Origin of the sequence: Endozoicomonas ascidiicola, assembly GCF_001646945.1 — a bacterium.
Lineage (GTDB): Bacteria > Pseudomonadota > Gammaproteobacteria > Pseudomonadales > Endozoicomonadaceae > Endozoicomonas > Endozoicomonas ascidiicola.
The window spans coordinates 8,002-55,466 of record NZ_LUTV01000004.1 but is presented as its reverse complement, the minus strand read 5'-3'; the positions used below and the strand labels follow the sequence as shown (position 1 = coordinate 55,466).

At 47.0% G+C, this 47,465-nt stretch carries 43 protein-coding genes and 3 tRNA genes; 29 read left to right on the top strand and 17 right to left on the bottom strand.

Annotated elements, in window-relative coordinates; all coding sequences use genetic code 11:
• The first annotated feature begins 233 nt into the window (after nt 1–233).
• On the top strand, nt 234–380 hold the full coding sequence (locus AKL11_RS25135; RefSeq protein ID WP_157673515.1) for a hypothetical protein: 147 nt from the start codon (nt 234–236) through the stop codon (nt 378–380).
• Nucleotides 381–499: 119 nt separating this feature from the next.
• On the opposite strand, the gene AKL11_RS11095 is transcribed toward AKL11_RS25135, so the two are convergent.
• A complete protein-coding gene (locus AKL11_RS11095) occupies nt 500–1,159 on the bottom strand; it encodes a 7-cyano-7-deazaguanine/7-aminomethyl-7-deazaguanine transporter (RefSeq protein ID WP_067517415.1) in 660 nt (219 codons plus the stop codon).
• A 278-nt stretch (nt 1,160–1,437) separates the two neighbouring features.
• On the opposite strand from AKL11_RS11095, the gene AKL11_RS11090 reads away from it, so the two are divergent.
• On the top strand, nt 1,438–3,759 hold the full coding sequence (locus AKL11_RS11090; RefSeq protein WP_157673514.1) for a penicillin acylase family protein: 2,322 nt from the start codon (nt 1,438–1,440) through the stop codon (nt 3,757–3,759).
• Here the strand turns inward: AKL11_RS11090 and AKL11_RS11085 are convergent.
• The 3 genes from AKL11_RS11085 to AKL11_RS11075 all read right to left on the bottom strand — a co-directional run bounded on the left by AKL11_RS11085 (nt 3,756) and on the right by AKL11_RS11075 (nt 8,558).
• A complete protein-coding gene (locus AKL11_RS11085; RefSeq protein ID WP_067517411.1) occupies nt 3,756–5,009 on the bottom strand; it encodes an MFS transporter in 1,254 nt (417 codons plus the stop codon). The two genes, AKL11_RS11090 and AKL11_RS11085, sit on opposite strands and share 4 nt — an antisense overlap.
• A 146-nt stretch (nt 5,010–5,155) precedes the next feature.
• The gene (gene ispG / locus AKL11_RS11080; RefSeq protein ID WP_067517409.1) at nt 5,156–6,391 is read right to left on the bottom strand and encodes a flavodoxin-dependent (E)-4-hydroxy-3-methylbut-2-enyl-diphosphate synthase; all 1,236 of its coding nucleotides are present in this window, start codon (nt 6,389–6,391) and stop codon (nt 5,156–5,158) included.
• Between the two features lie 139 nt (nt 6,392–6,530).
• A complete protein-coding gene (locus tag AKL11_RS11075) occupies nt 6,531–8,558 on the bottom strand; it encodes a transglycosylase SLT domain-containing protein (protein ID WP_172807274.1) in 2,028 nt (675 codons plus the stop codon).
• Between the two features lie 265 nt (nt 8,559–8,823).
• On the opposite strand from AKL11_RS11075, the gene AKL11_RS11070 reads away from it, so the two are divergent.
• The 10 genes from AKL11_RS11070 to AKL11_RS11025 all read left to right on the top strand — a co-directional run bounded on the left by AKL11_RS11070 (nt 8,824) and on the right by AKL11_RS11025 (nt 18,700).
• On the top strand, nt 8,824–9,006 hold the full coding sequence (locus AKL11_RS11070) for a type II toxin-antitoxin system RelB/DinJ family antitoxin (protein ID WP_067517405.1): 183 nt from the start codon (nt 8,824–8,826) through the stop codon (nt 9,004–9,006).
• A gap of 4 nt (nt 9,007–9,010) precedes the next feature.
• On the top strand, nt 9,011–9,325 hold the full coding sequence (locus AKL11_RS11065; protein WP_067517403.1) for a Rieske (2Fe-2S) protein: 315 nt from the start codon (nt 9,011–9,013) through the stop codon (nt 9,323–9,325).
• A gap of 88 nt (nt 9,326–9,413) precedes the next feature.
• Entirely contained in the window at nt 9,414–10,361 is a 948-nt protein-coding gene (locus AKL11_RS11060) for a CBS domain-containing protein (protein WP_172807273.1), read from the top strand.
• A gap of 94 nt (nt 10,362–10,455) precedes the next feature.
• Nucleotides 10,456–11,007, top strand: coding sequence for a BPSL1445 family SYLF domain-containing lipoprotein (locus AKL11_RS11055; protein ID WP_067517399.1), 552 nt, complete (start codon nt 10,456–10,458; stop codon nt 11,005–11,007).
• Between the two features lie 359 nt (nt 11,008–11,366).
• Nucleotides 11,367–13,235, top strand: coding sequence for a hypothetical protein (locus AKL11_RS11050; protein ID WP_172807272.1), 1,869 nt, complete (start codon nt 11,367–11,369; stop codon nt 13,233–13,235).
• 120 nt (nt 13,236–13,355) lie between these two features.
• Entirely contained in the window at nt 13,356–14,147 is a 792-nt protein-coding gene (locus tag AKL11_RS11045) for a hypothetical protein (RefSeq protein WP_067517395.1), read from the top strand.
• Entirely contained in the window at nt 14,144–15,589 is a 1,446-nt protein-coding gene (locus AKL11_RS11040; protein WP_067517393.1) for a YcjX family protein, read from the top strand. Before AKL11_RS11045 ends, AKL11_RS11040 begins: the two co-directional genes overlap by 4 nt.
• A complete protein-coding gene (locus tag AKL11_RS11035; RefSeq protein WP_067517391.1) occupies nt 15,589–16,575 on the top strand; it encodes a TIGR01620 family protein in 987 nt (328 codons plus the stop codon). The genes AKL11_RS11040 and AKL11_RS11035 overlap by 1 nt, the downstream gene beginning before the upstream one ends.
• A gap of 208 nt (nt 16,576–16,783) precedes the next feature.
• Nucleotides 16,784–17,902: an alanine racemase gene (gene alr / locus AKL11_RS11030; RefSeq protein WP_067517389.1), complete on the top strand. Its 1,119-nt coding sequence runs from the start codon at nt 16,784–16,786 to the stop codon at nt 17,900–17,902.
• 108 nt (nt 17,903–18,010) lie between these two features.
• Nucleotides 18,011–18,700 (top strand): hypothetical protein, encoded by a 690-nt coding sequence (locus AKL11_RS11025; RefSeq protein WP_067517387.1) that lies wholly within the window; start codon nt 18,011–18,013, stop codon nt 18,698–18,700.
• 29 nt (nt 18,701–18,729) lie between these two features.
• Here the strand turns inward: AKL11_RS11025 and AKL11_RS11020 are convergent, their stop codons facing one another.
• The 3 genes from AKL11_RS11020 to potA all read right to left on the bottom strand — a co-directional run bounded on the left by AKL11_RS11020 (nt 18,730) and on the right by potA (nt 21,866).
• Nucleotides 18,730–19,533, bottom strand: a complete 804-nt coding sequence (locus AKL11_RS11020) for an ABC transporter permease subunit (protein ID WP_095210379.1) — start codon at nt 19,531–19,533, stop codon at nt 18,730–18,732.
• A gap of 71 nt (nt 19,534–19,604) precedes the next feature.
• Nucleotides 19,605–20,483 (bottom strand): ABC transporter permease subunit, encoded by an 879-nt coding sequence (locus AKL11_RS11015; RefSeq protein WP_067518411.1) that lies wholly within the window; start codon nt 20,481–20,483, stop codon nt 19,605–19,607.
• Nucleotides 20,484–20,702: 219 nt separating this feature from the next.
• Entirely contained in the window at nt 20,703–21,866 is a 1,164-nt protein-coding gene (gene potA / locus AKL11_RS11010) for a polyamine ABC transporter ATP-binding protein (RefSeq protein WP_216636513.1), read from the bottom strand.
• Between the two features lie 602 nt (nt 21,867–22,468).
• On the opposite strand from potA, the gene lrp reads away from it, so the two are divergent.
• Nucleotides 22,469–22,957 (top strand): leucine-responsive transcriptional regulator Lrp, encoded by a 489-nt coding sequence (lrp, locus tag AKL11_RS11005; protein ID WP_067517382.1) that lies wholly within the window; start codon nt 22,469–22,471, stop codon nt 22,955–22,957.
• 19 nt (nt 22,958–22,976) lie between these two features.
• On the opposite strand, the gene AKL11_RS11000 is transcribed toward lrp, so the two are convergent.
• The gene (locus AKL11_RS11000) at nt 22,977–23,360 is read right to left on the bottom strand and encodes a PilZ domain-containing protein (protein ID WP_067517380.1); all 384 of its coding nucleotides are present in this window, start codon (nt 23,358–23,360) and stop codon (nt 22,977–22,979) included.
• Nucleotides 23,361–23,752: 392 nt separating this feature from the next.
• Here AKL11_RS11000 and AKL11_RS10990 point away from each other — a divergent pair, with 392 nt between their 5' ends.
• The 8 genes from AKL11_RS10990 (at nt 23,753) to AKL11_RS10955 (ending at nt 34,002) form a co-directional block, all read left to right on the top strand.
• Nucleotides 23,753–24,799 carry a Leu/Phe/Val dehydrogenase gene (locus AKL11_RS10990; RefSeq protein WP_067517377.1) on the top strand — a complete coding sequence of 349 codons (1,047 nt, stop codon included), beginning with the start codon at nt 23,753–23,755 and terminating at the stop codon, nt 24,797–24,799.
• 20 nt (nt 24,800–24,819) lie between these two features.
• Nucleotides 24,820–25,929: a pyruvate dehydrogenase (acetyl-transferring) E1 component subunit alpha gene (gene pdhA, locus AKL11_RS10985; protein WP_253705194.1), complete on the top strand. Its 1,110-nt coding sequence runs from the start codon at nt 24,820–24,822 to the stop codon at nt 25,927–25,929.
• The gene (locus tag AKL11_RS10980) at nt 25,922–26,902 is read left to right on the top strand and encodes an alpha-ketoacid dehydrogenase subunit beta (protein ID WP_067517374.1); all 981 of its coding nucleotides are present in this window, start codon (nt 25,922–25,924) and stop codon (nt 26,900–26,902) included. Before pdhA ends, AKL11_RS10980 begins: the two co-directional genes overlap by 8 nt.
• Nucleotides 26,903–26,924: 22 nt before the next feature.
• Nucleotides 26,925–28,019 (top strand): dihydrolipoamide acetyltransferase family protein, encoded by a 1,095-nt coding sequence (locus AKL11_RS10975; protein WP_067517371.1) that lies wholly within the window; start codon nt 26,925–26,927, stop codon nt 28,017–28,019.
• 319 nt (nt 28,020–28,338) lie between these two features.
• Entirely contained in the window at nt 28,339–30,261 is a 1,923-nt protein-coding gene (locus AKL11_RS10970) for a PrkA family serine protein kinase (RefSeq protein ID WP_067518406.1), read from the top strand.
• A 75-nt stretch (nt 30,262–30,336) separates the two neighbouring features.
• The gene (locus AKL11_RS10965; RefSeq protein ID WP_067517369.1) at nt 30,337–31,617 is read left to right on the top strand and encodes a YeaH/YhbH family protein; all 1,281 of its coding nucleotides are present in this window, start codon (nt 30,337–30,339) and stop codon (nt 31,615–31,617) included.
• Nucleotides 31,614–33,122 carry a SpoVR family protein gene (locus AKL11_RS10960; protein WP_067517367.1) on the top strand — a complete coding sequence of 503 codons (1,509 nt, stop codon included), beginning with the start codon at nt 31,614–31,616 and terminating at the stop codon, nt 33,120–33,122. The genes AKL11_RS10965 and AKL11_RS10960 overlap by 4 nt, the downstream gene beginning before the upstream one ends.
• A gap of 436 nt (nt 33,123–33,558) precedes the next feature.
• Nucleotides 33,559–34,002: an H-NS family histone-like protein gene (locus tag AKL11_RS10955; RefSeq protein ID WP_067517365.1), complete on the top strand. Its 444-nt coding sequence runs from the start codon at nt 33,559–33,561 to the stop codon at nt 34,000–34,002.
• A 63-nt stretch (nt 34,003–34,065) separates the two neighbouring features.
• Here AKL11_RS10955 and phoR read toward each other — a convergent pair whose 3' ends face one another.
• From phoR to ubiA, 3 genes are all read right to left on the bottom strand, one after another.
• On the bottom strand, nt 34,066–35,394 hold the full coding sequence (phoR, locus tag AKL11_RS10950; protein WP_245673362.1) for a phosphate regulon sensor histidine kinase PhoR: 1,329 nt from the start codon (nt 35,392–35,394) through the stop codon (nt 34,066–34,068).
• Between the two features lie 33 nt (nt 35,395–35,427).
• Nucleotides 35,428–36,120, bottom strand: coding sequence for a phosphate regulon transcriptional regulator PhoB (gene phoB / locus AKL11_RS10945; RefSeq protein ID WP_067517363.1), 693 nt, complete (start codon nt 36,118–36,120; stop codon nt 35,428–35,430).
• A gap of 268 nt (nt 36,121–36,388) precedes the next feature.
• Nucleotides 36,389–37,297 carry a 4-hydroxybenzoate octaprenyltransferase gene (gene ubiA, locus AKL11_RS10940; RefSeq protein WP_067517361.1) on the bottom strand — a complete coding sequence of 303 codons (909 nt, stop codon included), beginning with the start codon at nt 37,295–37,297 and terminating at the stop codon, nt 36,389–36,391.
• A 170-nt stretch (nt 37,298–37,467) separates the two neighbouring features.
• Between ubiA and AKL11_RS10935 the strand changes: the two genes are divergently transcribed.
• Entirely contained in the window at nt 37,468–38,247 is a 780-nt protein-coding gene (locus tag AKL11_RS10935; protein WP_067517359.1) for a DUF3050 domain-containing protein, read from the top strand.
• Here AKL11_RS10935 and AKL11_RS10930 read toward each other — a convergent pair.
• The 5 genes from AKL11_RS10930 to AKL11_RS10910 all read right to left on the bottom strand — a co-directional run bounded on the left by AKL11_RS10930 (nt 38,240) and on the right by AKL11_RS10910 (nt 43,654).
• On the bottom strand, nt 38,240–38,764 hold the full coding sequence (locus AKL11_RS10930; protein ID WP_067518400.1) for a chorismate--pyruvate lyase family protein: 525 nt from the start codon (nt 38,762–38,764) through the stop codon (nt 38,240–38,242). The genes AKL11_RS10935 and AKL11_RS10930 overlap by 8 nt on opposite strands.
• Nucleotides 38,765–38,830: 66 nt before the next feature.
• On the bottom strand, nt 38,831–39,916 hold the full coding sequence (locus AKL11_RS10925) for a BMP family ABC transporter substrate-binding protein (RefSeq protein ID WP_095210325.1): 1,086 nt from the start codon (nt 39,914–39,916) through the stop codon (nt 38,831–38,833).
• 38 nt (nt 39,917–39,954) lie between these two features.
• The gene (locus AKL11_RS10920) at nt 39,955–40,881 is read right to left on the bottom strand and encodes an ABC transporter permease (protein ID WP_067517358.1); all 927 of its coding nucleotides are present in this window, start codon (nt 40,879–40,881) and stop codon (nt 39,955–39,957) included.
• Entirely contained in the window at nt 40,881–41,987 is a 1,107-nt protein-coding gene (locus AKL11_RS10915) for an ABC transporter permease (RefSeq protein ID WP_067517356.1), read from the bottom strand. The genes AKL11_RS10920 and AKL11_RS10915 overlap by 1 nt, the downstream gene beginning before the upstream one ends.
• Nucleotides 41,984–43,654 carry an ABC transporter ATP-binding protein gene (locus AKL11_RS10910; RefSeq protein ID WP_095210324.1) on the bottom strand — a complete coding sequence of 557 codons (1,671 nt, stop codon included), beginning with the start codon at nt 43,652–43,654 and terminating at the stop codon, nt 41,984–41,986. Before AKL11_RS10910 ends, AKL11_RS10915 begins: the two co-directional genes overlap by 4 nt.
• A 140-nt stretch (nt 43,655–43,794) precedes the next feature.
• Here AKL11_RS10910 and AKL11_RS10905 point away from each other — a divergent pair, with 140 nt between their 5' ends.
• The 5 genes from AKL11_RS10905 (at nt 43,795) to AKL11_RS10885 (ending at nt 45,324) form a co-directional block, all read left to right on the top strand.
• On the top strand, nt 43,795–43,965 hold the full coding sequence (locus AKL11_RS10905) for a rubredoxin (protein WP_067518393.1): 171 nt from the start codon (nt 43,795–43,797) through the stop codon (nt 43,963–43,965).
• A 200-nt stretch (nt 43,966–44,165) separates the two neighbouring features.
• The gene (locus tag AKL11_RS10900) at nt 44,166–44,441 is read left to right on the top strand and encodes an HU family DNA-binding protein (protein WP_067517354.1); all 276 of its coding nucleotides are present in this window, start codon (nt 44,166–44,168) and stop codon (nt 44,439–44,441) included.
• Between the two features lie 159 nt (nt 44,442–44,600).
• Nucleotides 44,601–44,960 (top strand): helicase, encoded by a 360-nt coding sequence (locus AKL11_RS10895; RefSeq protein ID WP_067517352.1) that lies wholly within the window; start codon nt 44,601–44,603, stop codon nt 44,958–44,960.
• Between the two features lie 143 nt (nt 44,961–45,103).
• Nucleotides 45,104–45,190 (top strand) — tRNA-Leu (locus AKL11_RS10890).
• Nucleotides 45,191–45,237: 47 nt separating this feature from the next.
• Nucleotides 45,238–45,324: transfer RNA gene (locus tag AKL11_RS10885), tRNA-Leu, on the top strand.
• Between the two features lie 236 nt (nt 45,325–45,560).
• Here the strand turns inward: AKL11_RS10885 and AKL11_RS25130 are convergent.
• Nucleotides 45,561–45,707 carry a hypothetical protein gene (locus AKL11_RS25130; RefSeq protein WP_157673513.1) on the bottom strand — a complete coding sequence of 49 codons (147 nt, stop codon included), beginning with the start codon at nt 45,705–45,707 and terminating at the stop codon, nt 45,561–45,563.
• A gap of 70 nt (nt 45,708–45,777) precedes the next feature.
• On the opposite strand from AKL11_RS25130, the gene AKL11_RS10880 reads away from it, so the two are divergent.
• Nucleotides 45,778–46,233: a hypothetical protein gene (locus tag AKL11_RS10880; RefSeq protein WP_067517350.1), complete on the top strand. Its 456-nt coding sequence runs from the start codon at nt 45,778–45,780 to the stop codon at nt 46,231–46,233.
• Between the two features lie 110 nt (nt 46,234–46,343).
• A tRNA-Thr gene (locus AKL11_RS10875) sits at nt 46,344–46,419 on the top strand.
• The last annotated feature ends 1,046 nt before the right edge of the window (nt 46,420–47,465 follow it).

Below are 47,465 nucleotides of genomic sequence, written 5' to 3'. Positions count from 1 at the left end.
ATCTATAAAGTTATGTATGCACATTCCTTCACAGCGGGGATCCGGTACAGTATCGATATAGGTAACCAGTGTATTCTGTTGTAGAGTTTGCATAGCGAACATCTCTGAACCGATACACTATCTAAGCGACAGATACAGTATTATTCAAATTGGTTACTGAAAATAATAAGGAACTTTAGTACCTAGTTGATGCGTAAGCCCTGGAATTACTGAAGATAGATAAAGAAATATTGATGAAGCTGAAAGCATATCTGGATTCAGGGCAAACAATTGATGGTCATCTTCAGCATGAGTTCTTCAAAGCTATCAATATTGAACACATTACGGATAAAGATAAGGCCATACTATTTAATAGCCTTGAGAAAGTAAGGTTGAGATAGACATAAGATTTTGCGTTGAAGAGAGCGCCAGAATTAACGTAAAGTTGTCAAACAGCTAATGGTGATAAAAGTTAGCAGGGATTCAGTATTAAAAAGCCCCTTTTCAGGGGCTTTTTAAATTAAGCAGTTTGTTGGGCTGACATATTAATGGGCATTTTCAGTTTATTGACCAAAAAGTTCAGCAAAATACCGTACATTGGCAGGAAGAACAGCATACTGATTGCTAGCTTATAGCCATAGTCAACCAACGCAATTTCCATCCAATGCTCAGCCATAAACGGATCAGCCGAACCTGCAAAAGCCAAGCTGAAGAAGCTCAAAGTATCGATAAAGTTACCGGCAACGGTAGAGCAGGCGGGCGCCACCCACCAAACGGCATTTTGACGCAGGCGGTTAAAAACCGTGATGTCCATCACCTGCCCAATCAGGTAAGCGGCAAAACTGGCCACTGCTATGCGGGCAACAAACACATTAAACTCTGCAAGACTTCCCAGCCCCATAAAACTGCCTTCAACAAACAGAACGGAAACCACATAAGAGATCAGCAGTCCGGGGAACATAGAGAGGAAAATAATTCGCCGAGCTTGCTCAGAACCATAAATGCGAACCGTCAAATCTGTCGCCAGGAAGATAAACGGGAAGGTAAACGCGCCCCAAGTGGTGTGCATTCCAAGGAACTGAAATGGAATTTGTACGAGATAGTTACTGGCGGTAATCGTAATAACGTGGAATAACGACAGTAAAAATAAAATGTTCAGATTGCGAGTGCTGGTTAGCATTACAAATCCTTTTTGATAGAGGTGAGGGAACTCGGGCATCCTGGACGCCTTAAAACAGCGCAACATTCTACTGATTGTTGGTCATCAGGGCAAAATGAAAAATACTCACAGGGCATCGGTTAAAATTGAATGTTGCCTGAAGCATGCTTTCGATGGAGACTGAGTGGATGATATTTAGCCGTCAGTACAATAACGATAATGGAGTGGTTCAATGTTAGTTTGGTTCCGGAGGGGATTTTTTTTTTCTGATAGCCCTCGCTTTCATTAGTATTCTAACCGTGTTTGTTCTTTTGTATCAGAGTTTGCCTCTGCTTGATGGTGAAGTGAAAGTTCCAGGCTTAGCCGCTGCCGTATTTATTGATCGTGATGATCAGGGCACGCCACTGATTTCAGGCAGTAACCGAAGAGATGTGGCCTTTGCTATCGGTTATCTACACGCTCAGGATCGCTTCTTTCAGATGGATTTGAATCGAAGAAATTCGGCAGGTGAGTTGTCTGAACTGGTCGGCGGAATGGCTCTGGAACATGATAAACGACAGCGGAAGCATCGATTTCGCCAAGTTGCCCGTAAGTCGGTCGAGCAGGCAACGGCGGAGCAAAAGGCACTATTGAATGCTTATGCCCGTGGAGTTAATCAAGGCATCAATGACCTCGGACAAAAACCGTTTGAATACATGCTGCTTGGTGTAGAGCCTGAGTTATGGAAGCCAGAAGATACCTTCCTGACTGTATTCAGTATGTACATGGACCTAAACGACAATGAGGTGAAGCTGGATAACCTTAAAGGCTATCTCAGTCGTGTAACCTCACCAGTGGTTATTGATTTTCTCTCACCACTGAAAACTCGATGGGATTCACCTATGCAACCGGGCGTTCTGCCGGATGTTCCAACCCCCGGGCCAGAACTGGTTAATCTTCGAAATAATGACACCAGCTTGTACAGCAAGCTCAGTGGTACACTCACTGAAGATCAAATGATTGGTAGTAATAACTGGGCGGTGTCCGGAGCATTGACCGCCCACGGCGGTGCGATTGTGCAGGATGACATGCATTTAAGTCACCGGGTGCCTACTATCTGGTATCGAGCTTCACTCAACTACCCACACCCGAAGAATCCTCAGGAAAAAATAAACGTCACTGGTGTTACGCTGCCCGGAACCCCCTTAGTGGTGGTTGGTAGTAATAGCCATGTTGCCTGGGGCTTTACCAATACGGCCGGTGACTGGGTTGATCTTGTGGAGCTGGAAATCCTTAATAATCAATACATGACCAATGAGGGGAGTAAACCACTAGAGAATTGGACGGAGACAATAAACGTCAAAGGTCAGGATCCAGTCAAGGTTAACTATACCGGTACTCATTGGGGGCCAGTGATTGACTCTGCCTATGATAATACTCAATACGCTCTGCGCTGGACTGCGCATTCGCCTGAGGCGACCAATGTAAATCTGGTCAATCTGGAATTGGTAGAGAATGTTGAAGAAGGCATGGCTGTTGCCAATAGCAGCGGTATACCTCCTCAGAATTTCACCGCTGGTGATCGCCATGGCAACATTGGCTGGACAGTGGCAGGGCAGATACCTAATCGCTCAGGCATTGACTCTACATATCCACTGCCCTGGCAGAAGGCAGATGAAAATTGGCTTGGCTGGTTGGCTCCTGAGGAATATCCAAAGGTATACAATCCCGGAAGTCATCAGGTTTGGACGGCCAATGCCCGCATCGTCAGCGGTGAGGATTATAACAAAATGGGCAATGGTGGTTACGCTCTTGGCCCACGGCAAATGCAGATCCGCGATGCGCTGCTGGCGCTAGATAGTGCTGATGAGCAAGCCATGCTCGATATCGCTCTGGATTACAGGGCGGTTTACATGGATAACTGGCGTCGTTTAATTTTGGAAACTCTGACACCCGCTGTTAAAGAAGGGAATCTGGCTCGCCAGCGGTTTTATGATTATGTGGATAACTGGTCAGGCAAAGCATCGGTTGATGATGTGGGTTACCGGTTGGTGCGGGAATTCAATGATGCTTTGAAGCTGAAGATAGTGTCTGCGTTGGGCCGCTACTTTTTAGCATTATCATCAGAAGCAAAAAGCAATGTGGATGACGGCTATATGCAAAAGCTGAACCATGAAACAGAAATGGTTTGGCGCCTTCTTGATGAAAGGCCTATGAACTGGTTGAGCCCTGAATATGAAAATTGGGATGAGTTATTGGTAGAAACGGTGGACGAGGTCATCGCAGATTTAGGCGGTATTGAAAAGTTGGCAACGTCAACCTGGGGTGAGAGAAATACCGCTGATATCCGTCATCCACTAAGTAACGCTATTCCTGTATTCGGCAAGCTGTTAAATATGCCTGCAGTTCCATTAAACGGCGATGTCTGGATGCCAAGAGCGCAGCGTGCCAGTCAAGGAGCTTCTGAAAGAATGGTGGTGGCTCCCGGACGTGAGAGTGACGCTATTTTTCATATGCCGGGAGGCCAAAGTGGGCATCCATTATCGCCTTTCTTCCGGACTGGTTATATGGACTGGGTTGATGGCAAGCAGAGCCCATTCTTACCTGGAAAGGTGAGCCATACGTTAATGCTGAAGCCTTAAACTTCAGCAAGCTGGTCTTGATAACGGTCTCGCCAATTAAAGGACAGTGTTAGTAGAATAAAACTGGCGACTGCTGGCAAAATGCCCGGCGCTAACAACCAACCATGAGAACAGAGCCATTCAAGTGCGAGAGGAGTGGCTCCTCCAAACAGACAAAAAGCCAGATTGTGACTGAAAGCCACGCCACTGAAGCGAGCTTCGATTGGAAAAAGCTCCACCATAGAGGCTTCGTATACGCCATTCACCATAGCCAGCGAAATCACCAGCGGTATGAACGCCAAGGCCGTTGGAATACTGCCTTGCGAAAAGAAATATATGGATATGGGTGCCACCAGTGTCATGAGTACAGCACCAAGTCGTATCATTGGAATGCGACCAGTCCAGTCAGAGATCACCGCGAAGATAAAGCAACAGATAGCCAGCGCTGAAAACAGGAAGAAACTGATGGATGCCCATGAGAATGGTTGTGGGGCATATTCCTTGAGGTACCTTGGCATAAAGAAGAGTACAGATACGGTAACAGCGGGAACCGCAGCCAGGCTCACACCTTGAACCAGTTGCAGTCGATAATGTTTGATGAGCGCAATGATAGGGACGACCGTTTGATTTTTTTGTTGCAGTGACTCAAAGACGGGCGTTTCTGTCAGTTTGTATCTTAGCCATAGGCTGAGTAAGCCGATCATTGAGCCCGCAGCAAAAGGTAATCTCCATGCCCAGTCATTGACTGCAGCCTCACCAAATTGCTGATGGATCAACCAAACCACACCGCTGGCAAGGATGTTGCCGAACGTGACGCCAAAGATGATCAAACCCGTGACCAGCCCCCGGCGATTATTCTGAGAAAACTCTGATGCGTAAACAACAGAGCCCGGTATCTCGCCGCCAAGTGAGGCTCCTTGAAGCACCCGAAGACAGAATAAGAGGATCGGTGCCAAATCGCCCAGCGTATCAAACCCAGGTAGTAGAGCTATGCCCAAAGTACTCAAAGACATGAGTACCATGGAATTCATGTAATAAGGCTTTCGCCCATAACGATCGCCGAAGTGGCTGTAAATAAAACCGCCAACAAAACGAGCGATATAGCCGGCAAAAAAGACAATCAGCACCGGCATGATGTTGCCCATGCTGGAAGCCGAAGGGAAAAAATTGTTTGATATAGCGCTGGCTAGAAAAATGAGCAGGGTGAAATCGTAAAATTCCAAGGTTGCGCTGAGAGTCGTTACCAGTCTGAGACGAAGGGCTAAGTTCATAGATATGCCTGTTCTTATTGATGAGTTGTCATATCAAACAATGACCACAAAGACAGTTTTGAACTTAGTATCGAAGTGCTTTTTGTCAAATGGGGGGCGTGAAAACTGAACCATAGAGTTATGAAAATAGCTCTATGGTAGTGAGATCAATGGCTGGCAATCAGCTCTTTTCGTGAGGCATAGGTTTTCTGAACATAGTCTTCGATCAGCTGCTTATACTCATCAGCAATATGTTCGCCTTTGAGGGTAGTGAACTTTTCACCGTCAACAAAAACCGGCGCAGAAGGCGCTTCGCCAGTGCCAGGCAAGCTGATACCAATATTGGCATGTTTGCTTTCACCAGGGCCGTTGACGATACAACCCATAACCGCAACCTTCATGTTCTCAACGCCTACATATTGAGAGCGCCAGCTCACCATTTTGCTGCGCAGAAAGGTGTCTACTTCATCGGTGAGCACCCGGAAGAAGGTGCTGGTTGTTCGACCACAGCCAGGACAAGCCGTGACTTCTGGGGAGAAGCTGCGTACATCCAGTGCCTGAAGGATTTGCTGAGAAACGATGACTTCTTTATCACGGCTGGCATTTGGCTCAGGCGTTAAGGAGGTACGAATCGTGTTACCGATACCCTGCTGAAGCAGAATGCCCATGGCAACACTGGAAGCCACAATGCCTTTACTGCCCATGCCGGCTTCAGTCAGGCCAAGGTGCAGTGCGTATTCGCAACGATCTGCCAGCATCTGATAAACGCGGATCAACCCCTGAACCCTTGAAACTTTGCAGGAAATAACAATCTTGTCAGCGCCTAAACCACGAGCCACGGCGGCATCCGCACTCTGGAGCGCAGAAACGACCAGTGCTTCTTGAAGGATTTCTTCCGAAGGTTTTGGGTTGGCTGACTTGGCGTTATCATCCATCATCTTGGTGGAGAGCTCTTTATCAAGGCTGCCCCAGTTAACGCCGATTCGAACCGGTTTGTTGTATTTGATAGCCACATCAATCATGGCGTTAAAGCGATCGTCTTTTTTGTTGCCAAAACCAACATTGCCGGGGTTAATGCGATATTTGTGCAGCAGTCGGGCAGCTTCATCGTACTTGGTCAGGAGAAGATGGCCGTTGTAGTGGAAGTCCCCAACAATCGGTACGTTACAGTTGAGTTTGGCCAACCCTTCATAAATAGCGGGAATAGCCGCAGCGGCCTCTTCACTGTTGACCGTGATACGCACCATCTCAGAGCCGGCATCAGCCAGAAGCTTGATCTGATCAATAGTTTTTTGGACATCCGCTGTGTCAGTGTCAGTCATGGATTGAACAACAACGGGCGCGTCACCGCCGATGGTGATATGACCAACCTGAACAGCGTGGGTCTTACGACGTCTGTCCATAAACCTTGTTCTCCCGTTATTAAATGAATAGCCAAAACAGCATGGGTAAAGGGCTTCGCAGTGTATCAGAATGGTTTCTGTTGTCCTGCCATATTAACCGAACCATTTTATACCCATAGTTTATAAAGGTGCAGACTTATCACGGTTTCTGCTGATCACGCTGAGCAATAAAGGGCGATGCATTAAGGTTTAGACTCAAGGAAGAAACCTCTGTTGATGAGAACATTCGTACAGGCTGATTGCCCATCTGACTGTATATCACCCGAAAAGCCATGACATTCTGCACATACTTACGGGTTTCATCGTAAGGAATGGTTTCAATCCAGATATCCAGTGGCAAATGCCCTCTCTGTCTAAGCCAGCGGTTAACCGCGGTACTCCCTGCATTATACGCCGCAGTAGCGAGTATCCGACTGTTATCAAACCGCTTTGACAGCCAACCAAGGTGAGTAGTTCCCAAGGCAATGTTCATTTCAGGTTTATAGAGCTCAGAGTTTTTTCTGTAAGTAATGCCTGCTTGCTTTGCCGCCTGTTTCGCAGTGGCTGGCATGAGCTGCATCAGCCCCATGGCACCAGCATGGGAACGAGCCCGGGGATGAAAAGCGCTTTCCTGGCGGGCAATGGCCACCACCCATGGGTAATCCAGATCATTTTTACTGGCATGATGGTTGAACAGGTTGGATTCTGGCGCAGGGAAACGAAGATCCAAATCGTCCCAGAGTTTTGCTCTGGCTGCGGACATAATTGCCTGAAAATGCCATTGCCACTGTTGTGCCAGATAAGGAATCATGGCTTTCTGACTGTCTGTTAACCCCGGGGTGATTCGGTTTAACTCCGATTGTGCAGAGTAAAACCGTTTGTGGTAAGTCCACTCTCTGATGCGCTTGAGACCCGGATAGAATTGTTTTAGCTTTTGTATGTCCTGAGGGCGTATTTCATTGGATTGGTGATTAAGTTGGAAGGGGACTCCTTTTAAATCTGCCACCAAAAATGCATAAAAGCTGCGCTCTGAACTCAATGCATTTAAGGCGGGTGTCTTCAATTTATCAGTGCTACTGACGGTTGAGATAGCACTTTTACCTTTTCTGATATCTTCCAAAAATTGCAATTGAGCCACTTCTATCCAGTAGCGCCAGCGGCTTTCATTTTTTATGGCAGGGGGCAATTTTTCAATCAGCTTAATGACTTCCGTCCAATCCTGATTAGCCAGGGCATTGCGGATGCGCCATTCGGTCACTTCATGGTATTGAAAATCTGGATCAATTTTCGCACTGATGGCTTCGGCATCTGCACGGAAATTCTTCGTGGCCTTCAGGGCAATGCGCTGATCTACCCGGGCAGCTTCTTCCAGAGTAAATGGATGTTTTTCGCGAAGGGTGAGCCACGTTTTGATGGCGAGGTTGTAGTCCCTTGAGATCAGTTTTTTCATCCCGTGAAGCATGATGATGCGCTGATGTTCCAGTTCACCAATAAAGAAATGAGATGCGAGCACTCTTGGGTTTTTATCGATTTTCCAGAATAACCCTGTGGATGGTTTGAACACAGCGTCTGTGATTTTGTTATCCAGGTAGCGGGCAAGGGATAAATTATTCTGCTCTACAGCCATCCAGAACCGGGCGGTGATCAGGCTTTGTGTCAGCTCACCGGCGGATTTCCAGCTTTTAAACAGAGGGTCACAACTTTTATGTTGGGACTTTCCCGTTAGCCATAGAGATTTTGCTTCCCGCCATGCCTTTTCACGGAGGCCTAGTTCTTTCAGAGCAATGCCTTTGTAGCACTGATAACGACCACCATCGTCGTGGTGGTAAGCCTCAAGATAGGACTTCCACTGTTTTGTAGTTGCCAGGTGACGCAGCCATTGTCTATGCAGTTGATCGGTTTGTGGCAGGTTTGGGTGTTTATTGGAAAATCGATCCAGCTCTCTCTGACTCAGGTTTCTTAAATTGCCAGAAAGATTAAGGTACTCAAGGTAAGGCGCCAGAGGGTAACTGCTGAGCTCTGTCTTATGCTTCCAGTAGGGACGGGTGTCTCCTTTCTTCAAAGCCCTTTCGACGGCAGTAAACAGGGAGCGCTGTTTGTCCAGCTCGTTAGCAACACTTGTCGGTACGACAAAAATCGAGGTGATTAGCCAAAAGCTAACCAGTCCTCTGAATAGAAAATTCAGCATAATATCAGGCTTCGAACTCCGAAAATCCATTTCAAAATTGAGTTAGCTTCCTGCTTAACTACCTATCTTATATTTGGCAGGGCATTATCAGTCAATCGGCAGATTCACAGACCGATGAACCCTGAGTGGACATAAATGCGCTTGAGCCATTGAGGGACGGGCGCTTGGCCAAGTGAGAAAAAATTATGAATTCTTATACCTTTACATCATAAAAAGTTTTACCAATAGTGGTTGATATAAAAATCGTACGCGGGAGATGTGATTCATGGCGAAAGAAACTACCGTCAGAGCAAGAATAGATGAAGAGTTAAAAGAGCAGGCAGAAGATATTCTGCGCAAGCTTGGGCTGACCACATCTCAGGCAATCAATCTCTACTTTAGCCAGATTGTATTGCAGCGGGGTATGCCCTTTGAGGTTCGCCTGCCAGAAGATACCAAAAAAGGGTGAATAAATGATTCGTTTGTGTGCAGTGAGTGATCTGGACGATCCTGGCAGTAAAGGCTTCCATAATGAACGGGGGCATCTTTTCGCTGTACGACAAGGGCAGCAAGTCTTTGTCTATGAAAACAGTTGCCCCCATTTTGGAATCAATCTTGAATGGCAGCCGGATCAGTTTCTGGATTCCGAAAAAAGGCTGATTCAATGTGCAACCCACGGCGCACAGTTTCTGATTGAAACGGGGGAGTGCATCGCAGGTCCCTGTCCGGGCGATCAGCTCACCAGTGTTCAGTGCGAAGTGCGGGATGGGGTTGTTTATCTTCCTTGAAGCTCATAAACCCTATCCATGCTCTTGATCAATAATCTATCAGGCACAATATGTAAGACTGGTAGAAATGATTAAAAAGAGACGGACCATGAACCTGGACCAGAATCAATTGATTGCCGACGTCATGCGCAACAGTGTTGCCGGTCAGATCGAAGCTCTGAAAGCACTGGAAAGCCGGATTAACGGCAGCTTTAACGCCGCGCTTGAAGTACTTGCCGAGTGTCGTGGGCGCGCCATCATGTTTGGTATGAAGCAGTCCGGGCTGGTGGGCCAGAAAATGGCAGACACACTTTATGCGACAGGCGTGTCCACCCACATTCTAAACGCTGCAGAAACCTGGGAAGAAAATCTCAGCATGATCGGGCCTGGTGATGTGATCATCATGCTCTCTTACAGCGGCAAAACAGAAGAGTTGCTTCGCCTCTATCCTGCCATTCGTGCAATGGGGAATAAAGTGATCGCCATCACCGGTGATCCTGCTGGCTCTGTGGCAAAACAGGCTGATATCGTGCTGGATGCCAGTGTGGTGGAAAGTCGTGAAGATCGGGAGCAGGCGCCAACCACGTACACCACGGTTCTTTTGGCGATTGGTGACTTATTGGCGGAAACGTTGATTCGTCGTCGTATGTTTAGTTCACCTGAAGCGCAGCAGAGTGATCAGAAGATGGTCTGGGTGCGTGATGTGATGCAACGGAGTGAACTGGCGACGGTATCTCTAGATGCCAGCCTGCGTGAAGTTATGCAAACGATGACCTCTCACCGCACCAATTTGTGTCTGGTTATGGATGGCGAATTATTGTGCGGCATTATCACCGATGGCGATTTACGCAGAAACCTTGCCGGTGTTGAGAGTTTGCAAGGCATTAGCGCCCGAACCATTATGAACGGTGCACCAATTTGTGTGCAGGAAAAAGTCAGCGCTGATGAGGCTCGCCTGCTGATGAAAGAGCATGGCTTGCACACACTTCTGGTTAAAGATCATGATCAGAAGCTGGTTGGTTTGTTGACGATTGGGGATTTGATAAACGTGGTTTAACGCCCGTCATTATAATAACCAATGGTTGTCTTCAGGTTTCTTGCCTGCTGATAATGCTATCCTTTAATGGGAAAATTCAGCAGGTAAGTCGAACATGCAGATTCAAGCCCGAGCACTATTGGCATTATTTTTTGCCGTCACAATGATGTTACCGGTGTTGCATGCAGAGGCCGCATCCAAACAGGAGTTAGATGCCAATGTTAAGGCAACACTGAGCAAACTCTACAAAGAAAGGCCTGCCGCCAGAGAACTGGGCAAAAAGGCACGAGGCATTCTGGTATTTCCGAATGTGGTGAAAGGCGGCATTGGTATTGGTGGTGAGTACGGTGAAGGTGCCATGTTGATTGGTCATCGTATCGATGCCTACTACCGAACTATCTCTGCATCTATAGGCTTCCAACTGGGGGCTCAGGCTCGTTCCCAGGTCATCATGTTTATGACATCTTCTGCGTTGAACAAATTCCTGAACAGTCAGGGGTGGGAAGCGGGTGTTGATGGCAGTGTTGCCATTGCCGAGTTTGGTGCTGGTGGCTCCATCACCACGGAAACGGCAAAAGCACCGATTATTGGTTTTATTCTGGACAGCAAAGGTTTGATGTATAACCTGACGCTGGAAGGCTCAAAAATCAGTAGGATTGATAAATAAAGTCTACTTTCCACAAGATGGTTGGTAAAACTAACCATCTTGTTAGGCCTCTGGCTCTTAGAATTCACTATATTCCCAGATTCATACTAAAGCGTTAGGGGATAATGTTGTTTACTATAGGCGATTCTTTCTTTCATTATCCCCCAGTGGTTGCACTAAATACTGGCCCCTCGATGCTCCGCTTCCTTCCTGCGGTGCGCTACAGTCCATACCCTCCAAGAGAAGCAAAGAGCCCTGTTCGCTTGAATGCTCGGTTGATAAGTGAGTGTGTTTTTCAGCCTTGGACAAGAATTAGACAGCTTTCAGTGATCAGGATTGGTTTAACAGAGGCACCGGGTTTAGGTGATCAATCTGCGTCCTTGAGCATTATTCGCAGTCTTAAGCAGTTAGGGTTTGCCGGCTCCGTTGAATTGGTGTTAAAAGCTGAAGCAGGTGAGTGGGAAGAGTTCAGGAATAAGTTACAGCAACTGTTGCCGAGCTATGATGCTAATGGCAAACCAGTACAGTTTATTACGTACTCAGGTGTTGAATGTATATGTGTACCACATCACTTACTGCATCTGTACAGTGATGTTTTTAATCGACCCTTGCTGCAGCCTCTTGGTATGTGGCCTATGAATAGCGATAGATCCGTTCTTAAGAGTAGCTTTGCCCTTGTTATTCCGCCTTTTAGCTGGCATCAAACTCAAGCTAGGCTTGAACGTCCTGATAATGAGGTTCATGTAATTCGTAGGTCAGCTCTGGCAAACTATCAAACCAAGTATCAGTGTAATGAGGCAGCAGCCCGGAAGTCGATCTGCAATGATTCAAGAGTTGATAGTTTATTCAGGGTTATCGAAGAGAGTCGTCGATCCGATTGTCACCTTTTGCCAGTGTATGGTCTTCACCACCACAACATTGAACCTTTCCACGAAGTAGTAATTAGTCGTCTGATACAGGGTATTAAACAAAGTCACTTGAAGACTTCAGAAAAAACAATAATGCTTATTATGAGCTCTCTGGATAATCTGGATGATATTCAGGAAGTAGTATCAAATGTTAAAGGTGGGCGCTTTTGCAATTTGCACGATGAAAGCTGGCATCCGAATTCAGGAGTGATAGTGGATGTTGTCTACTCTGGCAGTGTTCCTCAATCATTCTTTGAGTGGGTTTGTTATAGTGCGGATCGGCCTCTTGTCCAGGAGGGTGCAAATACAGCCAGCTTCATGGGTTTTAATGGAAAACCTTATATTCCTTTAATGCCAGATGGAGACACGCATCTTCCCGTACACCATGATCCGCTGGCATACCAGGAAAGAGGGAGAATAGAGCAACTTGGATTGAGTTTAACGAAGGGCGGCTCATTAAACAGCACCTATCTACAAAGCTTCGGATTGTTTATGAAGCTTACCTCTGTTCTTTCTGCCAGCGCGAAATTAGAACTTGTAGAAAAAATATCGACAATGATTGGTCAGGGTTTTTTTTATGAGCAGGACTTTTTTGAGGCAGCGAATATCGCCATAAGTTACAGCTCTCAACCTCTAACTGCTTTGCAGAAAGATTGGCTGATACTGCTTAAAAATAATTATCAGAGTCTTAAAAAGGGTATTGTCCCAGCTGATCAAAAAAAGCAGCTAATATCCAAAGGCAAAATGCTGTTGCGTGATAACGTCAAACTGGAAAAACTCATTGCTTATCGAACGACAGGTATCGACTTGTCTTTGGTTCGTCGTTGTTTTCCTGAGCTGTCTCTACGACGGAGGTGTCACCCGCTAGTAGAGACTAATCATCTAATGGTTAAAGATTCCATTCCATATTCTCATGAAGATGTACAAAATTCACTTAATGATTTGTGCGTTCAATTGTCGTCATTGATACCCAAACTGTCTAAGCAGTTAAAGAGGGTTGATGCAGACCATATTGATTTATCAGAGATTTTTGCCAATGTTCAAGATTCTCCTTCAATGCAAGAGAAATTGGTTATGCATCTTGTTTTTGGCAATGAATCATACATTGCTGATATAGTACAGTTTCTAAAGCCAGTAGATGTGGATGGTGTTGAACTTGGTCAGTATCTGCGTGGGGAGTTTGGGAGTTATTATTTTTCAAAAGTTAAATATGCAATGCAGCTACCTGAAAATAATGCAGTACGATGTGCACTGGAGCAGTTAACAGAGCGTGACTGGACAATGATACTTAGGAGTAATCAACGTCACAATTACAGTCAGATATCAGATGTTTTGGTTTGATCGAATCTGCCCCGCAAAGTAGACTTCCAAAGTCGTTTCCTGCCTGCAGGAAGTCAGTTTTCGATTGCCTGGGGGGCAGTTGTGAGGAAGTCGTTTTTAGTATCTTGCAGGCAATTCGTATTGCCTGCCCTTTCAGTGCTGTTTGCGGCATTCTTTTCCAGTCATAGCGTCGCCGTTGAATGCTACAGCGAATCTCCGACCGTGATCGCCGGTGGCAATGTTTTCGATTATCAGGCTGCGCAACCTCTTTCTGGCAGCGAGCGTAAACATCTTCAAGCTTTTCTCAAAAAAATTGATCGAGACTGGCAAGGCTCAGCGTCTCGAATCGTCTGCGTGGGCAGTGAAACCAATGCAAGGCAGGCCATCAGAAACACCGAGCTGGCGTTGGAGATCGAAAGCGACCATCGTCGTGAAATGACGTTCAGAGCTGAAGTGTACGATCCGCAGAGAAGAGCTAGTTACAACGAAGGCTTCAGGCTATATCAATCAGATAACTTCCTCCGGATGGACAGTCGTGGACCCGATGGCAATATCGAAGTGATGAATATCACGGCCAATGAGCTGGTGTTTTTGCAGCGTTACTTTGTGCGCAAACCAAAACCACCAGAGCCTGAAAAGCCGGAAGATAAGCCAACTATTCTGCCAATCTTTCCAGACATGATTGAAAACTTATTGCCTTCTATTCAACCAGTAGATGAAGTAACCACTCTGCCAGTGGAAGAAGAAAAGCGAAAAAAACGTGAAAAGAGTGATCGGGAAGATGACTCGGAGCCCGAAGTTGAATACAGCCCGGGCGGTGTGCTCAATGAAGTGGTTCGCCATATTTCTCTGAAAGGGCGTACACTGGAAATAGATATTACGGTATACGCCAATGGTTATCTGGCATCGTCGGAGAAGTGGCAACTGAGATGAGTTCGATAAAAGGCAAGATCAAGACAACTCTGAAACAAAGTCAGGGTAAGGCTCGTGATCTTGCCAGATCGACGACAGAATCAGTAGAGGGTAATTTAGAGCGTCTGCTCAATAAGCGCATTACTCTGGGGGTCACCGGTTTTAGCGGCAGTGGAAAAACGACGCTGATCACCAGTCTTATCCATCAGCTGCAACACTTTCCTGAGGCACAACTGGCTGCCTTTCCTCCTGCTATTCAGGAACGCCTGTTAGGTGTTCAAATGTCTTCGTTGAATGGTTTGCCGTTATTTCCTTATCAACAGGGTATTGAAGCGCTAACCAAAGGTGGCTGGCCTGAAGCAACGCGACAGGAGTCGGGTTGTTTGCTGGAAATCAAATACCTTTCTCGCCCCGGCTTAATCAAACGACGAAAACCCGATATTGGGCGATTATTGCTGGAATTGAGAGATTATCCCGGTGAATGGCTGTTGGATTTACCCATGCTGGAGATGGATTACCAAACCTGGAGTCGTCAATGTTTCAGCTTGTTTGATGATGGTGTTCGTAAATCACTGGCGTCGGAGTTGATTGCCAAACTCCATGAGATCGATCCTCTACAGCCAATCGCTTCAGCAACACTACAGTGTATATGGCAAACCTATGTGACGTATCTGCAGCAATGCCAGCAGGCTGGTTTTTCCATGATTCAGCCGGGGCGCTGGTTGCACCTGACCCCGGAAGAAACAGAACAAACACTGCCGTTTATTCCACTTCCAGCACTTCATTCATTGAGTGCTGATCAGATAGCATCGGCACCGGATAATGCCTTGGTAAAAGTCTGCGAAAGGCATTACCAAAACTATCAAAAGAATTATATAAAGCCTTTTTACCGACAGACTTTCCAGAAGGTGGATCGTCAGCTGGTGCTGATTGACGCTGTACGCACTTTGAGTTCAGGGCAGCCAGTCTTTGATGATTTGAGGTACGCTCTGGCGCAGGCATTGCAGAGCTTTGACTATGGGCATAATGGTTTTTTGACCAGGCTCATCAGCCCAAAAATCGATCGGGTTGTGTTTGCTGCCACCAAAATTGACCAGGTTCTGTCGGATCAACATGAAGCGATTCGCAGCCTGACGGCCAATCTGGTTCAAGATGCAAAACGGCGAGCGACTTCTAACGCCATTGATATGCGCTGTGAGGCCGTTGCTGCTGTTCGATCATCCACCTGTGTCGAGTATCAAGGGCGGCAAGCGTTGCAGGGAGTTACGAATGATGGTCCGGGGATGTTACTGCATCCTGCAATTCCGGAAAAACTGCCCGAGCCTGATGATTGGGAAGCAATGAAAAGCTGGAAACTTCGTCGTTTATTACCGCCTCAGGGAATGCAGTTAACGGCGGGTGGCCGACTACCTCATATTCGTCTGGATAGCATTCTCAATGACTTGTTGGGAGATCGTTTTTAATGAGCGAAGAGAAAGACCCCTGGTTTATTCCGATATCAACGGAATCCCCTATTGAAACACCAGATTCGATCAGTGCTACGCTACCTGAGCCAATAGAAGTATTCCCAGAACTGGCTACCCGCTCACTTCGTCTTTTGAAAAGAGCGGTTATGGGTGTGCTTGCTCTGGTTGTTGTGTTGGTCACTTGGCAGAGTATTGAGCTGGTTCAGTTTCTCTATTCGTTTCACTGGTTTCCAGCGGTGCTTGCTTTAGCGTTGTTATTCACCCTGAGTGTTGTTACCGGCAAGGCGGTGATCGAGTTTTTCCTGTACCAGCGGGATTTCAAAAATATAGCAAAGCTGCAGGATGTATCGGAACAGGTGCGAACCCAACGTTCACAACGGTTAAAAACGGCATGGTCAGCAGAGCTTCAAAAGCTTTACCAGAATAAGCCTCAGCAAGTTGTTCTGGAGCAAGCGCTGGCGACAATGCCTGATTACAATGATGATCGTGAGATGCTGGCACACCTGGATAATCATTTTTTTCAGAAATTGGATCAACAAGCGCTTAATCTGATTTCAAATCATAGTCAGCAGGTGGCTTTGATGGTGGCACTCAGCCCCTTTGCTGCGCTGGATATGCTGTTGGCTTTATGGCGCAGTATCAGAATGCTGGATGAGATATGCCAGATTTACGGAATCCGCCCATCTCTGCCTGCGAGGCTTCATCTGATCAGAATGGTGCTCCGGCAAATGGCACTGGCCGGTGCAACGGATTTGTTGTCGGATCAGCTGGCTGATTTTACCTCTAACCGATTGCTGGGGCTGGTCAGTGGTCAGGTGGCCAGTGGCCTTGGTGTTGGCATCTATACTGCCAGAATTGGTCTTAGAGCGTTGGCATTGTGTCGTCCATTGCCGTTCAAGGAAGAACAGAAACCCGGTATTCGTCGTCTGGCGAAAAGTATTCTCTCCTCATTAGAATCCCGCTTCAAAAAAACCAGTGTGTAGGCACTGGTGCTTCCTCCATTGCTGAATCCCTCGTAAGACAATTTGTAGTTATATAAGAATAAGATGCTATGAGATCTATGGATAAATACGACTAAAGGGTATTATTTATGCATCTATATAATTTCGATAAACACATAAAGAGCTGATGGTTATTAATTGATAGGATGTCAGCTGTAAAAATTGTTCCCGGGGGGGAATCTCAAACAACATGGGACGACCAGCAAATGCAACGATAGATCTTGACGCACTTCGTCATAACTATCGAGTTGCTCAACAGCTGTCTGGTAATGGTCAGGCGATTGCTGTGGTCAAGGCGGATGCCTATGGTCACGGAGCGATCGCCTGTGCAACTGCGCTTGCAGATATCGCCAGTGGTTTTGCTGTCGCCTGTATTGAAGAGGCTCTTGAGTTGCGAGCCGCTGGTATTCGTCAGCCGGTACTGCTGCTGGAAGGTTTTTATGATGCAGTAGAGCTGAACAATATTGATGAGTATCAGTTGGATATTGTGATTCATCACCAATATCAGGTAGACGCTCTTCTGTCGTATACCTTCAAGAACCCGATTCGAGTCTGGTTGAAGATGGATTCCGGCATGGGGCGCGTAGGCTTTGCCCCGGAAGTCTATCGAAGTGTCTGGGAGCAGGTGAATAGTCATCAGAGTGTTCGAGATATTGTGCTGATGACGCACTTTGCCTGTGCGGATGAAGTAGAAAATGCCCACGCCCGTCACCAGCTTGAAACCTTCAATGAACACACCATGGGGTTACCTGGCGATCGTAGTTTGTGTAACTCTGCGGCACTGGTCGCTTTGTCGGAAGCCCGAGGGCAATGGAATCGACCAGGTCTGCTGCTTTACGGTGTTTCTCCGTTTCCAGAAAGCTGCAACGTATTACCAGAGCTAAAGCCGGTGATGGAGCTCAGCTCCGCAATTATCAGTATCAAAGAGGTTCCAGCAGGCAGCTCCGTAGGCTACGGCAGTCAGTGGATAGCCAGCCGTCCCACGCGCTTGGGTGTGGTTGCTATGGGTTATGCGGACGGTTACCCACGGCATGCAGCGAACGGCACACCGGTTCTTATCAATGGTCATAAAGTACCGCTGGTGGGGCGTGTTTCAATGGATATGTTGACGGTTGACTTAACCGGTGTCACAGATGTGAAGATTGGCGATCGTTCGGTTCTATGGGGAAAGGGATTATCTATCAATGAAGTGGCAGAAGGCGCTAATACGATTCCTTATCAACTGCTGTGTAACTTAAATCGTGTGCCTGTTCACTACAATGAAGAGCTGGAGCGCGCACTCTCTAATAGTGATAGTTTGGCAGTGTAGTGTGCTTGTTGTGCTCAAAAAAATATAAAAAATTAGCGATACATTGGAACTGTTGAGAAGCGTGAAACTCTATCTTTATATTTATTAAATTTTGCAGGCTGTATTTTTGTGAATCCCATAGAGAAGTATCCTCAGGTAGTCAACGATCTGGCTGCTTTTGCTACTTTTGAACCTTCTAAAAAAGTTGGTTTGAGTGGTATATCTGCTGACGGACGATTGATAAATAGATTCTGTACTTCAGAAGAGAAGGCATCTTTTCAAGATTTTCTCAAGTCGTTGAGTTTCGATAGTACATTACTGGTTAATCGAAACGTAACTGCCCTTGACGTACATCGTTTGGTAACAAGCTATCCTGGTCGACATCCGCAAACGCATGCTACAGGCTCCAGTAGGGTGGAATCGACTAAGATTACTCAGCCAGAAGACGGTGGTTTTTTTGTAACTTATCCTTTTCTCCACATACCAGGATTTTCTGGAAAATCAGCAATCTGCCTGAGCATTGGCTTTGAAGATGGGGTTCATGAAGGAAAACCATATAAAGGGACTAATGTTTTTGGATTTTTTCCAAACAATGAGGAGGGTAAAAACGTCTTAGATCTTTTAAATAAAGCATTTACTAAAAGAATTCTTTTTGAGATTAGCCCATCTGCTATTACTGGGAATGATATTGTAAAGATTGCTGGTGGTATCACGTTGAAAACCAGTACGACACCCAATGTCGAAAGGGCGGATTGTTATCCTGATAAACAATATTTGCCCGACTTGAAAGAGAAGCTGGCAGCACTAGGGATTGAATAGCGAAGCCCCGGTTTTCGGGGCTGATATGTTTATTGGAAATCAAATCGTTCCAGACTAGTCCTTCTTTCCCGCTCGGTTCGGCGCATAAACCACCACCCCAGCAGTGCCGCCAGTGATACCACCACAATGATCAGTGTCGCCATGGCGTTGATCTTGGGTGAAATACCCAGTCGAACGGATGAAAACACGACCATCGGTAGAGTAGTGGAGCCCGGCCCGGAAACAAAACTGGCAATGACCAGATCATCAAGCGATAGAGTGAACGCCAGCAACCAACCAGCCGCAAGTGCAGGCGCGATGGTTGGAATGGTAATCAGGAAGAAGGTTCTTAGTGGTGTAGCGCCCAAATCTAAAGCGGCTTCTTCGATAGAGCGATCCACTTCCCTTAACCGTGCACCAATAACCACCGCCACATAAGCTGTTGAGAAGGTCACGTGGGCAATCCAGATGGTTAGCATCCCTCGTTCCATGGGCCAGCCAATCAGATCCGCCATGGTGACAAACAGCAGCAGCAGGGATAGACCGGTAATGACGTCTGGCATCACCAGCGGCGCGGTCAGCATGCTGTTAAACATGGTTCTGCCACGGAATTTTCCAAAACGGTCCAGCACAAAGGCAGAAACCGTACCGAGTATGACTGCCATGGTGGCGTTGTAGAAAGCAATTCTCAGGCTCGTCCACACGGCCCCCATCAATTGTTCATCCCGGAACAATTCCACATACCACTTGGTAGAAAATCCCGCCCAGACGGTCACGAGTCGTGATGCGTTGAACGAATAGAACACCAGAATAAACATGGGCAAATACAGAAATATCAGCCCAATAATCAGCATGACGGTGGAAAATCCAGGCTTTTTGAATCGCCTGATGGACGACGTCTGTTCAGCACTTTTGGCAGCACTCATCAATGACCAGCCTCCATCTGTTTTGCCTGCTGGCGGTTAAAGAAGGCGATGGGCAGGCAAAGAATCAGCAGCATGATCATGGCCAGAGAGCCTGCCAGCGGCCAGTCACGGTTATTAAAGAACTCCTGCCAGAGCACCTTACCAATCATCAGGCTTTCTGGTCCTCCCAGTAATTCAGGAATAACGTATTCGCCCACAGATGGGATGAATACCAGCATGCAGCCGGCGATAATGCCGCTTTTGGACAGTGGCAGTGTCACACGGAAAAAGGTTTCCCAGGGGCGACAGCCCAAATCATTTGCTGCTTCGTGCAACGATTTATCCAGTTGTGTCAGGTTGGCATAGATTGGCAACACCATAAACGGCAGGTAGGCATAAACGATACCGATATACACGGCAATATTCGTGTTTAATATTTGCATCGGTTGATCAATCAACCCGAACCACATCAGCAGATTGTTCAGCAGACCGTTATTTTTCAGTATTCCCATCCAGGCGTAGATTCGGATCAGGAAGGATGTCCACGATGGCAGTAACACCAGCATGAGCAGGAAGCTTTGTTTTCTTCCGGGTGCTTTGGCCATGGCGTAGGCCATCGGGTAACCCAGCATCAGGCAGAAGAAAGTAGCAATGGCAGCCAGTTTGATCGAGGTCAAATAGGCTTGCAGATACATCTCATCATCGGCAAGGAAAAAGTAATTGCCGAGGTTGAGGTTAATGGTTAACACCTCGTCCAGATATTCAATAACGGGCGAGTACGGTGGTATAGCAATTTCTGCAGACGAGAAACTGATCTTGACCACAATCAGAAACGGAACAAGAAAAAACAGCAACAGCCAGAGATAGGGGATGCCCAGTACCAGGCGGCGTCCCCACATTTCCTTTAAGGCGTGTAGCCTCTCTGGTCCCCACTTCAACGTGGCTGAACCTTTTGCTTGAGCATTGGACATGGCAGTTTCCACAATATCGATATCAGCGGCAGAAGTGGAAAGGTATTCAGCCGCAGACGTACAACAAAAAATAAATGATCTTCAGCAGGGGGTTATTTCCGAGCTGTAATCCGAACGATAAATAGTATTTAGAGTAGCTTCTATTGGTCAGCTGTTCAGTACTACGCCGCTGTCATCGTCCCAGCTGATGAATACTTCATCGCCCCAGGTTGGGTTGTCGGCAGTACGGATAACGTTGGCCATGTTGGACTGCACCATCATGCCGGATGGTAGTCGTATATGATAAACCGAGTGTCCGCCAAGGTACGCAATATCGTGTACCAGGCCGCGGCTCCAGTTGTAGTTACCTTCTGGCTCTTCACGGGTCACCATGGTTTTTTCCGGGCGAACGGCGATCCAGACTTTACGATCTTCCAGCGGCGCCATAATGCCGTGACCAATGTAGATGGGCTGATCAATCTGGGGGGAGTTAATGATGACGTAACCCGCCTCTTCCTCAATAATCTCACCTTCAAACATATTCACGGAGCCAATGAACTCAGCGGTCATACGGCTGTTGGGATTTTCATAAATATCGATAGGCGTGCCTACCTGAACAATCCAACCCGCATCCATAATGCCGATGCGTTCCGCCATGGTCATGGCTTCTTCCTGATCGTGGGTCACCATAATGCAGGTGACGCCTACTTCTTCGATGATATCCACCACTTCCAACTGCATACGACTGCGGAGTTTTTTGTCCAGGGCGCCCATGGGCTCATCCAGCAGTAGCAGTTTTGGCCGCTTGGCAAGGCTGCGAGCCAGAGCAACACGCTGACGCTGACCACCGGACAATTGATGTGGTTTTCGACGGGCATATTTTTCCATATGCACCAGTTTCAGCATTTCTTGCACCCGCTGGGCAATAATGTCTTTGGGCAGGCGATCTTGTTTCAAACCGAAGGCAACGTTCTGCTCCACGGTCATATGTGGGAACAGTGCATACGACTGAAACATCATATTAATCGGGCGCAGATAAGGCGGCAGATGGGTGATGTTCTGGCCATCAAGATAAATATTGCCTTCTGATGGTGTCTCAAAACCCGCCAGCATTCTCAATAGAGTGGATTTACCTGATCCTGATCCACCCAGCAGCGCAAAAATCTCACCCTTTTGAATATTCAGGCTGACATTATCAACAGCAATCGTGTCATCAAACTTCTTGGTGATCTGATCAATTCTGACCAGAACTTCATCGCTGGCACGGCTTTTCTGCTGTATAGAAGAGTGCGCTGATGCGGTGTTTTTCGGGGAGACAGATGCAGTATTCATCTAATAATTTCTCCAGCCCGGGATGAAAAAACAGGTTTGAACCTGCATAAAATGGTCCGAAGACAAACTTCGGTAGCTTAAGCTTCAGCTTCATTAGGAGGCAGTCGGTCAATGGTAAGTCCGACAGTCTCCTAGGCTCAGGTGTCATAAGTTTATCGTCAGAAACGGATAACTGCCTGTATCTCCGTGTTTTGGAATAGTGCAGGTTGCTTATGAAAAGAGCCTTCATACCTTCAGGGAAGTAAAAAGCGGAGGGCATTGTCCATAAAAAAGGGGTGCTTGAAAATGATTTTGCGATAAACCCTGATAAAGGGTAATAGTAATGCTCACTTGCAGATTTTCAATTCCTACCCTAATCTGCGTGACCCGAAGGGTATTTGCCTATTGATTCCTATACCCAAAGGATTTCGAGTTGCTACGCGGCGGCAAATAAGCGAAACCCGTGAGCCTACAAAGAGTAGGTGATCGGGGTGAGTGAGTGCCCGAGGGCATAAATGCAGCCAACAAAGTAGCAACTTGAAAGGCGAAGGGTATACAAGGATCAGAGATAATGGCCGAAGGATATCTCCCTAAATGCGTACTTTCAGCAAACGACTGAGATCATGAGAAGCCGAAAAGAAGTCATCCGTCAGTTAGATCGTATTGATCGTAACATTCTTCGCACTCTGCAAGAACAGGGGCGAATTTCATATGTTGAGCTGGCAGACAAAGTTGGTTTGAGCACAACGCCCTGCATGGAGCGTGTTAAACGTCTTGAGCGAGAAGGGATTATTCAGGGTTATGCCGCCCGGTTGAACCCCAAATATCTTCAAGCTGGGCTTCTGGTTTTTGTGGAAATCAGCCTATATAGCAAGTCCGCAGATATTTTTGATGACTTCCGTAAAGCAGTGATTAAGCTGCCCAACGTTTTGGAATGCCATCTGGTATCTGGCCATTTTGATTATCTGGTTAAGGCCCGTATTTCTGAAATGGCCTCCTACCGTGAGCTGCTTGGGGATATTCTGCTGAAGCTGCCAGGTGTTCGGGAATCCAAGAGTTACATCGTAATGGAAGAGCTCAAGGAAACACTTAACCTGCCCATTTCAGACTGAAGGGTAGTATCAGGGTGAGCTAGCTTTCCTCCAGCTCACCTGCCTTCTGGCCTGCGACTTGATAGTCTCGGATGTAATAGTTCAGTGCCACCTCATCTTGATCTTCAATGCTTCTCAGCGCAAAACCGGCGGCAAAGTCTGCACGCTCAGTAATGGTTTGGCACCATATGCATTCAGCCGTCAGAGCGACTTTGTGTGGACTGCCCTGAGGGCCTGGTAGCACCAGCGTGACATTTCTGGTTTCAGATGGGCGCATGCCTTGATCCGTGAGAATACTGAAACCGCCCTTGGATACATCTTCGAGAATACCGATGGAGAGCCCGGTGTCGTTATCCAGAACCTCAGCGGTTTTTTCCAGTGATTTCCTCGGATATTGGCGTTTTTCTTGTATAAATTCCGACATTTAGCCTCCTTACAAAACTGGCAGGAAGCCCTAAGTTAGCATTTTTTGTTTTTAAAATGCATCTGTTGATCGACATTCATGGAACTACCATTCTTTACAATAGGGGTGTGTTACTCATCATTGTCAGAAAAAACAATATGTTATGGGTTTTAGGGAAGAGGCACTTAATTTCTCTGGTATTGACAACCGATTCAGATTTCTTCTGTAATCGTAAAAGGCAATATAACAAAACGCCTGATGTTCAACTGCGTATTGCTCTCTGATCGTGAGCAAAGCACAGCGCTAAAACAATAATAAATGGCCTTGTTATCGACTTTTTCTCACAGGAAATCCGCCGATAAACAAGCTTTGAACCAGAGCCTGCTGCTCTGCAACATACGGAGGATCCCGTCATGTTCAGACAGATTACCGAGGCACACCTTGATGATCTTCATTGTCGATACGATGAAGCATCCGGCCTCCAATCCGTCATTGCCATTCACAGTACCCGCCGGGGCCCTGCCTTGGGAGGGTGTCGAATTATTCCCTACGCCTCTTCAGAAGAAGCCATCACTGATGCAATACGGTTAGCCCGTGGCATGAGCTACAAGGCAGCCCTTGCGGGGTTAGATCTTGGTGGTGGCAAAGCCGTGATTATGGAACCGGAAGGTGATTATGATCGCAAAGCGCTGTTTCAGGCATTCGGTCGATTTCTGAATGAGTTAGGTGGTCGTTATGCCACGGCCATGGACAGCGGCACAACGGTGATGGATATGGACACCATCGCCACGCAATCTGCTCACGTTACCTGCACATCCAGTTGTGGCAGTCCGGCACCTTATACTGCCGAAGGCGTGTATTACGGCATTCTTGCCAGCCTGAAGGCGCATCCTGATTTACCTGAATCGCTGAAAGGTGTGCGCGTGGCAGTGCAGGGTTTGGGAAATGTAGGTTATGCGCTTTGCCGGCGATTACACAACGATGGCGCACTGTTAACGGTCACGGATATTGATCATCAACGGGTTGAACAATGTCGGAAAGAGTTTGGTGCCAGAGTTGTCGCACCAGAGGACATCTACAGCGCACCCTGTGACGTATTCAGCCCCTGTGGACTGGGCGGCATCCTGAACAGTGAAACCATCGATCAGCTCAACTGTGCTGCTATTGCCGGTTCAGCCAATAATCAATTATTGACTGAGCAGGACGGTTACTCCCTTTTCAATCGAAACATTCTCTATGCGCCGGATTACCTGATTAATTCCGGTGGTTTGATTTTTGTTGCCATGAATTATCTGCGCCACTCAGACAGTGAGATGCAGAGAAAACTGAAAAACATAAGCGACACGTTGCTGCAGATTTTCAGCAGGCAGAATCAAACCGGCCTTCCTGCCAGTGTGATTGCGGATCAAATGGCAGAAGCCATGGTCTACGGACACGAACAGACAAAGCTATCAGCTTAAGTCTTTTGCATAGGGAAAGAATGATGACTCGATCGGAACAGAACCAGCCAGCGATGGAACAATATCTGGATGCGGAAGGTGAAGTCATGAAAAACCTGCCATCCTGGACTTTTAATACTGAAACGCTAATCGACTACTACCAATCTATGGTGGTTGCCCGCTGTGGCGATCAAAAGGCAGTTGCCTTACAACGAACCGGTAAAATGGGGACTTATCCTTCCTGCCTTGGTCAGGAAGCCATCAGTACCGTATGCGCCGCACTTTTGAAAGAGGACGATGTACTGATTCCTTACTATCGGGATCTTCCTGGTTTGATGAAAAGAGGGATTCCCCTTAGCGATGTTCTTCTTTACTGGGGCGGCGATGAACGGGGCAGTGCTAGTGATGCCTGGGGAAAGGACCTGCCAAATTGTGTACCCATAGCGACACAGGCGGGTCATGCGGCTGGTATCGCAACCGCAATAAAGATTCGCCATGAAGCGGGTGAGCCTATGCAGGTTGCGCTGTGCGCCCTTGGCGATGGCGCTACGTCAAAAGGTGATTTTGGCGAAGCGTTGAACTTAGCAGGAACATGGCAGCTCCCCGTCGTTTACATTATCAACAATAACCAGTGGGCTATTTCGGTTCCACGCAAGATTCAATCTGGTGCACCTACGCTTTGTCAGAAAGGTAACGCAGCCGGGCTGCCATCGTTTCAGGTGGATGGTAATGACGTCATTGCCCTGCACGAAGTGATCAGCGAAGCCATCGAGAGAGCCCGTCAGGGTAAAGGTGCAACCGTCATCGAAGCAATTACCTACCGCCTGTGTGATCACACAACTGCTGACGATGCCAGTCGCTATCGCAACAGTTCTGAATTGGAAGAGGCATGGCAGAAGGAGCCAGTTAAACGACTGCGACAGTTTCTTCATCATCGAGGCTTGTGGGATGAGCAGAAAGAGCAGGCTTTGAAAGCAGAGGCTGATCGTGTGATTGAGGCATCCGTAAAAAATTATCTCAATACACCGTTGCCCAAGATAGAAGATCTTTTTGATTATCACTACGCCAATATGCCAGCGCAGTTAGTTCAGCAGAAAGAAGAGGCATTGTTAAGACATCAGATGCGTCAGGGAGGTGCTGCCCATGAGTAAGGATCTGACAATGGTTGAGGCAGTGAATCTGGCGCTGGATCATGCGATGGCTGCTGATCCGAACGTAGTTCTTCTAGGGGAAGACATAGGCGTTAATGGTGGTGTATTTCGGGCAACTCAGGGGCTTAGAGATAAATACGGCTTGAAGCGTGTTATGGATACACCGCTGGCGGAAACCCTGATTGCGGGTATCAGTGTTGGCATGGCCGCTCAAGGGTTAAAACCAGTTGCTGAAATACAGTTTATGGGTTTTATCTTTCCTGCTATGGAGCAGTTGATCTGTCATGCAGCCCGGATGAGAAACCGAACCCGTGGACGTTTATCCTGTCCTTTGGTGCTACGCGCACCATTCGGAGGCGGTATTCATGCACCGGAACACCATTCAGAAAGTACTGAAGCATTGTTTGCTCATATACCCGGCTTAAGAGTGGTGATTCCTTCATCCCCTGTCAGAGCCTATGGCTTGTTGCGCGCGGCGATTAACGAGCCAGATCCCGTTATTTTTCTTGAGCCCAAGCGCATATACCGGGCGAGCAAGAAAGCCATCGATGAAAATAGTGAACCATTGCCTTTAGACACCTGCTTTACGTTGAAAGTCGGGCAGGACGTTACGTTGGTGAGTTGGGGAGCTTCTATCAATGAAACTATGGAGGCTGCCAGCTTATTGGAAGGACATGGCATTTCTGCCGAGGTGATTGATGTTGCCACCATTAAGCCTCTCGATATGGAGACAATTCTGGCTTCAGTAAGAAAGACAGGACGATGTGTAATTGTTCATGAAGCTTGTCGCAGCTTTGGTGTGGGGGCAGAAATCTCTGCAGGGTTGATGGAACGTGCTTTTGATGACCTGAAATCACCGGTGGAGCGAGTCACCGGGTTTGATACGACAATGCCTTACTATCGGATGGAGGATCACTATTTACCCCATACCGAAGATATTGTCAGAGCCTCCATTAAAACACTGGCTAACTAATAACGAGAACAAAGGTAAAGTCATGCGTTTTTTTAATTTACCCGACCTTGGTGAAGGGATTCCCGAAGCGGATATTGTCGAATGGCATATCAAAGAAGGTGACAGTATCCGCGAAGACGATTTGATGGTGTCTGTGGAAACTGCAAAGGCTGTTGTGGATGTTCCTGCGCCTTGTACCGGAGTTATTGCCCGTCTGTGTGGTCAACCTGGTGATACGGTATTGACCGGCGCCCCGCTGGTGGAGTTTGTTTCTGATCAGGAAGACAGCGGTACCGTTGTTGGTAAGTTGGTGGCTAATGAGGCAGAAACCTCTAATGAAGAGTCGTTTATTATCGGTGCCCCTGAACCTGAAGCTGATTCAGCGTCATCGTCGCTCTCATCGCAGAATATAAAAAGCCTGGATTCATTGGCAAAGCAATTTCATGTTGATCTTGGTTCTGTTGCCAGACAACGTAAAAATGCGCCTGTTGAAAAGTCTTATCCATTGCAAAACCCTGAACCATTAAAAGGTGTCCGTAAACACATGGCGCGCTCAATGGAGGAATCCCATGCCTCTGTTGTGCCGGTTACGTTGTTTGATGATGTGGATATTGATCACTGGAAATCCGGTGAAGATATTACGGTGCGTCTTATTCAGGCGTTAGCGCATGCCTGCAAAGAAGAGCCTGCATTGAATGCCTGGTTTGATGGTGCAACCATGAGCCGTCAGTTGCATGATCAGGTTGATCTTGGGTTGGCTGTGGACAGTAAGGAAGGATTGTTTGTTCCGGTTATTCGTGATGCTGGGAATATAAAAAAGACCCAGATTCGTTCAGTCATCAAAGAATTAAGAAAGGGTGTGGAAGAAAGAAGCCTACCGAATTCAGAGCTGCAGGGCGCAACCATTACTTTGAGTAACTTTGGTGTGTTTGCTGGCAAGTATGCAACACCGATTGTGGTGCCTCCCATGGTCAGTATTGTTGGTGTTGGTCGTTTAAGGGAAGAAATTGTCAGTGTGAATGGTAAGCCGGAAAGTCATCGAATGCTTCCTCTGTCACTGTCGTTTGATCATCGTGCAGCCACCGGCGGTGAAGCAACCCGCTTTCTCCATTGTATGATTAAGCAGTTGCAGAGGTAGCCAAAAATCCACATTATAAAATAATGAACTGAAGAATCGTGTTATCGGGAAAAGGAATTTCCCGATGGTCTCGGTGCTGTCTCTTCACATCATGTTTTTCTATCGCTTTTTGTCTCTGTTTTTGTTTAGCGCCAGCGAGTGATGACCGATTTTCAAATGAAGTTGTAATCAGAATTTCTGTCATCAACCTCTCAGAGCCAGAAATTATAAAAAAATGTGGTCAAAGTTCTGACTTTGCCGATAGCCATTTATGAAAGGGGTGACTTTCAGTTCGGCTACTGGTGAATAGACTCAGCTAATGACAGGGATTGGTGACGGCATGGATATCTTTAATAACTATCAGCAACGGTATCAGGGAACACAGCAGGAAGAGTTAACAATCGAAGAGTATCTTTCGCTGTGTAAAGAGGACTCTTCTGCCTACGCGACTGCAGCAGAACGGATGTTGATGGCGATTGGCGAACCAGAGATGGTGGACACTTCCAGAGATACGAGACTCAGTCGTATATTTTCCAACAAACTTATTAAACGATACCCTGCGTTTAAAGAGTTCTATGGCATGGAAGAGGCCATAGAACAGATTGTTTCCTACTTCATGCATTCTGCTCAAGGTCTTGAGGAGAAAAAACAGATTCTCTATCTCTTAGGGCCGGTCGGTGGTGGTAAGTCATCATTGGCGGAACGCCTGAAGGCATTAATGGAAAAAGTGCCTTTTTATGCGATCAAGGGTTCCCCTGTTTATGAATCACCACTGAATCTGTTTGACCCATCTGAAGACAGCGATATCCTCGAAAAAGAGTATGGCATTCCTAATCGTTACCTTGGCGGTATCATGTCACCCTGGGCAGTCAAGCGACTGAATGAGTTTGGTGGTGACATCAGCAAGTTCAAGGTAGTGAAGCTGCATCCCAGTATTCTGAATCAGGTAGCCATCGCTAAAACGGAACCCGGCGATGAAAACAATCAGGATATTTCCAGCCTGGTGGGTAAAGTAGATATACGTCAGCTGGAAGAATATTCTCAAGACGACCCCGATGCTTACAGCTTCTCCGGTGCGCTTTGTCGTGCCAATCAGGGCATGATGGAATTCGTGGAGATGTTTAAAGCACCTGTTAAGGTACTTCACCCTCTTTTGACAGCCACTCAAGAAGGCAATTACAACAGTACTGAGGGCATGGGCGCTATTCCTTTCAACGGTGTTATTCTTGCGCACTCGAACGAATCAGAATGGCAGACCTTTAAAAACAATAAGACCAATGAAGCCTTTATTGACCGGGTGAATATTGTCAAAGTACCGTATTGCACTCGGGTGACAGAAGAAATTCTGATATACGAAAAACTGTTATCGAACAGCTCATTAAAGTCCGCACCATGTGCCCCAGATACCTTAAAAATGTTGGCTAAATTCACGGTTCTCTCCAGAGTGAAAGAGCCGGAAAACTCCAATGTCTATTCCAAAATGCGGGTCTACGATGGTGAGAACCTGAAGGACACCGACCCAAATGCCAAGCCGCTTCAGGAATACAGAGATGCGGCCGGTGTTGATGAAGGCATGGAGGGTTTATCCACTCGTTTTGCGTTTAAGATTCTCTCCAAAGTATTTAATTTCGACCCAACCGAAATTGCCGCTAACCCGGTACACATGCTATATGTGCTAGAGCAACAGATTGAACAGCAGCAGTTCCCCAAAGAGGTGCACGAGCGTTATCTCAGGTTTGTGAAAGAGTTCCTGGCACCAAAATACATTGAGTCTCTTGGTAAAGAAATTCAAACGGCCTATCTGGAGTCTTACTCTGAGTACGGGCAAAATATTTTTGACCGATACATCACCTACGCAGATTTCTGGATTCAGGATCAGGAATATCGCGATCCTGAAACGGGCGATATCCTCGATCGTTCCGCCATCAACGATGAGTTGGAGAAAATCGAGAAAGCCGCCAGCATTGCTAACCCCAAGGATTTCCGTAATGAAGTGGTGAACTTTGTATTGAGAGCCAGAGCGAACCACGAAGGTAGAAATCCAAGCTGGCTCAGCTATGAAAAAATGCGCTCGGTGATTGAAAAGAAAATGTTCTCGAATACCGAAGACTTACTGCCAGTCATTTCGTTCAATGCCAAAGGCAGCAATGAAGATCAGCGTAAGCACAATGAATTTGTGAAGCGAATGGTGGAAAGAGGTTATACCGAGAAGCAGGTGCGGCTGCTGGCAGAATGGTATATCCGCGTTCGTAAATCACAGTAAAAATAGTAAGAGGTTGTCGTAGGTCGGTAATCCTGACGGGGTTGCCGACAGCCAGCATACACAAGGAATGTGTACATGAGCATGATTATCGATCGACGGTTGAACGGTAAAAATAAAAGTACCGTCAATCGTCAGCGGTTTTTGGAGCGCTACAAAAAGCACATTAAAAAGGCAGTATCGGATGCGGTCAATAAGCGATCAATCACCGATGTTGTGTCCGGCAGTGAAGTCACTATCCCGAATAAAGACCTGTCTGAGCCGACCTTCCGTCACGGGCAGGGTGGTCATTACAAACAGGTTCATCCAGGCAATAAAGAATTTACGGCAGGGGATCGTATTAAACGACCTTCAGGCGGTGGAGGTGGTTCCGGTTCTGGTAAAGGACAGGCCGGAAACAGTGGCGATGGTATGGATGAATTCAGTTTCCAGATCAACCACGATGAGTTTTTGGAGCACATGTTCGATAATCTTGAGCTGCCAAATCTCGAGAGAAAACAGTTAGAAGATATGATGGATTTCAAAATCCGTCAGGCGGGTTATACCACGGCTGGTTCTCCTGATCGGTTAAATATCATTCGCTCATTGAAGTCTGCTCATGCTCGAAGAATTGCACTTTCCGGCGGCAATCGTCGTGAAATCCGGGCGCTGAAAAAAGAGCTGCGCGAAATGGAAGTCAGCCCTGAAATAACAGATCAGGAAAAGGTGCTGGCGTTAAAGGAGCGGATTCGAGAACTGAATGAAAAACTGAAAAAACTGCCCTTCATTGATGATTTTGACCTGAAGTATAACAACATGGTCAAAGTCCCTTCGCCCAGCAATAAAGCCGTGATTTTTTGTGTGATGGACGTCTCTGGTTCCATGACCCAAGACATAAAAGACATGGCTAAACGGTTCTTTATTCTTCTCTACCTGTTTCTCCAGAGAAATTATAAAGAGATCGAAGTGGTGTTTATTCGCCATCACACGGCTGCGAAAGAAGTGGACGAAGATGACTTCTTTTATTCCAGAGAAACCGGCGGAACCATTGTATCCAGTGCTCTGGAAATGACTCGAGATGTTATCAATAAGCGATTCAATCCGGCCGATTGGAATATTTATGTTGCCCAGGCATCCGATGGTGATAACTGGGAAGGCGACTCCAGCGTTTGCACAAAAATTCTGTCAGAAGAGATTATGCAGAAGGTGCAATATTACTGTTATGTCGAAATTACCGACCGGGCTCATCAGAATTTATGGCGCGAATATGAAGGGATAGCGGGTAAGTTTCCGGATCACTTTGCCATGCAGCAAATAAAAGCCCCCAGTGATATCTACCCGGTATTCAGGAAGCTGTTTGAGAAAAAGGAAAATGCATGAGCGATCAATTAATTTCAACGGGACCTGAGTGGACCTTTGAGCTGATTCAGGAATATGACCGTGAACTGGCTCGGCTGGCAGATCGCTTTCAACTGGATACCTACCCGAATCAAATTGAAATTATCAGCTCTGAACAAATGATGGATGCCTACGCATCAACGGGTATGCCATTGATGTATAACCATTGGAGCTTCGGTAAACATTTTTTGCATACTCAGCAAAACTACCAGCGTGGTCGGATGGGGCTGGCCTATGAGATCGTGATTAATTCCAATCCGTGTATCGCCTATTTGATGGAAGAAAATACGATTACCATGCAGGCGTTAGTATTAGCGCACGCCAGCTACGGACATAACTCGTTCTTTAAAGGCAATTACCTGTTCCGAACCTGGACGGATGCAGAGTCGATTATTGATTACTTACTGTTTGCCAAAAATTACATTGCACAGTGCGAAGAAAAATACGGAGTAGAAGCGGTAGAAGGCATTATCGATGCCTGTCATGCATTGATGAATCAGGGTGTTAATCGATACAAACGACCACGGCCGCTTTCTGCGGAGCAGGAAAAAGCACGACAGGATGAGCGTGCGGAATATATTCAGCGGACGTTAAACGACATCTGGACAACCATTCCTAAAACTGAAAAAGAGGAGGAAGAAAAAGAAACTCGCTTTCCGCCAGATCCTGAAGAAAACCTGCTGTATTTCTTTGAAAAAAATGCGCCGCTACTGGAGACATGGCAGCGTGAGTTGATGAGAATCTCAAGAAAGATAGCTCAATATTACTATCCACAACGGCAGACTCAGGTAATGAATGAAGGCTGGGCATGCTTCTGGCACTACCACCTGATCCATGAGTTGTACAATGAAGGCAAAGTCTCTGATGGGTTTATGCTGGAATTTCTTCACGCCCATTCCAGTGTGATTCTGCAGCCAGAATTTGACAGCCCTTATTACAGTGGCATTAACCCATATACTCTGGGTTTCAGTATTTTTATGGACATTCGTCGTATATGTGATAATCCGACCAGCGAAGATCGTGAGTGGTTTCCCGACATCGCAGGCAGTGATTGGTTGCAGACTGTTCATTTCGCTATGAAAAACTTTAAGGATGAAAGCTTTATTCTGCAGTTCCTATCGCCCAAAGTGATGAGAGATTTAAGGCTCTTTACGGTGCTTGATGATGAGTCAAAATCCTACCTTGAAGTTGATAGTATTCATGATGACTTGGGGTATAAGGCGATTCGGGAGTCTTTGGCGTCGCAATACAATTTAGGTAACCGCGAGCCTAATATTCAAGTGTATAACGTGGATATCCGGGGAGATAGGAAACTGACACTACGACATTATCAACATCAGGGAAGGCCGCTTGGTAAAGAAACGGATGAGCTATTAAAACATATTCATCGGATCTGGCAGTTTGATGTAGAAATTGAATCCTGTGAAGGTGGTGTGGTCACCCAAAGCTGGGAGTGCAGTGAAAATCAAAAGCGGAAAAAAAAGTAATGAGTGTTGCTATCAACGGATAGTCGTTTTCTTTTAACTAAACAGGCGAGTAGCTCTTGTCATAATACCATGTTGAATAATCATCGGTGTCTTTAAAAAAATGACGATTTATCGTCATTTTTTACATTGCCTTTCATGTTTCATTTCAAATTTCCTACTGTCTATTATTCACTTTATTTTTTATATCCATATAATGGGACTTCCATCTAAAAAAATCTTGCTGTATAAAGACGTCGAGTTAATTGTATTTTGCCCAAAGAAATTCAAGCCGATATGCGGCGGCAATCGAGTAAATCCCACACGTCTATGAGTAATAGGTGATCGGGGTGAACAAGCACCCGAGGGCATAAACGCAGCCAACAAAGTATCAACTTGAAAATCGATGGGTATTTTCCTTTTCGGGAAGTCCTATCAAGACCAAGGAGTCGTATATTCAATGAATATTTTTGATGAAGTTCTACATCGCCTGAGCAGTAAAACTCGTATGCGTGCTCTATTCAAAGATGTGCACGCGGAAGACCTGGAACGTGTTATTTCCAGACTGAATGATGTCCTGACTGAAAAGCAGGAAGTTCGCATTAAAGAAGAAGAAAAGCGTCAGAAGAAACAGGAAAGCGTTGAAGCGATCAAGCAGATCATGGCTGACCGTGGTGTTTCCATGAACGACCTGGGTCTGGGTGACCTGGATCTGAGCGATGATGCGCCAAAGCGTCGTAAAAGAAACATTCAGAAGTACACCTTCGAATATCAAACTGAAGCTGGTGAAAGCGTGAAGTGGGATGGTGCGACTACAGGCCGCCTGCCAAGCGACTTCCAGGCATATCTGGAACGTACTGGTAAGAAGCGTCTGGACTGCGCACTGGTTGAAATCGAAGGATAAGTTTCGATTTTACCATTTAAAAAAGGGGCTGTTAGCCCCTTTTTTGTTGTATGAAAAACGTGTTTACTCTGTGGTAACTTCCGGTTGAATGACTCTTGCCAGTGGGAAGTGACAGGTAAACCGACTGCCTTTGCCTGGGTGGCTGCTGATGGTGATTCGCCCGTCATGCCTTAATAAAACATGCTTTACAATAGCAAGCCCCAACCCGGTGCCACCCGTTACATTACTGCGGCTTTTATCGACCCGGTAGAATCGTTCTGTCAGCCTTGGGATGTACAGTGGGTCAATACCAATACCATTGTCTTCTACTATCAAATGACCACCCTCTTCATTCTGATGCCACTTTACGGTCACTTTTCCTCCGGCTGGAGTATAGCGTATAGCGTTGTATATCAGGTTGGAGAACGCACTTCGAAGCTCCATGGTATCGCCAGATAAAAACGCGTCATCCTCACACTTCAGTTTGACCTGATGTTGATTATCACCACTTAATGCACGTGCATCGTCGACTATCCCTTTTAATAAAGGTTTCAGTGATACCGACCGGTTTAGTCTTTCAGGTTCGGTTGCTTCAAGTCGGGACAGCAGCAGTAAATCTTCAATCAGTCGTTGCATTCGGGTAGCTTGTTCCTGCATTTGCCCAAGAGCTCGATTAAATACAGGAGGAATGTTGGTGTTTTGATCGGCACTGTCCATCATTGTTTCCAGATAACCGGATATGACGGTTAACGGCGTTCTTAGCTCATGGGAAACATTGGCCACAAAATCGGTGCGCATAATTTCGAGCTGATGCAGGCGGGTGACATCTCTTACCAAGAGCAGGCGATTGCCCTGACCATAAACGGTAATGGCGATTTGCAGCTGACGATTGGTGTGGGCAGGAGAATCAATTTTGATCGGCTCTTTACCGCGGCTGTTTTCCATATAAGCGGCAAATTTTGGATTTCTGACCAGGTTGGTCAAGGGTTGCCCCTGATCGTCAGGCATCTGCAATCCAAGGTGCTCTCCAGCGGCACGGTTCCACCATTCCAGCCCACCATTTTTATCGGCCATAATAATGCCGTCATTCAAGGCTGCGGTAGACTCCTGAATACGTTCAATAACATTGGTCAGGCGTTGTTTGGAGCGACTGTGTTTTCGTTGTATACGATAAATGCCGTCAAAAATATCACCCCAGATACCCGAACTTTCTGGAGGGTCCAGTTCTTTATGTGAAGCTTCGTTCAGCCAGTTAAGTAACCTGCTGAGTTGATAATGACTCCAGGCCAGGTAAAAAAGAACGGCAAGAAAAAGCCCGAGAAAAACCCGGTCGGCCAGCCATCCGGCAATCAATCCTACCGTTAGAACCGTAATCATACGGCCGGTAAACCAGGAGCGAATCGATGTTTTCACAGGTAATTCCGTTAACAGGCAGAAATATTAGCATCATGCCGCTTTGATAGAGAATCGGTAACCCGTTCCCCGGACTGTCTGAATGAAGTTTTCATAGTCACTGCCCAGCGCTTTTCGTAGACGGCGGATATGAACATCCACGGTTCTTTCTTCAACATACACATTGCCACCCCAGACTTGATCAAGCAACTGTCCTCGGGAGTATGCTCGCTCTTGATGGGTGAGAAAGAATTGCAGTAATCGGTACTCAGTAGGGCCCATTTCTGCAGGGTCTCCATCAATACTGACACGGTGACTGACTGGATCCAGTTCAAGACCTTTTACGACGATAGGCGTTTGTTCATCCATGCCCTGAGTTCTACGAAGTACGGCTTTTAGCCGGGCTGCCAGCTCACGGGGAGAAAACGGTTTGGTGATGTAATCATCCGCTCCAGTTTCAAGACCCTGAATTTTATGGTCCTCTTCGCCTTTCGCGGTCAGCATGATGATCGGAATTTCTGCCGTCATTTGATCTCGTTTCAGGCGTCGGGCAAGCTCAATGCCAGAGATGTCCGGCAGCATCCAGTCAAGCAGGATAAGGTCTGGCTTGTGATCGACCACCAGTGAGTGTGCCTGTTTCGCATCAGCCGCTTCAATGCAATGATAGCCTGCCATTTCCAGAGCCATAGCCACCATTTCACGGATGGGTGCTTCATCATCGACGATTAAAATTGTTTTACCGGACATGAAAATACCCCGAGGTTGAATCTGTTATTCCATACCACTTTTCAGGTATTACAACGGGTGAATGTTACAGAAAGATGACGGTAGCGGAAATACGGCAAGGTCATCGGGTGATGACCCTGATCTGAATTTAAAGAGATGTGAAGTTAGGGAAGTGGCATTGGAAAACATACCACCGTTCGCACTGAGCTTGTCGAAGTGCGGTGCAACCATCCTTCGACAGGCTTCAGGATGAACGGATTACTTGGTATTTTTCTAACTGCTCCTACCCTTAAAGAGATGTGGCTATTCCCAGAAAAATAATAGCCCCAATCCAATGATTAGAAAGAAAAGCTTTGAAACAACGCATTCGCTCGCGGTTTCGTGTCTGTCGTTGCTGCCAGAAGAAACCGGCGGCAGCGGCAGCCAAGCTGAGATAAAAAGGCCAGCTCAATTCCAGTTGTTTCCCAACCATGATCAGCGCAATCAGAGCCGTGACTTGGAAAAAACCAATGATCACATTATCCATTTCACCAAACAGGATTGCTGTGGATTTAATGCCTACTTTTATATCGTCGTCTCTATCTACCATGGCGTACTGTGTGTCATAAGCGACAGTCCACATCAGGTTCGCGGTAAATAACAACCAGACTTGCGTCGTAAGCTCTCCAGCTTCTGCAGTAAATGCCATGGGAATTGAACAGCCAAAAGCTATGCCCAGAACAACCTGGGGCAGATAAGTGTAACGTTTGGCGAATGGATATGCGGCAGCAAAAAGTAAGGCGACAAACGACAATGAAATAGTCAGTGAATTAGTTGTGAGCACTAAAAGGAATGCGAGCAGAAATAATACTGCAGCATAAATCAGCGCTTCTTTTGGTTGAATCCTGCCGGTGACTAAGGGGCGTTCACGAGTTCTTTTAACGTGTCCATCGACATTACGGTCAGCATAATCGTTGATCACACAACCTGCGCTGCGGGTAAGAATAACCCCGGCTACGAAGACCAGTAACTTGTGGACGCTAGGAATCCCATCCGCAGCCAACCACAGTGCCCAGAGAGTTGGCCACAGCAACAGGAAAATACCAATGGGCCGATCAATGCGCGCCAGCTGAACAAAGTCTTTCCAGCGTGGCAGGTGTTGATCAAGCAGTTCGGTAACTTTCTTATTGGAGCCTGTTATGAGCTGTAATATTTTCATCTGTGTTTATCTGTATTCTTAGAGTTAGAACGTGATCCAGCTCTGATAATAGGCTCAATCTTTCAGCCGATGATTAGTATTTATGGCTGCCTTGCTTTCGAGTTGGTAGCTTAAATTCTGAGCGATCTCGAATAAGCTCAGCGTCAGTTAAGCCAAAGCAGGAGGCTACCATGTTTGATCAACCGTTACGCCCGCTTCGTCATCAACTGTTCAATCATGCTGTTTACCAGAAAATCCACAATATGGAAACGCTGGCAAAGTTTATGGAAGCTCATGTGTTTGCTGTGTGGGATTTTATGTCGTTGGCAAAAAGATTGCAGCTGGAATTCACCGCAATGCAGTTGCCCTGGACGCCACAAGCGGACGCCCGTTCAGCTCGATTTATCAACGAGATCATTCTGTATGAAGAAACGGATAAAGACCAGAACGGAATCCCCATGAGTCACCTGGAAATGTACCTTGCCGCCATGCGGGAAGTCTCTGCAGACACCAGCAAAATTGAGAGTGTGCTCTATGCCGTAAAGGTAGGTACTTCGTGCAAATTGGCAATGCGGGCGGCGAATGTGCCGGAGTACGTGCAGGCCTTTGTAACGGATACCATGAACGTGGCACAACATGGATCGCTACCGGAAGTGGCCAGCTATTTTCTGTTTGGCCGAGAAGACGCCATTCCTGAAATGTTTACGGCGTTACTGGATCAATGGGATGTGGACGAAAAGGCTGTGCCAGCCATGACCTATTATCTGAAGCGACATATTGCCCTGGATGGTGATGAGCATGGTCCTGCTGCTGAAAGCCTGCTAAAACAGTGTATTAATGGTGACGCTCAAGCGGAGCAGGCCGCATTATCCAAAGCAAAGCAGGCGATTCAATCGCGCATCAAATTCTGGGACGGATTGGAGAAAGAGCTGAGTGTCCTGACCGCTGAAATTCAAGAAGAAGCTACTTAACAGGCAAAAACACTTCGCACACCAGAATGGGTTTTTCTCTTAAATAAAACAGAGACCGTCTGGCCCAGGCGGTTTCTTTATCAAATGTGACATTTATACGTTGATTGAACTGGCGGGCAGGTAAGGGCGCCACTTCGATGGGACCCCGGCGCAGATCAGGTTGGCTGAAAATGTACTCGCCGAGAGGCTTATCACCAAGGTTGAGCAGCTCGGCATTGTCCCCCATCAGGCTAGATTCCGGTAATACACTTCGAGCAAATACCACAGGTTTGCCAGAACCAAACAGCAGCACTTCTCGAATGCTGGCGCGCTGGTCATCGCAGTGCAAAAAAGCTTTTTCTTCAGAGATCGGTTCCTGCCATTCATGACAGAGCACCCGAACAAAAAATTCCTGATGATGTAACTGCTTCAGCCGCTGGGTAAGGGAGTGGTTATCCAGAATCATTTCCCGCAGAGTTTCGGGAATTCCTTCAGCCTGGAGGGCAGGTTGCCATTCTTGTATGTGTCTCAGGGGCATCAGCAGTACATCCTGCCTGAAGCTCAAATGTGAGCTCCAGGTTCTGTCAAATCTCAGGAGGGGAGATTAATTAGGCAATGTTCCCTCAACACCCTCCACATACCAGTTCATAGACAGAATATCACCATCATTGAGTTTTGTACCCTCAGAGACTTTGATAGACGCATCCTGTGCTTTGATCGGACCTTCAAAAATGGCAAAGGTTCCATCGGCGATTTGCTGCTTAAGCGCTTCAACCTGGGCGACCACATCTTCAGGAATGGCTTTGTTGTAAGGTGCCATCTCTACCATGCCGGCAGCAAAACCACCCCAAACATCTTCCGCCTTCCACTGCTTTTCCAGAACCGCTTTGGCCGTATCGGAGTAGAAACCACCCCAGTGAACCATGCTGCCAGTCAGGTGCGCATCAGGGCCGAAGCTGGACATATCAGTGTCATAACCGAAAGCATAAATGCCCTTATCCTGTGCAGCCTGAACTGGTGCCGGAGAGTCGGTGTGCTGGTTGATGATGTCAGCACCCTGAGCGATCAGAGATTCAGCAGCTTCGCGTTCTTTGGCGGGGTCGTACCAGCTGTTGATCCAGACAACCTTAACGGTCGCATCAGGATTAACACTGCGCAGGCCAAGGGTAAAGGCATTGATACCCTGAACTACTTCAGGAATCGGGAAAGAACCGACATAACCAATGACATTGGATTCCGTCATATGGCCAGCGATCACACCCGTCAGGTAACGACCTTCATAAAAACGAGCAGAGTAAGTACCCACGTTTTCGCCACGCTTGTAACCCGTCGCGTGTTGGAACTTAATGTTAGGAAACTGCTTGGCTACTTTCAGGGTTGGGTTCATGTAACCGAAAGAGGTGGTGAAGATAAGATCGTGACCCTGTTGCGCCAGTTTGCGGATAACACGCTCAGCATCGGCGCCTTCGGAAACACTTTCTACAAAAGTGGTTTCAACGTTGTCGCCTAGCTTCTCTAACATCTCCAGACGACCTTCGTCGTGGCCAAAAGTCCAGCCAGCGTCGCTTACTGGGCCGACGTAAACGAAGCCAATTTTCAGTGGCTTTTCCACAGCGGCAGACAAGGTGGATAAAGCCACCAATCCAGCAGTTGCCACCGAGACGATGGCTTTTTTGATAAAGGATTTCATCAGTTCAGCTCCTTTTTATTTATTGTGTTTATTCTTTTTTATCCCGCAGGATGATACGGCTTTCCCAGCGACATCGGAGCCAACATACGACTCCGCGACTGGTTACTGGACAACAACACCAGTACAACAATGGTGGCCAGATAAGGCAGTGTGGCCAACAGATTTGAAGAGATGGAGGCGCCCATTCCCTGCAAAACCAGATGCATAATGCTTGCCAGTCCGAACAGCCAGGCACCCAGCAATACTCGCTCAACCTTCCAGCTGGCAAACACCACCAAAGCCAAACCAATCCAGCCACGGCCAGCAGTCATGCCTTCTGCCCATAAAGGTGTGTAGGCCAGAGAAAGATAAGCACCGCCCATGCCCGCCATGGCGCCGCCAAATAACAGGGCTATCCATCGAGCAGGAATGACGGGTAAACCAACGGCAGTGGCTGAATAAGGGCTTTCGCCAATAGCTTTAATCATTAGGCCAGGTCGGCTGAATTTGAAGAACAACCAAAGCGCTATGCAAATAATAAACGACAGGTAGACCAGCGCATCCTGACTAAACAGGACTTTCCCTAAAACAGGAATATCCGACAGTAGCGGAATAATAAAAGGCTGAAATCCACTCAGCCCCTGGCCAACATAATCGGTACCAATATAGGCGCTCAATCCTGCTCCAAAAATGGTCAGTGCCAGCCCGGTGGCGACTTGATTAGCACGGAGCTGAATAGCCAGTACACCAAAAAGAAATGCCATGGCCATACCAGCCATAATCCCCATCATCACACCCAGCATCAAATTGCCTGTGGTCAATGCAGCAATAAAACCAACCACGGCACCCATGAGCATCATGCCTTCTTGCCCGAGATTCAGAACGCCACTTTTCTCGCAGACCAGCTCCCCAAGGGCAACCAATAAAAGAGGGGTTCCGGTGCGCACCATGGCAAAGAGAATATTGGTCAACAGTTCAATATCCATTACTGGCTGACTCCTGTGCTGGTGTCTGGGAAGGCCATTGGTTTAACGGAAGGCTGTATGCGCAGGCGATAACTGATCAGGAAATCACAGGCCAGTAAATAAAACAGCAGCATCCCCTGAAACAGGCTGCCAAGAGCCAGTGGCAGGCCGAGGTCAATTTGCCCCATTTCTCCGCCCATATAGACCAGTGCCATCAAGAGGCTGGCCAGCAAAATACCGACAGGGTGAAGCCGGCCAAGAAAGGCAACAATAATGGCGGCATAACCGTATCCCGGTGAAACAGACGGCACCAGTTGTCCAATCGGCCCCGTCACTTCTGAAATACCTGCCAGACCTGCCAGAGCACCGCACAATAGAAGGCTGAAGTAAGCCAGACGCCGTTGTTGGTAACCGGCAAAATGGCCAGCGCTTGCGTCTAGTCCAATGACCTTAAGTTGAAAGCCAAGAAATGTTTTGGCCATGACCACCCAGAGCGTTGCTACCGCAAACAGCCCTAGTATCAGGCCAAGGTGCAGCCGGGTGCCTTCCATAATAATGGGCAGTGTGACGGCATCAGTAAACAGTGCCGATTCCGGAAAATTAAAACCGTGGGGATCTTTCAAAGGCCCGTGAACCGCAAACAGTAAAAGGTTCAGGGCAATGTAATTCAGCATAATGCTGGTGAGGATTTCATTGGTATTGAAATGATTTTTCAATACGGCAGGTATCAGCGCCCACAGCAAACCACCAATGGCACCGCAAGCCAAAACGGCGGGAAGCACCCATGAACTGGATGAATCCATCCAGCTGAGTGCGGCCCAGCTGCCGATTAATGCGCCCATCAAAAGCTGACCCTCAGCGCCAATATTCCAGATGTTGGCTCGATAACAAACCGACAGCCCCATAGCGCATAACAAGACGGGTGCCGCCTTTACCCCAAGCTCAGACCAGCCATAACTGTCCGACACTGGCAGAATAAAAAACGTATATAAACCCGTCCAGGGATCTTGCCCCTGAATCATAAAAATCAGTCCACCGCTGATTAAGGTCAGAATAATGGCCAGCACTGGTGACAGATATTTCATCAGGTTGGAATCGTAAGGACGACGCTCAATGGCTATTTTCATGAGAGTTCGTACTCCTTAACCGGGGTTTCTGAATGAAGTTGTTCATCCTGAAATTCAGTGTCAAAAACACCGGCCATCCATTGACCTACCTCGTTGATAGAGGTGTGTTTCAGTGGTTTGATCGGAGACAGGTTGCCGTGGCACAACGCACCAATGCGATCAGAAATCTGAAAGAGCTCATCAAGATCTTCGGAGATGACAATAATGGCAGCGCCTTTATCCCGAAGATCAATCAACGCTTCATGAATAATATTGGCTGCTCCAACATCCACACCCCAGGTGGGGCTGGCGCAGATCAATAGCTCAGGGTTCTGAATAATTTCCCGACCAATAATGAACTTTTGAAGATTACCACCGGAAAGGCTTTTTGCATCGGCTCCGTTGCCGTTGGCTTTGACGCGGAACTGATCAATAATACGGTTCGCATACCCGTGAATTCGCCCTCGTTGTAGAAAACCGCGAGCTATCAGGTTTTGCAGAAACCCTGTCAGTAATCCGTTCTCAGATAACGACATATCCGGCACAGCACCACGACCAAGGCGCTCTTCCGGAACAACAGCAACGCCCAGTTTTCGTCGTTTACCCGGCGTCAGTTGACCAATGCTCTTACCTTTGAGTTTGATGCTTTCGGCGGAAGAGGTGAGATCCTCGCCACTGAGGAAACGCAGCAACTCTTTTTGCCCGTTACCGGCGACACCGGCAATGCCAAGAATTTCACCGGGCTTTATAGACAGATTGATGTTCTTTAAATGCGTGCCGAATTCACCGGAAGATGCTTCTGCCAGCCCGAGAATCTCGAGGCAACTGCGCTCCTCAGAGCCTTTGGAAAAGCTGTAACGTTTGCCAAGCGTCGTTTGATTGCCAACCATCATACTGGCCATGTCTTCAGTGCTGGTGGTTCTGGGATCGCAGGTGCCGGCAATCTTACCTTGGCGTAACACGGTCGCCTGATCGCAGAGCGCTTTCACTTCCTGAAGCTTATGGCTGATAAATAAAAGGCTGCAGCCTTCTGTCGCAAGCTTTTTGAGTGTTTTGAACAGGTTGCTGACCTCTTGTGGGGTCAGAACTGAGGTAGGCTCATCAAGAATCAGCAGGCTAATGTCCTGAACCAGACAACGAATAATCTCAATCCGCTGTCGTTCGCCGGTGGATAGGCTATGAACGTGACGATGAGGATCTACGGGCATGCCGTAATGAGATGAAATGGTTTCTATGCGCTTGGCAAGATCCTTGAGATTACCTGCCTGCTTTTTATCCAGAGAGAGTGCAATGTTTTCAACGACGGTCAGGGTTTCGAACAGCGAGAAATGCTGGAAGACCATACCGATCCCCAGTCGTCTGGCTTGGGCTGGGGATTTTAAGGCGATAGGTTGATCATCGAACCAAATATTGCCTTCATCCGGAGCCGTTACGCCATAGAGTATTTTCATCAGGGTGCTTTTGCCGGCGCCGTTTTCACCCAGCAGGGCGTGTATTTCTCCCGGGCGAATGGCAAGGCTTATCTGATCATTGGCGACAACACCGGGGTACGCCTTGGTAATGTTCTGGCAACGAATACGAAAAGAATCAGGTGACACTGTATTGCTTTTAATCGTATTTTCAGAAGAACGGCGTTGTGTCTCCGTAGGCTGTGAGGCTCCGGGAGCGACTGCGTGGCTTGCAGGCATCGTGATCTCTGATGATGTTTGTAATTATTATTGCTGACGAATCCATTCATCACTGTATCAGCCTGAAAGATAGTCAGGCGGAATTCAGCATTTTGCCAGAAGATCGCTATGTTTACTATTTTGTGACAATGGAGTTCAGAATGAAAAAATGGCGATGCTTGGTTTGTGGATTTATCTACGATGAATCCAGCGGTTGGCCGGAGGATGGGATTCCTGCCGGCACACCATGGGAAGCAGTGCCTGAAGACTGGCTGTGTCCGGACTGTGGTGTTGGTAAAAGCGATTTCGAAATGATTGAAATAACCGACTGAATGAAAAATACACGGCTTTTTCATGAAAAACCCGGAAACTGTGGGCTTGAGCTATTGCCCTACGAGCATCGGTGTTTTAGTCTGTTTCTGTCTGTAAGCCAATAGTCTGCAGGAAGAGCCAGGTAGTCCTTGCTCAGAAAAGGGGAACTCCCTTGCCTTAAGGGAAGAAACAAGAAAAACAAAAATGGAGTGTAATTACCATGCGTAAACCTGACCTGGTCAACGTGATTGCTGACGAAGCGGATATCAGCAAAGACAAGGCCTCCCTCGCACTGAATGCCGTTCTTGATGCCATTACTGGCGCTGCTAAAAATGGCGATGCTGTAAGCCTTGTTGGCTTTGGTACCTTTGAGCAGCGCAGCCGTGCAGCCCGTACCGGTAAAAACCCACAAACCGGTGAAACTATCCAGATTAAAGCCAGCAAAACCGTTGCCTTCAAACCAGGCAAGGCTTTGAAAGATGCTGTGAATGGCTGATTGTTCAGCGGCAAAGCAGTAGAGCCTTGAATCGCGGTGTTATTCCTCGAAAATTCTCTTCAGAAAACATTTTCCCACTGTTTTGCTCTGAAAAGAGCAGAATGGCAGGGAGTGTTTTCCTGCTTATTTCCTCAAGCAAATAGGTGACAGGAGAATCCTGTGAAGTTCCGAATGTTGTTATGGATTCTTGGTCAGATGATGAAGCGTGCCAGCAAAAAAAGCGCCGCTTTTCAGAAAACCCTGAAAGATCAGAACCTGACTTTTCAATTGAGCAGTAAAGACGGTGTTGCCCGACACTTTGTTGTTAAAGATGAAAAGGTCTATCCGAAATCCGGCACGACCTCAGAACCAACCTTTGAACTGTCCTTTTCCTCTGCCAAAAAAGGCTTTGAGATTCTGACTGCAAAGAAATCTCAGGTTGCCTTTATGAAAGGTGTGCAGGAAAAAGACATTATTGCTTCAGGAGACCTCAGTAAGATTATGTGGTTTCAATCCATGACCGCGGCAATGAAACGTTAACAGACCCTAATAACCTATTGTTGGGTAAAGAGATTGCCGGTCTGCCATCTGGTTATGAAATCATCGTGTTTTATTGGTTGACAGCCTGAGGGCTGATCTCTATTATGCGCCGCATCGCTGAGATGTTGGACGGCGGTGGCAAGGCCCAGGTGGCGGAATTGGTAGACGCGCTAGCTTCAGGTGCTAGTGTCCGAAAGGGCGTGGAAGTTCGAGTCTTCTCCTGGGCACCAAATCAAATCAATGATTACCTTGCACATTGTCCAAAACATAACGCTTTGCCCAGGTGGCGGAATTGGTAGACGCGCTAGCTTCAGGTGCTAGTGTCCGAAAGGGCGTGGAAGTTCGAGTCTTCTCCTGGGCACCAATTCGACAAAAAAGCCAGACGGAAACGTCTGGCTTTTTTGTATCTAAAAAATTAACGGCAATCGTCGTAAATAACACCATCACACAATCCTTCTTTAATTCTCGCTGTTTGAAAACCTTAAGTAAAAGACGACTGTCATATATGGCGAATATCTCACAAATATTGTGGGGTTTTCCTGACTATCCGTGACAGGGATCACATTGCATAATGGTAACCGTCAGCTGAGACAGGAAGTCTCAAAGGCCACGGAGGCAGACAGCTGACGTATTATCAAGGATGACACCAGGCAGGAAGCCACAGGACAGGATGTCCAAATCTCTTTCAGGAAGAAAGGCAATGATCAGGCAGGAAGCCTGATTTCGCTTTCCTGCTATTTTAACCATTCCCCCCCCCCTTATTTAGTCCCGGACTTTTTCAGCCGATACACTGGCTACTTGGAATCTGGGGTGGCTTATGCTTTCGGAATCAAATAAACGTTATCTGTGCTGGTGGCTGGCGGCTGTTATGCTGTTCATTCTTCTTGGCTCGTTGTCATTGAGTTTTGAAATTTATCAGCGCTTTCCCGCTATTGGATTTATTGGTTATCCAGTGTTGTTACTGCTGCTGCTGACAGCACTGTCAAAAGCGCGGGAGAAGTGGCATTACATCACGATTGGTGCAACGCTGATTATTTTTGGTGCGATTGCCTCATTGGATATAGTGCTTTCCAGAGAGAGTATTATCCAGGCGCTGATTGAGATGGACAGTGCCGTGGTGCAAGAGCTTTTGCCTAATCCTGAGCGATCAGAAAGCTATGTGAATGTGCTAGTTATTCTGCTGAACGTTTTTACTAGCAGCGTGGCAGGCAATGCGCTGTTCTATGGACTGAATTCCAGAAACTTTGATAAAGAACGAGCAACTGACTTCTAATCAGTGGGTTCTGGCAAGCGGATTAGAGGTTCTCAAGACGTTGTATGAATTACCTTAATAATTGAAGTTGACAAAAGCGTCCGGTGTAAATATTATTCACCTCGTTCCTTGCCGGTATAGCTCAGTTGGTAGAGCAACTGACTTGTAATCAGTGGGTCCCGAGTTCGACTCTTGGTGCCGGCACCATATACAGCAAAGCCCGTAGCGTTAGTAAGCACTACGGGCTTTTTGCTATCTACAGTTTTAGTCCCCGCACTAGTCCCCGTTTCATTTTTGATAGGATATCACTCTGCCAGCATAACTCTTGTTTCTGCTCCCATCGATGATCTCGCTGCCTTGATCTAGCAAGAAAGCAAACAGTTGCTAGTAACTTCTCAATAAGTGCTGCTGGGAGCAGCTTAAACTCATACAAAGCCCTGGTGCATGTTTAGCGTGTGCCAAGTGCTGCAGAGAATTAGTACCTTCATTCCCCGGTAGTTTTTGAGAAGGTGCAGTTGCTGTTTAGTCGGACGGCATGCGTGTTTGTAACTGCGAAAGGAGTAAAGCCAAACCGATGCAGTAGGGCCGCCACACCACTGGTTGCAGTCAAATACCCACCTTAGCACTCCATTCAATAAAGGTGATTAAAATAACTATCTGTAAAATAAATAAGGAATTAGTTTTCACAAGCTGCTAACAGCTAATGCACAGCATATAAACAAGTTATCCACAAGTCAGGGATGATGTTTCGCGGAGGAGGATGGTCTTTCGTAATGAATGCTCTGCATGTCTTGATTTTAGTGGCCTGTAGCGATCCACTATATAAACAATAATAATCTATTAACAATAGATGATTATTAACTTGTATTTAAGCTTAGGGAATTTTGATTTGCGATTACCCGCTCGCCAACACCTAATGATTAGCTTGGCAACAGACCAGTGAAATTTACGTCACAGCACGCTAGAACGAGCATTGGTTAGGACTCCCTGTTTTCGGGGTTTTACCTAGTGCTTACGTTTAAACTGTAGACGTCAGTTCCTGAATATTTAAGGCTAAACCAAAACTCACTTGAAACCATCGGTTTTATTTTGGTTTTGGCTTAACCGGTTTTCTGAGCACCTCTTCCTCCTCGTCAAGAGACGTCTTGGTATGGAGTCTGTCGGCTAACTCGACTGGTTTTTGGTTAATCTGCACGCAGAAGGCTTTGACATTCTTCACCAGTTCATCTTGGGTGCTATGACAATAATGATAA

Coding starts and splice junctions, on each gene's coding strand:
- AKL11_RS25135 (WP_157673515.1), top strand. CDS start 234: ATGAAGCTGAAAGCATATCTGGATTCAGGGCAAACAATTGATGGTCAT.
- AKL11_RS11095 (WP_067517415.1), bottom strand. CDS start 1,159: ATGCTAACCAGCACTCGCAATCTGAACATTTTATTTTTACTGTCGTTA.
- AKL11_RS11085 (WP_067517411.1), bottom strand. CDS start 5,009: ATGAACTTAGCCCTTCGTCTCAGACTGGTAACGACTCTCAGCGCAACC.
- ispG (WP_067517409.1), bottom strand. CDS start 6,391: ATGGACAGACGTCGTAAGACCCACGCTGTTCAGGTTGGTCATATCACC.
- AKL11_RS11075 (WP_172807274.1), bottom strand. CDS start 8,558: ATGCTGAATTTTCTATTCAGAGGACTGGTTAGCTTTTGGCTAATCACC.
- AKL11_RS11070 (WP_067517405.1), top strand. CDS start 8,824: ATGGCGAAAGAAACTACCGTCAGAGCAAGAATAGATGAAGAGTTAAAA.
- AKL11_RS11065 (WP_067517403.1), top strand. CDS start 9,011: ATGATTCGTTTGTGTGCAGTGAGTGATCTGGACGATCCTGGCAGTAAA.
- AKL11_RS11060 (WP_172807273.1), top strand. CDS start 9,414: ATGAACCTGGACCAGAATCAATTGATTGCCGACGTCATGCGCAACAGT.
- AKL11_RS11055 (WP_067517399.1), top strand. CDS start 10,456: ATGCAGATTCAAGCCCGAGCACTATTGGCATTATTTTTTGCCGTCACA.
- AKL11_RS11040 (WP_067517393.1), top strand. CDS start 14,144: ATGAGTTCGATAAAAGGCAAGATCAAGACAACTCTGAAACAAAGTCAG.
- AKL11_RS11035 (WP_067517391.1), top strand. CDS start 15,589: ATGAGCGAAGAGAAAGACCCCTGGTTTATTCCGATATCAACGGAATCC.
- alr (WP_067517389.1), top strand. CDS start 16,784: ATGGGACGACCAGCAAATGCAACGATAGATCTTGACGCACTTCGTCAT.
- AKL11_RS11020 (WP_095210379.1), bottom strand. CDS start 19,533: ATGCTGATTATTGGGCTGATATTTCTGTATTTGCCCATGTTTATTCTG.
- AKL11_RS11015 (WP_067518411.1), bottom strand. CDS start 20,483: ATGTGGGGACGCCGCCTGGTACTGGGCATCCCCTATCTCTGGCTGTTG.
- potA (WP_216636513.1), bottom strand. CDS start 21,866: ATGAATACTGCATCTGTCTCCCCGAAAAACACCGCATCAGCGCACTCT.
- lrp (WP_067517382.1), top strand. CDS start 22,469: ATGAGAAGCCGAAAAGAAGTCATCCGTCAGTTAGATCGTATTGATCGT.
- AKL11_RS11000 (WP_067517380.1), bottom strand. CDS start 23,360: ATGTCGGAATTTATACAAGAAAAACGCCAATATCCGAGGAAATCACTG.
- AKL11_RS10990 (WP_067517377.1), top strand. CDS start 23,753: ATGTTCAGACAGATTACCGAGGCACACCTTGATGATCTTCATTGTCGA.
- pdhA (WP_253705194.1), top strand. CDS start 24,820: ATGATGACTCGATCGGAACAGAACCAGCCAGCGATGGAACAATATCTG.
- AKL11_RS10980 (WP_067517374.1), top strand. CDS start 25,922: ATGAGTAAGGATCTGACAATGGTTGAGGCAGTGAATCTGGCGCTGGAT.
- AKL11_RS10975 (WP_067517371.1), top strand. CDS start 26,925: ATGCGTTTTTTTAATTTACCCGACCTTGGTGAAGGGATTCCCGAAGCG.
- AKL11_RS10970 (WP_067518406.1), top strand. CDS start 28,339: ATGGATATCTTTAATAACTATCAGCAACGGTATCAGGGAACACAGCAG.
- AKL11_RS10965 (WP_067517369.1), top strand. CDS start 30,337: ATGAGCATGATTATCGATCGACGGTTGAACGGTAAAAATAAAAGTACC.
- AKL11_RS10960 (WP_067517367.1), top strand. CDS start 31,614: ATGAGCGATCAATTAATTTCAACGGGACCTGAGTGGACCTTTGAGCTG.
- AKL11_RS10955 (WP_067517365.1), top strand. CDS start 33,559: ATGAATATTTTTGATGAAGTTCTACATCGCCTGAGCAGTAAAACTCGT.
- phoB (WP_067517363.1), bottom strand. CDS start 36,120: ATGTCCGGTAAAACAATTTTAATCGTCGATGATGAAGCACCCATCCGT.
- ubiA (WP_067517361.1), bottom strand. CDS start 37,297: ATGAAAATATTACAGCTCATAACAGGCTCCAATAAGAAAGTTACCGAA.
- AKL11_RS10935 (WP_067517359.1), top strand. CDS start 37,468: ATGTTTGATCAACCGTTACGCCCGCTTCGTCATCAACTGTTCAATCAT.
- AKL11_RS10930 (WP_067518400.1), bottom strand. CDS start 38,764: ATGCCCCTGAGACACATACAAGAATGGCAACCTGCCCTCCAGGCTGAA.
- AKL11_RS10925 (WP_095210325.1), bottom strand. CDS start 39,916: ATGAAATCCTTTATCAAAAAAGCCATCGTCTCGGTGGCAACTGCTGGA.
- AKL11_RS10920 (WP_067517358.1), bottom strand. CDS start 40,881: ATGGATATTGAACTGTTGACCAATATTCTCTTTGCCATGGTGCGCACC.
- AKL11_RS10915 (WP_067517356.1), bottom strand. CDS start 41,987: ATGAAAATAGCCATTGAGCGTCGTCCTTACGATTCCAACCTGATGAAA.
- AKL11_RS10910 (WP_095210324.1), bottom strand. CDS start 43,654: ATGCCTGCAAGCCACGCAGTCGCTCCCGGAGCCTCACAGCCTACGGAG.
- AKL11_RS10905 (WP_067518393.1), top strand. CDS start 43,795: ATGAAAAAATGGCGATGCTTGGTTTGTGGATTTATCTACGATGAATCC.
- AKL11_RS10900 (WP_067517354.1), top strand. CDS start 44,166: ATGCGTAAACCTGACCTGGTCAACGTGATTGCTGACGAAGCGGATATC.
- AKL11_RS25130 (WP_157673513.1), bottom strand. CDS start 45,707: ATGGTTAAAATAGCAGGAAAGCGAAATCAGGCTTCCTGCCTGATCATT.
- AKL11_RS10880 (WP_067517350.1), top strand. CDS start 45,778: ATGCTTTCGGAATCAAATAAACGTTATCTGTGCTGGTGGCTGGCGGCT.